At 63.8% G+C, this 55,570-nt stretch carries 57 protein-coding genes and 3 pseudogenes; 34 read left to right on the top strand and 26 right to left on the bottom strand.

All coding sequences use genetic code 11. The annotated features are described in order from the left end of the window. Positions 1–371 precede the first annotated feature (371 nt). Positions 372–881 carry a COG3650 family protein gene (locus AC07U4_RS23400; RefSeq protein ID WP_495197351.1) on the top strand — a complete coding sequence of 170 codons (510 nt, stop codon included), beginning with the start codon at positions 372–374 and terminating at the stop codon, positions 879–881. A gap of 159 nt (positions 882–1,040) precedes the next feature. On the opposite strand, the gene AC07U4_RS23395 is transcribed toward AC07U4_RS23400, so the two are convergent. The 11 genes from AC07U4_RS23395 to AC07U4_RS23345 all read right to left on the bottom strand — a co-directional run bounded on the left by AC07U4_RS23395 (position 1,041) and on the right by AC07U4_RS23345 (position 8,756). Next, positions 1,041–1,358 carry a hypothetical protein gene (locus AC07U4_RS23395; RefSeq protein WP_495197350.1) on the bottom strand — a complete coding sequence of 106 codons (318 nt, stop codon included), beginning with the start codon at positions 1,356–1,358 and terminating at the stop codon, positions 1,041–1,043. A 19-nt stretch (positions 1,359–1,377) separates the two neighbouring features. Next, positions 1,378–1,674 (bottom strand): hypothetical protein, encoded by a 297-nt coding sequence (locus tag AC07U4_RS23390; protein ID WP_495197349.1) that lies wholly within the window; start codon positions 1,672–1,674, stop codon positions 1,378–1,380. An 11-nt stretch (positions 1,675–1,685) separates the two neighbouring features. Next, complete coding sequence (locus AC07U4_RS23385; protein WP_495197348.1) at positions 1,686–2,330, bottom strand: hypothetical protein; 645 nt, start codon at positions 2,328–2,330, stop codon at positions 1,686–1,688. A 474-nt stretch (positions 2,331–2,804) separates the two neighbouring features. Next, complete coding sequence (locus AC07U4_RS23380) at positions 2,805–3,086, bottom strand: hypothetical protein (RefSeq protein ID WP_495197347.1); 282 nt, start codon at positions 3,084–3,086, stop codon at positions 2,805–2,807. A 59-nt stretch (positions 3,087–3,145) separates the two neighbouring features. Then, positions 3,146–3,304, bottom strand: coding sequence for a hypothetical protein (locus AC07U4_RS23375; protein ID WP_495197346.1), 159 nt, complete (start codon positions 3,302–3,304; stop codon positions 3,146–3,148). A gap of 130 nt (positions 3,305–3,434) precedes the next feature. Further along, positions 3,435–4,040, bottom strand: coding sequence for a DUF7007 domain-containing protein (locus AC07U4_RS23370; RefSeq protein ID WP_495197345.1), 606 nt, complete (start codon positions 4,038–4,040; stop codon positions 3,435–3,437). 49 nt (positions 4,041–4,089) lie between these two features. Next, on the bottom strand, positions 4,090–4,623 hold the full coding sequence (locus tag AC07U4_RS23365) for a thermonuclease family protein (protein WP_495197344.1): 534 nt from the start codon (positions 4,621–4,623) through the stop codon (positions 4,090–4,092). After that, positions 4,614–4,817: a hypothetical protein gene (locus AC07U4_RS23360; RefSeq protein ID WP_495197343.1), complete on the bottom strand. Its 204-nt coding sequence runs from the start codon at positions 4,815–4,817 to the stop codon at positions 4,614–4,616. Before AC07U4_RS23360 ends, AC07U4_RS23365 begins: the two co-directional genes overlap by 10 nt. Beyond that, positions 4,814–5,338 carry a DUF6927 domain-containing protein gene (locus tag AC07U4_RS23355; RefSeq protein ID WP_495197342.1) on the bottom strand — a complete coding sequence of 175 codons (525 nt, stop codon included), beginning with the start codon at positions 5,336–5,338 and terminating at the stop codon, positions 4,814–4,816. Before AC07U4_RS23355 ends, AC07U4_RS23360 begins: the two co-directional genes overlap by 4 nt. 138 nt (positions 5,339–5,476) lie before the next feature. Further along, positions 5,477–6,391 carry an ArdC family protein gene (locus tag AC07U4_RS23350; protein ID WP_495197341.1) on the bottom strand — a complete coding sequence of 305 codons (915 nt, stop codon included), beginning with the start codon at positions 6,389–6,391 and terminating at the stop codon, positions 5,477–5,479. Between the two features lie 94 nt (positions 6,392–6,485). Further along, positions 6,486–8,756, bottom strand: coding sequence for a ParB/RepB/Spo0J family partition protein (locus tag AC07U4_RS23345; protein WP_495197340.1), 2,271 nt, complete (start codon positions 8,754–8,756; stop codon positions 6,486–6,488). 192 nt (positions 8,757–8,948) lie between these two features. Between AC07U4_RS23345 and AC07U4_RS23340 the strand changes: the two genes are divergently transcribed. Continuing rightward, entirely contained in the window at positions 8,949–9,461 is a 513-nt protein-coding gene (locus AC07U4_RS23340; RefSeq protein ID WP_495197339.1) for a Ros/MucR family transcriptional regulator, read from the top strand. Between the two features lie 44 nt (positions 9,462–9,505). Here AC07U4_RS23340 and AC07U4_RS23335 read toward each other — a convergent pair. Then, positions 9,506–11,290, bottom strand: a pseudogene (locus tag AC07U4_RS23335) (strawberry notch C-terminal domain-containing protein); the annotation flags it as partial. Positions 11,291–11,401: 111 nt separating this feature from the next. On the opposite strand from AC07U4_RS23335, the gene AC07U4_RS23330 reads away from it, so the two are divergent. The 3 genes and pseudogenes from AC07U4_RS23330 (at position 11,402) to AC07U4_RS23320 (ending at position 14,871) form a co-directional block, all read left to right on the top strand. Then, a complete protein-coding gene (locus AC07U4_RS23330) occupies positions 11,402–12,943 on the top strand; it encodes a tyrosine-type recombinase/integrase (RefSeq protein ID WP_495197338.1) in 1,542 nt (513 codons plus the stop codon). Next, positions 12,940–13,849, top strand: a pseudogene (locus AC07U4_RS23325) (tyrosine-type recombinase/integrase). The gene AC07U4_RS23330 and the pseudogene AC07U4_RS23325 overlap by 4 nt, the downstream one beginning before the upstream one ends. Further along, positions 13,846–14,871, top strand: coding sequence for a tyrosine-type recombinase/integrase (locus AC07U4_RS23320; RefSeq protein WP_495197337.1), 1,026 nt, complete (start codon positions 13,846–13,848; stop codon positions 14,869–14,871). Before AC07U4_RS23325 ends, AC07U4_RS23320 begins: the two are co-directional and overlap by 4 nt. 501 nt (positions 14,872–15,372) lie before the next feature. Here the strand turns inward: AC07U4_RS23320 and AC07U4_RS23315 are convergent. The 3 genes from AC07U4_RS23315 to AC07U4_RS23305 are packed head-to-tail and all read right to left on the bottom strand — an operon-like array spanning position 15,373 to position 19,071. Further along, the gene (locus tag AC07U4_RS23315) at positions 15,373–17,937 is read right to left on the bottom strand and encodes a strawberry notch-like NTP hydrolase domain-containing protein (protein WP_495197336.1); all 2,565 of its coding nucleotides are present in this window, start codon (positions 17,935–17,937) and stop codon (positions 15,373–15,375) included. Positions 17,938–17,974: 37 nt separating this feature from the next. Then, positions 17,975–18,835 carry a DUF7146 domain-containing protein gene (locus tag AC07U4_RS23310; protein WP_495197335.1) on the bottom strand — a complete coding sequence of 287 codons (861 nt, stop codon included), beginning with the start codon at positions 18,833–18,835 and terminating at the stop codon, positions 17,975–17,977. Between the two features lie 11 nt (positions 18,836–18,846). Then, the gene (locus AC07U4_RS23305; protein WP_495197334.1) at positions 18,847–19,071 is read right to left on the bottom strand and encodes a hypothetical protein; all 225 of its coding nucleotides are present in this window, start codon (positions 19,069–19,071) and stop codon (positions 18,847–18,849) included. Between the two features lie 227 nt (positions 19,072–19,298). Between AC07U4_RS23305 and AC07U4_RS23300 the strand changes: the two genes are divergently transcribed. Continuing rightward, positions 19,299–19,568 (top strand): hypothetical protein, encoded by a 270-nt coding sequence (locus AC07U4_RS23300; RefSeq protein ID WP_495197333.1) that lies wholly within the window; start codon positions 19,299–19,301, stop codon positions 19,566–19,568. Positions 19,569–19,646: 78 nt separating this feature from the next. Here AC07U4_RS23300 and AC07U4_RS23295 read toward each other — a convergent pair whose 3' ends face one another. Then, positions 19,647–20,939, bottom strand: a complete 1,293-nt coding sequence (locus AC07U4_RS23295) for a DUF8535 domain-containing protein (RefSeq protein ID WP_495197332.1) — start codon at positions 20,937–20,939, stop codon at positions 19,647–19,649. Positions 20,940–21,054: 115 nt separating this feature from the next. Between AC07U4_RS23295 and AC07U4_RS23290 the strand changes: the two genes are divergently transcribed. Beyond that, positions 21,055–21,948: a lytic transglycosylase domain-containing protein gene (locus AC07U4_RS23290; RefSeq protein ID WP_495197331.1), complete on the top strand. Its 894-nt coding sequence runs from the start codon at positions 21,055–21,057 to the stop codon at positions 21,946–21,948. A gap of 161 nt (positions 21,949–22,109) precedes the next feature. Here AC07U4_RS23290 and AC07U4_RS23285 read toward each other — a convergent pair whose 3' ends face one another. The 4 genes from AC07U4_RS23285 to AC07U4_RS23270 form a co-directional block, all read right to left on the bottom strand. After that, positions 22,110–22,898 carry an RNA replicase gene (locus AC07U4_RS23285; RefSeq protein WP_495197330.1) on the bottom strand — a complete coding sequence of 263 codons (789 nt, stop codon included), beginning with the start codon at positions 22,896–22,898 and terminating at the stop codon, positions 22,110–22,112. Between the two features lie 230 nt (positions 22,899–23,128). Next, positions 23,129–23,365, bottom strand: coding sequence for a hypothetical protein (locus tag AC07U4_RS23280; RefSeq protein WP_495197329.1), 237 nt, complete (start codon positions 23,363–23,365; stop codon positions 23,129–23,131). Positions 23,366–23,513: 148 nt separating this feature from the next. Continuing rightward, on the bottom strand, positions 23,514–24,017 hold the full coding sequence (locus AC07U4_RS23275) for a hypothetical protein (protein ID WP_495197328.1): 504 nt from the start codon (positions 24,015–24,017) through the stop codon (positions 23,514–23,516). Positions 24,018–24,129: 112 nt separating this feature from the next. Next, on the bottom strand, positions 24,130–24,591 hold the full coding sequence (locus AC07U4_RS23270; RefSeq protein ID WP_495197327.1) for a hypothetical protein: 462 nt from the start codon (positions 24,589–24,591) through the stop codon (positions 24,130–24,132). A gap of 404 nt (positions 24,592–24,995) precedes the next feature. Here AC07U4_RS23270 and AC07U4_RS23265 point away from each other — a divergent pair, with 404 nt between their 5' ends. The 23 genes from AC07U4_RS23265 (at position 24,996) to AC07U4_RS23155 (ending at position 45,294) form a co-directional block, all read left to right on the top strand. Next, a complete protein-coding gene (locus tag AC07U4_RS23265; RefSeq protein ID WP_495197326.1) occupies positions 24,996–25,316 on the top strand; it encodes a TrbC/VirB2 family protein in 321 nt (106 codons plus the stop codon). Between the two features lie 59 nt (positions 25,317–25,375). Next, positions 25,376–25,666, top strand: a complete 291-nt coding sequence (gene traL, locus AC07U4_RS23260) for a type IV conjugative transfer system protein TraL (RefSeq protein WP_495197325.1) — start codon at positions 25,376–25,378, stop codon at positions 25,664–25,666. A 1-nt stretch (position 25,667) separates the two neighbouring features. Next, positions 25,668–26,240 (top strand): type IV conjugative transfer system protein TraE, encoded by a 573-nt coding sequence (locus AC07U4_RS23255; protein ID WP_495197324.1) that lies wholly within the window; start codon positions 25,668–25,670, stop codon positions 26,238–26,240. Continuing rightward, entirely contained in the window at positions 26,237–27,052 is an 816-nt protein-coding gene (locus tag AC07U4_RS23250) for a type-F conjugative transfer system secretin TraK (protein WP_495197323.1), read from the top strand. Before AC07U4_RS23255 ends, AC07U4_RS23250 begins: the two co-directional genes overlap by 4 nt. Positions 27,053–27,055: 3 nt before the next feature. Next, the gene (locus tag AC07U4_RS23245; RefSeq protein ID WP_495197322.1) at positions 27,056–28,390 is read left to right on the top strand and encodes a TraB/VirB10 family protein; all 1,335 of its coding nucleotides are present in this window, start codon (positions 27,056–27,058) and stop codon (positions 28,388–28,390) included. Beyond that, on the top strand, positions 28,377–29,246 hold the full coding sequence (locus AC07U4_RS23240; protein ID WP_495197321.1) for a DsbC family protein: 870 nt from the start codon (positions 28,377–28,379) through the stop codon (positions 29,244–29,246). The genes AC07U4_RS23245 and AC07U4_RS23240 overlap by 14 nt, the downstream gene beginning before the upstream one ends. After that, complete coding sequence (locus AC07U4_RS23235) at positions 29,243–30,211, top strand: TraV family lipoprotein (RefSeq protein WP_495197320.1); 969 nt, start codon at positions 29,243–29,245, stop codon at positions 30,209–30,211. The genes AC07U4_RS23240 and AC07U4_RS23235 overlap by 4 nt, the downstream gene beginning before the upstream one ends. Then, the gene (gene traC / locus AC07U4_RS23230; protein WP_495197319.1) at positions 30,208–32,790 is read left to right on the top strand and encodes a type IV secretion system protein TraC; all 2,583 of its coding nucleotides are present in this window, start codon (positions 30,208–30,210) and stop codon (positions 32,788–32,790) included. Before AC07U4_RS23235 ends, traC begins: the two co-directional genes overlap by 4 nt. Positions 32,791–32,795: 5 nt before the next feature. Continuing rightward, positions 32,796–33,137 carry a hypothetical protein gene (locus AC07U4_RS23225; RefSeq protein WP_495197318.1) on the top strand — a complete coding sequence of 114 codons (342 nt, stop codon included), beginning with the start codon at positions 32,796–32,798 and terminating at the stop codon, positions 33,135–33,137. After that, positions 33,134–33,814: a TrbI F-type domain-containing protein gene (locus AC07U4_RS23220; RefSeq protein ID WP_495197317.1), complete on the top strand. Its 681-nt coding sequence runs from the start codon at positions 33,134–33,136 to the stop codon at positions 33,812–33,814. Before AC07U4_RS23225 ends, AC07U4_RS23220 begins: the two co-directional genes overlap by 4 nt. Beyond that, positions 33,804–34,217 (top strand): hypothetical protein, encoded by a 414-nt coding sequence (locus AC07U4_RS23215; RefSeq protein ID WP_495197316.1) that lies wholly within the window; start codon positions 33,804–33,806, stop codon positions 34,215–34,217. Before AC07U4_RS23220 ends, AC07U4_RS23215 begins: the two co-directional genes overlap by 11 nt. Beyond that, positions 34,214–34,774 carry a S26 family signal peptidase gene (locus AC07U4_RS23210; protein WP_495197315.1) on the top strand — a complete coding sequence of 187 codons (561 nt, stop codon included), beginning with the start codon at positions 34,214–34,216 and terminating at the stop codon, positions 34,772–34,774. The genes AC07U4_RS23215 and AC07U4_RS23210 overlap by 4 nt, the downstream gene beginning before the upstream one ends. Continuing rightward, on the top strand, positions 34,771–35,409 hold the full coding sequence (gene traW, locus AC07U4_RS23205) for a type-F conjugative transfer system protein TraW (RefSeq protein ID WP_495197314.1): 639 nt from the start codon (positions 34,771–34,773) through the stop codon (positions 35,407–35,409). The genes AC07U4_RS23210 and traW overlap by 4 nt, the downstream gene beginning before the upstream one ends. Next, positions 35,409–35,681 carry a hypothetical protein gene (locus tag AC07U4_RS23200; protein ID WP_495197313.1) on the top strand — a complete coding sequence of 91 codons (273 nt, stop codon included), beginning with the start codon at positions 35,409–35,411 and terminating at the stop codon, positions 35,679–35,681. Before traW ends, AC07U4_RS23200 begins: the two co-directional genes overlap by 1 nt. Next, positions 35,678–35,947 carry a hypothetical protein gene (locus AC07U4_RS23195; protein ID WP_495197312.1) on the top strand — a complete coding sequence of 90 codons (270 nt, stop codon included), beginning with the start codon at positions 35,678–35,680 and terminating at the stop codon, positions 35,945–35,947. Before AC07U4_RS23200 ends, AC07U4_RS23195 begins: the two co-directional genes overlap by 4 nt. Further along, complete coding sequence (locus AC07U4_RS23190) at positions 35,944–36,168, top strand: hypothetical protein (RefSeq protein ID WP_495197311.1); 225 nt, start codon at positions 35,944–35,946, stop codon at positions 36,166–36,168. Before AC07U4_RS23195 ends, AC07U4_RS23190 begins: the two co-directional genes overlap by 4 nt. Beyond that, positions 36,165–37,205: a conjugal transfer pilus assembly protein TraU gene (gene traU / locus AC07U4_RS23185; RefSeq protein ID WP_495197310.1), complete on the top strand. Its 1,041-nt coding sequence runs from the start codon at positions 36,165–36,167 to the stop codon at positions 37,203–37,205. The genes AC07U4_RS23190 and traU overlap by 4 nt, the downstream gene beginning before the upstream one ends. A gap of 12 nt (positions 37,206–37,217) precedes the next feature. Then, positions 37,218–37,961, top strand: coding sequence for a type-F conjugative transfer system pilin assembly protein TrbC (trbC, locus tag AC07U4_RS23180; RefSeq protein WP_495197309.1), 744 nt, complete (start codon positions 37,218–37,220; stop codon positions 37,959–37,961). Next, complete coding sequence (locus AC07U4_RS23175) at positions 37,962–39,746, top strand: conjugal transfer protein TraN (protein WP_495197308.1); 1,785 nt, start codon at positions 37,962–37,964, stop codon at positions 39,744–39,746. Positions 39,747–39,780: 34 nt separating this feature from the next. After that, positions 39,781–40,128 (top strand): hypothetical protein, encoded by a 348-nt coding sequence (locus AC07U4_RS23170; RefSeq protein WP_495197307.1) that lies wholly within the window; start codon positions 39,781–39,783, stop codon positions 40,126–40,128. Continuing rightward, the gene (locus tag AC07U4_RS23165; protein ID WP_495197360.1) at positions 40,112–41,032 is read left to right on the top strand and encodes a conjugal transfer protein TraF; all 921 of its coding nucleotides are present in this window, start codon (positions 40,112–40,114) and stop codon (positions 41,030–41,032) included. The genes AC07U4_RS23170 and AC07U4_RS23165 overlap by 17 nt, the downstream gene beginning before the upstream one ends. Positions 41,033–41,100: 68 nt before the next feature. Then, positions 41,101–42,495, top strand: a complete 1,395-nt coding sequence (locus AC07U4_RS23160; protein WP_495197306.1) for a conjugal transfer protein TraH — start codon at positions 41,101–41,103, stop codon at positions 42,493–42,495. 12 nt (positions 42,496–42,507) lie between these two features. Then, positions 42,508–45,294, top strand: a complete 2,787-nt coding sequence (locus AC07U4_RS23155; protein WP_495197305.1) for a conjugal transfer protein TraG N-terminal domain-containing protein — start codon at positions 42,508–42,510, stop codon at positions 45,292–45,294. Between the two features lie 2 nt (positions 45,295–45,296). Here the strand turns inward: AC07U4_RS23155 and AC07U4_RS23150 are convergent, their stop codons facing one another. Then, complete coding sequence (locus tag AC07U4_RS23150; RefSeq protein WP_495197304.1) at positions 45,297–45,512, bottom strand: hypothetical protein; 216 nt, start codon at positions 45,510–45,512, stop codon at positions 45,297–45,299. 30 nt (positions 45,513–45,542) lie between these two features. Here AC07U4_RS23150 and AC07U4_RS23145 point away from each other — a divergent pair, with 30 nt between their 5' ends. Continuing rightward, a complete protein-coding gene (locus tag AC07U4_RS23145) occupies positions 45,543–45,881 on the top strand; it encodes a hypothetical protein (protein ID WP_495197303.1) in 339 nt (112 codons plus the stop codon). Beyond that, positions 45,881–46,381 (top strand): SGNH/GDSL hydrolase family protein, encoded by a 501-nt coding sequence (locus tag AC07U4_RS23140; protein WP_495197302.1) that lies wholly within the window; start codon positions 45,881–45,883, stop codon positions 46,379–46,381. The genes AC07U4_RS23145 and AC07U4_RS23140 overlap by 1 nt, the downstream gene beginning before the upstream one ends. A 260-nt stretch (positions 46,382–46,641) precedes the next feature. Here the strand turns inward: AC07U4_RS23140 and AC07U4_RS23135 are convergent, their stop codons facing one another. The 4 genes from AC07U4_RS23135 to AC07U4_RS23120 are packed head-to-tail and all read right to left on the bottom strand — an operon-like array spanning position 46,642 to position 52,653. Beyond that, positions 46,642–46,902, bottom strand: coding sequence for a hypothetical protein (locus AC07U4_RS23135; RefSeq protein WP_495197301.1), 261 nt, complete (start codon positions 46,900–46,902; stop codon positions 46,642–46,644). A gap of 30 nt (positions 46,903–46,932) precedes the next feature. After that, positions 46,933–50,196 carry an error-prone DNA polymerase gene (locus AC07U4_RS23130; protein WP_495197300.1) on the bottom strand — a complete coding sequence of 1,088 codons (3,264 nt, stop codon included), beginning with the start codon at positions 50,194–50,196 and terminating at the stop codon, positions 46,933–46,935. Beyond that, positions 50,193–51,977, bottom strand: coding sequence for a DUF6504 family protein (locus tag AC07U4_RS23125; protein ID WP_495197299.1), 1,785 nt, complete (start codon positions 51,975–51,977; stop codon positions 50,193–50,195). Before AC07U4_RS23125 ends, AC07U4_RS23130 begins: the two co-directional genes overlap by 4 nt. Continuing rightward, positions 51,892–52,653 (bottom strand): ImuA family protein, encoded by a 762-nt coding sequence (locus AC07U4_RS23120; RefSeq protein WP_495197298.1) that lies wholly within the window; start codon positions 52,651–52,653, stop codon positions 51,892–51,894. Before AC07U4_RS23120 ends, AC07U4_RS23125 begins: the two co-directional genes overlap by 86 nt. A 208-nt stretch (positions 52,654–52,861) precedes the next feature. Here AC07U4_RS23120 and AC07U4_RS23115 point away from each other — a divergent pair, with 208 nt between their 5' ends. After that, a complete protein-coding gene (locus AC07U4_RS23115; RefSeq protein ID WP_495197362.1) occupies positions 52,862–53,122 on the top strand; it encodes a hypothetical protein in 261 nt (86 codons plus the stop codon). 334 nt (positions 53,123–53,456) lie between these two features. On the opposite strand, the gene AC07U4_RS23110 is transcribed toward AC07U4_RS23115, so the two are convergent. Next, on the bottom strand, positions 53,457–54,830 hold the full coding sequence (locus AC07U4_RS23110) for a hypothetical protein (RefSeq protein WP_495197297.1): 1,374 nt from the start codon (positions 54,828–54,830) through the stop codon (positions 53,457–53,459). Positions 54,831–55,229: 399 nt separating this feature from the next. Between AC07U4_RS23110 and AC07U4_RS23105 the strand changes: the two are divergent. After that, positions 55,230–55,462, top strand: a pseudogene (locus AC07U4_RS23105) (Tn3 family transposase); the annotation flags it as partial. Between the last annotated feature and the right edge of the window lie 108 nt (positions 55,463–55,570).

Raw genomic sequence — 55,570 nt, 5'->3', positions numbered from 1 at the left:
GCAACATATCTGCAATCGATGCTGCGGTGCGAAAAATGAGCCCCCCCCTAATTGTAATTAATTTCAGCCATTTTGGTTGTAGCCACTTGCTTAAGCCATGCTTGTGTGGGTCACTGACGACGCCACCCGCAGTATAGAAGGTGTCAATCCCGTACGGCCTCTACCAGTGATCGCGGATGTCGTGTGCCAACATTACGTACAGAGCCAGCGGAAATACCAGCTTCGTCAAAAAATTGGGATTACCGAGAGTGACCGAGCAGGCGCGCTCGTCGGAGTGTTTCTGGTCCATTGACTGACCCTCCTTACAGGGGAAGTTACATAAAACGGGCACAGATATACGCTACCGCGTGACACTCATCAGGAGACGGCGTTTGAAATATCGGGGATTGTGGGCGGTAGCGGGCGTCCTCTCGTTCAACTCGATCGCGGCAGCGGCAAGTGCGGCGGAACCTGCTGGCATCATCGCCTTTATCCGAGATCGCCACCTCACGCGTTACAGCGTAGCACTTTCCGACCTGAATGGTGACAAGCAGCCTGAGGCATTGATCTATGCCATGGCAACAATTGGCGGCGATGGTCAGGCCGACCTTTGTGGCAGTGGTGGCTGCGACCTTTATGTCCTGTCTCTGACCCCGACCGGATATCGTCTAATTACGGACATCTCTCTCACCCGGCCTCCTATTCGCGTGTTGCCGAGCACAACCCATCGTTGGCACGACCTTGGCGTATGGGTGGCAGGTGGCGGCATCACTACCGGCTATGAAGCACGGCTCCGTTTTGACGGGCATCATTATCCCTCCAATCCGACTGCCCCACCTGCGGCTCGATCGGAGGACAAAGCCGGGAAAACCGTCATCGGCGCGTTACCGACAAACAGGTGATTGCCGTTCTCCAACGTTGCCACCGAAACAGGTACTCACCTCCCCAGATGGCGGCTGTTCGACAATCCCTGTCGGTTGGCAGGAATTTACGGCAACCGGTTCGCGCGGGTTTTCCGACACGCCACGCGTACTTCCGTGCCCGTCTTATGTCGTGCCCCCTTACAGAGGGCTGTCACGACCAAACCGGCGTGCTGCAACTTGCGCTGGGCCGTCCGTTTGACCGAGCGTCTTCATGCGATCGGTTTCCAGCGTTGCCCCCAGCGTCTCGGGCAGGTCGGCATAGGTCCTGGCGATCGCGATCGCCTCGGCCGCGGTGCGCAGCTCACCCTCGTCAGCGCCGACCCAGTCGAGCATCTTAATCTCTCCTGCCTTGGTCGGGTGCGGCATACTCACCTGGACGAAGAACGTGCGCAGCGGCCTGTCCCATCCTATCGCAACGGTTTCGCCGGACCGGCCGGCGAAGGTATGACGGCTCATCGTATGATCCCCCTGTCGGTCAGGCTGCGAGCGTGATCCACTCAGCGTGCCACGGGCGCGGGTACGGCGCAAAGCGCATCACTCCGGGCAGCGGCGTGTCACTATCGGCGCCGCGCTCCACCAGCCAGTCGATGTAGAGGACCGACGCGGCGAGATCGTCTTCCAGCAGTTCGTCGAGCATCGACGACTGCCGCGCCTGACCTTCGGTCAGCATCGTCCAGTCCAGCGCGTCGAGGAAGCGTTCGCGCCGGTCGATGTAGCGGGCGAGGCGAGCGGCGTCGGCACGGGCAACGCCGAGTGCATGTTGAACCTGCATGGCGGCTCCCTTCAGGCGGCGAGCTGGTTGGCGATGGCGGTCGGCTTGGGTAGACCAGGCAGGCCAAGCTCCCGGCGCAGCCGTTCGGCGAACCGCTCAGGTTTCAGCAGGTCTCGGATCGAGGTGACCCGGTTCGGCTGTTCGAGACCACCAGAAACCGGCCGGTATGAAACCTCGCGGTCCTCGTGCGGACGCCCAATGCGAAGCATGACGGCGACTTCGGCCGCAGCCAGCAGGATATGCCCCGACTGGTCGATCGTGCCGGTGAACGAGCGGATCTCGTAGGAGCCGACCGCGAGGCCGAGTGCCGCGGCGAGCATCTGCATCGCCCGCCGGCCGTCCTCATGAAAACGCTCCTTGGCGACGACGTCATATTCGACACCGCGGATCGCCAGCGTCAGCAGGGTCGGGAAGCGCTTCAGCTCTTCGATGCGGCGGGAGCAGGCAGCGCGCAGCACGTCATCGTTCGCGCGGTTCGACGACACCGTTGCCATGTGGCGGGTGAGCAGCGCCACGGCGGGGTCGCTCTCCGGGCTCACGCCGGCGTTGCGGCAGTCCTCCACCGCCTTGCCGATCGCGTGCAGCGTAGCGAGGACGGTGTTGAGGGCGCTCGGGTCCAGCGCCTGTTGGTGGCGGAAAGGCACATCGTAATTCATCGACGCATGCTCCGATATGAGGGCCGCGCGCTTCTCTTGCGCACACCCCTCACACCCCCCTCTTCTCCGCGACCCCGGGCGTCGTGCTTGTATCGTCAGCCCCTCAGGGCTGGGCGCCTCGGCACGTCTTCGGAAAGATGTTGCCGGCTTTGGGAAACATCTTTCCGACCGTCAGATGGTCTCGGCTACGCGAGCGTATCGGCCTGTGTGGTGTTGGATATCTACCGGCCGGCGAAATCGACATGGGCCACGCGGGCACGACCCAACGCACCCGCCCGGATGCCTTGCATGTCGCTGGAGTCATGGGGTTCGTCACACCGGAACCGTCAGGTTCGGCGCGGAACGTTGTCGCGCAAATCATCCGATTTGAACGTGGCCGGCACTTTTGCCTGCCGGGGGGCGTTGGAGAGACGTCCCGGCGGCTTGCTCTGCACTCCCCCCGTTCCCGTGTCCCTGCCGCTGGGACACCGTTGCTTATTCGTCGACGGACGCGCCGGGCGTAATGAGAAAGACGATCAGGCATAGTGCGGCAGTGAGGAAGGCGGCCGCAAAGGCGAGATTGCCAGCTGCGTAAGCATAGGTGGCCTCGCCGTACCGGTGCATCTCCGAATGCATCCCGGACGCCCATGCCGGAGGTGTATTATCCAGGCCGAACATGCCCCAAGCGTAAAGCGATGCCCCGATCAAGGCGAGCCCGATCGGAAGGATGAACAAGAACCATGGCCGGCTTGCCCGCTGCTGCACTGATCGGATCATTATGGTGTTTCCCTCATGGGCTTTGTCGCGGTCCCGCCTCGTACTCATAATCGAGATGGTCATGACCGACGTGACGCTTTTTTTGAGGCAGATTTTGCCGTTAGACCGGCTTTCTCGCTGATGAGCATGTAAAGGCAGAGTGGCACGCCGACGAATACGGCCCCTATCAAGCCCAGCTTACCGATGATATCAAACAAGGCAGCAAGATCGTCATTCATCTTCGGCCCTTTCGAACATGGTAGTGGTCAGTTTCGGGTTAGTCGCCATCCGCTCTGGCCCGATCAAGGCGTAAGTACGGTGTCGCACATCCCTGCTGGTGCGGGAAGGTGTTTGCCTCAATCTAGATCGTCACGGCAACAGCTCGACACCCAGCGCCGCGAAGGTGTTCACCGGGCGACCAGCGTCGTAGCGGGCAGCATCGCAGAGTCCCTTGAAGTCTGGCCCGTCATACTGGGTAAAGCCGAGGTGGTCGCAACCGGCAATGCGTTGGCCAACGACGCCGACCTTGCCCGCCGGCACCCAGTCGGCCCAATCTCCGGAGGCTGAGCGCACACCGATCTCGCCGATCGCCGCCTCGATGCTCTCGACCTTCTTCAAGACGTAGCTGTCGCTGGGGGTGATGATCTGGCCGGTGAACGCGCCGTACTGCTGGGGACGCCAGTGACGCGCGGTCTGGTGGGCGATGCCGCGCTCGATGTCGAAATGCGGATCCTTCAACGCCGCGAACTCGTCCTCGAACGCGAGGATCACCAGCGTCCAGTTGACGTCCTCCTCGTAGTAGATGCTGTCGAGGCGCAGCGCGTCGGGCACCGCCGCCTGACGCTCGTCGGACAGGACGAACCCGCCATGGGAAGGCGTCTTGACCCACCAGACGCCAGGGAGGCGTTGAGTCGCCATGTCAGGCGTGTCCCAAAGCGTATGCACGGGCGCAGGGGTTGAGGCGAAAGCGGGCATGATCTTCTCCTTGATCGATGCCCTCCCCCGTCCCCTTTCCTCCTCGCCTTCAGCGATCCCGGCGACCTCGGGATCGGCTCTCGCAGGTAAGGCGCTCACCGCGGCGCCATTTGGCGGGATCAATGAAGTAGCCGGCATGCGCGCCGGCATGGCGAGCCTCGGCCCGCTCATATGCGGCGACATAGCGCTGCGCGCGCGCCGGATCGTCCTTCAGGTAGCTCGTCGCCGGCACCGCCAGCCCCGCTGCGATCATGCTTTCGCCGAGGTCCTGCCCGTCGATCTCGACGGTGCCGATCGGGCGACCGTAGCTCTGCTTGCCCGTCAGGCGGATCGTGCTGCTTCCGGTCTTCAGCAGCTTCGATGCATAATCCTGCGCCGCCTTGCCGCATGGCCAGCAGCCATCGGTGTTGCGGCACAATTGCCGCTTCTCGAAGGCGTCGGCACCGTACAGCCGCACGTCGAACGACACGGTATCGCCGTCGATCGCGCGGCCATCGGCCCGGATCGCCGATTGGTCTTCGGCCTGCGAGGCTGCACCGCCGCAGGCGGCAAGGGCAAGAGCCAGCGCGATGGTCATGCGCATGCACGGATCTCCTGACTGGTGGCGGTCGCCTCGACGATGCGCCACGGCTGCAATGGATCGCCCGTGGCGACGATCGCGGCGTCGATCCCGTCATGGCGCATCCACCGCGCGACGCGCAGCGCGTTGGAATGGCTGCACAGCACACCGCGCAGCGCTGAGAGGTTGGTGACGTCGGGCATGGTCAATTCCATCATGCTGCTTTTGTGGAGGCGGGTGCCGAGGCGAAGACGGTGCGGTGGACCCTGGTCTCGGGCACGACCGTCCAGGGCATGTCGCGAAAGCCGGTGATGCGGTAGTGGCCGCGCCCTTCGCCGTTTCGGAAGGTGATTTTCTCGCCGGCCTTCACGACGATGAAGTCGGTGCCTTTGTGTCCGTCGCCGAACGAGATCGTACGCGGGAACCGCAGGCGCATGCCGTTCTCGACCTTGCGGCCGTGCATGCGCAGCCGAACGAGGCACCGGCGCCGCCAGTCGAGCGCGTGTTCCTTGGCGGTCGGCGACAGGAGGCGTAAAATCCGGGCGGGGCAAGCTGCGTCGCATGGTCCCATCGCTTCCTCCTGATCCTTGTAGGCGAAGATGTATCCGTCGCGCGCGTTCGGATTCCACTTCACCAGGCACACCAGCGCAATGACATATCGCGGTTCGTCGTCCTGGATGATCTCGGCCGCGGCATACCAGACGCGGTTTCCGACGAACGCGCTGTCGATAACGCGCATGCCGCGCGTGCCGCCACCATCCAGCGTGCGACTGTAGGTGAACTGGTCGTCGAGATAGGCCTTGGGCGTTGCATGGCCACCCATGCTGGCGCGGGTCTTCGAAAGCCAACCCATGTCGTTTTCTCCGGTGGTGGTGGGTCATGCGGCAAGCCGCGTCGGGGAGGTATCTGCGGCCTCGGCGGAGAAGGCGCGCAGGTACGAGAAAGCCTGTTCGGCCTTGGTCGCGGCGAGAAAGATTGCGGTCTTGTCCGCCTTCAGCACCCGCAACCAACCGGCAAGATAGTTGGCGTGGCTGTCGTGCAGCTCGGTCGGCAGGCCGAGATCGCCGCAGATCATCGCGGAGCCGAGCTCGGCGACCAGCTCCTCCATGGCATACGCCTTGTCGCCGAACTTCTTGCCGAAGGTACGGTCAAGACGGGTTCTATGACCGGTCCAGTGGCAGGTTTCGTGCGCTAAAACCGAAGCGTATCCGTCGGCCGACTTGAAGCTGCCCGGACGCGGCATCTGGATATAGTCGAAGGTCAGGTCGAAGAAGGCGGTGCCGCCACCATGACGGACCTTAGAGGGTATCGCGGCGAAGAACGCGTCGATGCGCTCCTGCCGATCGGACAGCAGCAACGGTGTCGGCGCGACGGCCTGCGGGTAATAATAGTCCGGCAAGCCCACGATCTCGTCCGCGTTGAACACCTCGTAGGAGCGCAGGAACCGGATCATACGGTCGGCGGACATGCCGAGCAGGCTGGGAACGCCGGCCTTGCGGAAAGTCGAGGCGTAGACCGAGTAGGACGGTCGGGCATCCGGACGAACCTCTCCGCCGAGTTCCCGCGCCTGGCGCGCCGTCATCCAGTAGCGGCTGCGAAAGCCATGGGTGTCGCCGATTGCCCATAGCCACAGCGCGTTGATGCCATTGTAGGTCGAGCCTTCATGGCGGAGCGGGCGGCCGCCCTCGGCAATAAGCGACCACGGGCGCTGCCAGGGCGCGGTGCCAGCTTCCAGCCTGGCGATGATAGTGGCGGTGATGTCGGCCGCGATGTCGCGGGTTGCAGCGGGCATATCGCTGTCCTCTTGGAGGCATGAAAAGACACTGCCGGCGCCGCAGGGTATGCGGGCCGGCAGCGAGGTTGCTCAGAAGGAACCCGGGTCTGCGCTATTCGGCAGCGACCAGTTCGGCCTCGATCGCATCGTCGTTATCGTGCCGTGCCTCCTCGTCGACGGCCGTGCCCTCCTGCAGGTCGGCGGGGTCATCGACTTCCGGGCCCTCACCGATCAGCGAGGCCAGGTCGTCGGTGCCGGCGTCGGCCGCCTCGGCGCCGTCCTCGTCGTCACCGCCGTCGATCAGGTCGGCGAGGTCGCCCTGCTCGACGTCATCCATGGCCTCGGGCGTGCTCGCCACATCGTTGAACCGCATTGCGCTCGGCAGCCACTGCAGCGCCGCTTCCTTGATTGCAGGCTCGACGATCGCCTCGCCGGCGAAGAGCTTCTCGCACGACGCCGAAACGTCAGGCTTCTTCTCGGTCGCATGCCGGCTCGACAGCGCGGGACCGCCGACCTCGTGGAGGAGCGAGATCAGCGATCCCTTGGAGACACGATCGAAGAAATTCTCCGAAGTCGGCCGCCACCAGCTGGCCACGTCAATCTCGAGGATGGTGGCGAGACGGTTCTGGAGCGGGTTCTGGGTGTGCGAGCTGTAATGCTCCTTGGCCTCGAGCGACGTCGCGACGATCCAGGCGAGCCATGCGGTCTTCGCCTCGTCACCCAGCGCCCGGAACGCCTCGAACCGCTCGACCTTGCCCCCCGGCACCGCCCAACTCGCGTCGAGCCCGTCGTGCACCTCGGCAAGATAGTCGCGCGCGCGGGAGCCCGGCACGTTGTTGGACATCACCGGATCCTGCGGCCGCGACGCCGAGATCGTGGTGCCGTCGCCCGACCCGCCCATGCTCCGCCCGTCGACCATCGCGAACAGCATATAGTCGAGTGCGAGGCCAGGGTTAGCGATCAGGGCGGCCCCGAGCACGTCCCGGCGCTGCACCGACAGCTGATCGAGCAGGACCTGGCTGAGCGCTTTACCGCCCGGCGCCGCGGTGTCGGGATCGACCTCCTTCTGGGTACCCGTCGACGTCGTGGTCGCCCCCTCCTCGATGCGGAAGGTGGGTGCCTTGATGACGCGATCGGATGCCGTGTCGGCATCGTCTTCGCCCTCGTCGTCGCTCTGCCCGCCCTCGACAGCGCCATCAACCGGATCGGGTTCGACGACCGTCACCGTGATCGGCGTTTCGCTGTAGTAGCTCTCGTTGAGGATCATGGTGCCGTTCTGCGCCAGCGTCAGGAAGGCGCCGACCCGCGAGGCCAGTTCGGGCGGCATGAACACCGGCCGGTTGTCGAGCGCTTCGAGTTCGGCCGCCAGGGCGTCCAGCTCGGTTTCCATGACCGAGAAGACGTCTTCGGCAAGGTCCTCGTCCTGCATGTCGTCATGCAGCTCGGCCATGCGCTGCTCGATCTGTTCGGCACGCTCGGCCTGCTCCACCGTCATCGGCTGCTCGGGGAGGTTGATCTTGTAGAGGCCGCGTGTTGCATCCCAGATGCTGTGCGTCGCGACCGGACGGATCCAGGCGAGGCCGCGTTCCTCACCGATGCGGGTGGCCTCGGCCTCCATGATCCCTGCCGCGAGGCCGCGCGCGACGTCAGGGTGCCGCCACTTCTCGCGAGCGTCGCTGAACAGGTCGCGATCGATGATACCGCCGGCAGCTTCATAGGCCTCGGCCCCGACCAGCAGCGCGATCGGGTCATCGGCGCGCATCATGTCGGTGGCGATGATGCGGCGGATCGAGTCCGCGGTGTAATGGCTGATCGAGCCATAGGTGGTCCAGGTGCTGAGCTGCGCCTCATGGCTGGCGGTCGACGCATAGGCCTTGGCCATGTCGAGGGTGATCCGGTTCTCGGCGAGCGCGGTGAAGATCGGCTCGGCGAGGTCGGCCAGGCGCAGGCGACCGTCGATGAAGCGCCGGGTCACGCCGAACCGCCTGGCGACCGCATCGATGTCGGTGCTGCCGGCAAGGAAGTGCTGGAAGGCGCGGCATTCCTCGGTCGGGTTGAGCTTCAGTGTGTGGAAGCTGACGGCGAGCGAGGTTTCGGTCAGCTCGGCATCGTTGCCCTTCAGGACCCGAACGGGCACGTCGTACTTGTCGGGATCGATGACGCCGCGCTCGACCAGCAGGTTGAGGGCGCGCAGGCGCCGGCCGCCATCGAACACCTCGAACATGCCCCGCGAACGGGCGACCGGCGTCACGAGCAGGTTCTGCAGCACGCCGCGCGCCTCGAGGTCGGCTGCGAACGGCTCGATCATCAGGGCCGCGTCAGGGGCGGTGCGGACGTTGCTGGCGGAAAGACGAAGTTTCGACAGCTTGACGGACTGGTTCATGGGGAAACACCCTTTGTATCGGAGCATCCGATCATTTCTCGGACACCCATCCCCTCCCCCTTCTCTCCTTGCCGCCTTGGTTCTTTCCCGGATGTACCGTTTGCCTCGGTAAACCAGTATTGTTGTGGATAGAAACCGGGCTATCTGGTTGTCGCCGGCGATTGCCGGGACCTTGATCTGCGGACGATATTCATGACCACTGAGACCAACACCGTCGAACTCGCGACCGAGCTGACCATCGCGTGGTTGAGCAATCCCAACACGCGAACCTCGTCTGATGATGTGCCGGCATTCCTGCAGTCGATGCACAATGCAGTTGCGGCTCTTGGCACAGGCACCGAGCCAACACCGGTCGAAGCCTCGACGGAAGATTATACGCCGGCTGTCTCGGTGCGAAAGTCGCTGGCGAACAAGGATCACATCGTCAGCATGATCGACGGCAAGCCGTACAAGACGCTGCGCCGGCACCTGTCGACCAACGGTCTGACGCCGGACGAATACCGCGCTCGTTACGGGCTCAAGAAGGATTACCCGATGGTGGCCGAGACCTACAGCGAAAGCCGTCGGGCAATGGCCAAGAAGATCGGTCTCGGTCGCAAGCCGAAGACGGCGACCGATGGGGCGACTGGCGCCGACGCGGCGACTACGAACGACACGCCCGCGCCGGCAAAGCGGGGCAAGAAGCTCTCGATCGCAACGGCCTGAAGCTGGAAGTGACGCCCGCTGTCGACCAGCGGGCGTCACACCCGTCAGGCCGCCTTCAGAACCCGAGCCAGGACCGTTTCGGCGTCCGTCGCCGGTACAAAGACGCGGGTCTTGTAGGCGATGATCTCCGTGAAGCAGCCAAGCGACTTCAACCACGAGAGCTGCGCGGCCGGCGCATCGACGATCTCGACCCGCGGATTGCCGTTCACGATCGCGCGGCGGATCGTCATCGGGAAGGGCCGGACCACGTCGACGGCGCGACCCGACAGGACCGAACTGGCAATGGCATCCACCGGCAGGTCGTCCGTCTTGGCGATCCCCAGCTTGGTGTAGAGCTGGACGACATGCTTGTCGAAGACGAGGCGACCTAGCCACGAGTTACCGTGCGCGTCGGCGATGCGGTTCACGGCGAGATGATCCGACGGCAGCGCCGACCAGATCGGCAACAACAGGCCGGTCGCGAGGCGGATCGTCTCGGTGTCGAGCTGTCCTGCCGCCTCGATGACCTCCTCGCTCCATTTGGCCGTGAAGGTCGCCTCGTCGACGACATCCCATGCGCTTTCCAGCAGGTCCGCCTCGCGGAGGTATTCGCGCCGGCAGGGACGTTGCAGCTCGATGCGGGCGATCGGCTGACCATCGTCGTCCATCCAAGACCGCGCCCGGGTGCGCAGCGCCACCCGGCCGGACCGCGCATTGACGACGAACGCCACGTCGCTGTGCCATTTCGCCATGTCGAGGATCCGATCGAGCGTGATCGGGGTCTTACGGCGCGTGATCTCGATCGTCAGCAGGTGCGACGTCGCGCCCGACAGCGGATCGGTTCGAAGCAGCGTATCGTCCACGACCCGCGCGGTATCGGCGGTGATCGTCTCCACCCCGACATCGAGCGTACCGGCCTCGCGCGCTGCGGCGACCCGCGTTTCGACCAGTGCGAGGAACTCGTCGAAGATCAGGTTCTGGATTCCGATCGGCAGCGCGAGCAGCCGGTTGAGCCAGCGCTGGATCGGCGGCAGGTCTTCCTTCAAGACGCCGTCGTTGTCGTGCAACTCCAGCCCCGTGCGCGAGCAGAAATCGTCCATGGTCGTGCTGGTCAGCTTGCCGGCGTCGAGCAGCGCGAACCACGTCAGGAGCGCGTCCTTGGCGTATTCGCTTTCGAGATTGTCGGCCGGGTCGAACAGGTTTTGCCCACCGGTCTGGCGCTGGCCGCGGGTAAGCGCACCCAAGCTGTCGAGGCGTCGCGCAATCGTCGAGGTGAAGCGCAATTCGCCCTTGCAGTCGGTGGTCACCGGCCGGAACAGCGGCGTCGACGCCTGATGGGTGCGGTGGGTGCGCCCCAGACCTTGGATCGCACGATCGGCACGCCAGCCCGGTTCGAGCAGGAAGTGGGCGCGCTGCTGCTGGTTCTTGGCATCGAGGCTCGCATGGTACGAGCGACCGGTGCCGCCCGCATCGGAGAACACCAGCACCCGCTTGGTGCCGGCCATGAATGCCGCTGCCTCGACCTGACTGGATCGGCCGGAGCGGGTCTCGATCTTCTGGCGACCATCGGACGTCGGCACCAGGCGCCGCGAGCGGCCGGTTACCTCGGCGACCATGTCGGGCCCGAAATGCTCGATCAGCGCATCGAGCGCGGATTTGATCGGCGGCAGTGCGCAGATGTGTTCGAGGAGTTGGTCGCGTGCGGCGATCGCGTCGGGATTATGGACCGGATTGCCATCGATGTCGCTCATCGGCGCCGAGCGGGCGGTGCCGGTGTCGTCAGTGTAGGTCTGCATCTGCCGCGTCGGAAAGGCGCGCATCAAATAGTCCGCGATATATTCTTTGCAGTCCGGGAATATGTCGAGTGGTTCCCCTATCGGCGCGGATTTGCGTGTCGAAGACATCGTTTCTACTCCAGATAATTAAGGTGGCCCCGGCTCAACCAAGCTGAAGGAATCACCATGTTGCCAAAGACGGTTGTCTCATTTGGACGTCCGGACCCTTGGGTCGGCGACGCTCCTGTTCCCAATGTCCTCATCACCGCCTTTCTCTCTTCTCTTCAGGAGATCGCGGTTGAGACAGGTGCACTTTACAAGGCGGTCGCCCGCCATTTCCTGTTCTGGTTGGAGCGTCAGGGCATTGACGTGTCGACGGTCGATGACGCCGTCGTCCGGCGTTTCGAACAGCACGTGTGCCGTTGCCATGGCTTCTCACGCCATAAGCCCAATCGACCGATATTCACCAGCAGGGTCCGACGTTTCGTTCGCTTCCTGGAAGATCAGGGTGTCATCATCGTGCCCGATGACGTTGAAAATCTGGATGTGCAACTTGTGGACTATGCGGCTTTCCTAGAGCAGGAGCAGTACAGCGCGGTCAGCAAGAAGAACTACCGCTCCGAGGCCGAGCATTTCGCCGCTTGGCTTCGCATCTGCCGCGTGCGCTGGGACGATGTCTCTGAGGTGCATATCGCCCGGTATGCCACCCACGACTGTCGGTGCCCGCTCTATCGCAAGCGTGGAACGCTGGTCGGCCATTTCGGACCGTTGCGCCGCGCTCGCGGAGCCCGGAGGTTTATCGGGTTCCTACGTAACCGGGACGTCCTGCCGCGAACCGACCAGCAGATATATCAGGGGGATGACCTCGCCGCCTACCAAACCCGCCTAAAGGACCATTGCGGCTGTTCGGCCAAGACCATTCAACGCTACTGCGGGGAGGTGAGGCGCTGGCTGCCGATGCTGGGCGATCCGGCACGGCTGGATGCGGCCATCATCAGGCGGATCGTCAGCCAGCGCATCGCCGAGGTTCCGGGCTCCACCTCGCTCATTGCGACCATCATGCGCAGTTACGTGCGCTTTCTCATCTCGCGAGGCGAGTGCGCACCGGCGCTGCAACATGCCTTGCCGGTGGTCAGGCGCTTCCGGCTCGCCACCCTGCCACGCTACATGGACAATGCGGCTGTCGAGACGATCATCGCGTCGTGCGGGATGGATACGGCGGTGAAAATCCGTGACAAAGCCATCATTCTGCTGCTCGCGAGGCTGGGCTTGCGGGCTGGCGACATCTGTCAGTTGCGTCTGACCGATATCGACTGGAACGATGGATACCTGCGGGTGAGCGGCAAGGGCAGACGCCCCGACCGTCTGCCGCTACCGCAAGATGCCGGAGACGCGATCCTCGACTATCTCAACCGGGCCCGTCCCCGGATCGACGAGCAACGGCTATTCGTCCGGGTCCAGGCCCCCTTCCGTCCGTTCAGCGCCTCGTCCGAGATCGCCGGCATCGTCTCGCGCGTTTTCGACCGGGGCGGCATCAGCGGCCTGCCGACGGGCGCCCACGCCTTCCGGCATTCGGTTGCCACACGGATGCTACGCGCCGGCGCTGGCCTCGAGTCCGTCGGCACGATCCTGCGCCATCGTTCCCTGGCGACGACCGCCATCTACGCCAAGGTCGACGTCCCGATGCTGCTCAAGGTCGCTCAGGACTGGCCGGGAGACGTGGCATGATACACGCTCAGATCGACCAGTACGTCGCGTTTCACCGTGGCTTCGGTCGCAAGTTCGATGCCCAAGAACGATTTCTTCGGCTCTTCGCCCAATATGCTGACGGGTTTGGCGATCAGCACATCACGGTCGAGCGGCTCTACGACTGGTGCCGGTCGGCAAGTTCCCAGAACGTGGCCCGGGACCGTTTCGACGATCTGCGCCGCTTCTGTCTCTACGCGCATGCCGAGGACCAGCGCCACGAGGTGCCGCCTGCGGGCGTATTCGGCCGAGGCAAGAGACGTCGTCCGACGCCGCATATCATCGAGCCAGAGCAGCTCGCAGCGATCATGCAGGCCGCCCTCGATCTTCCGCCCAAGGGCAAGATCAGCCCGCTATCACTACCTGTTCGGTTTGCTGGCGACGACGGGCTTACGAATATCCGAAGCGCTCGCGCTCCAGCGGGACGACGTAGGCGAGGATGGCCTCATCATCCGCAGCGGCAAATTCGGCAAGCAACGCTTGGTGCCGATCCAGCCGTCGACACGGACGGCGCTGAATACCTATCTACGCATGCGCAAGCGATTGGGCGCTGCGGGCGACGATCTGTTCGTCACTACCCGCGGCCGGGCGCCTCATAAGGTCGTCGTCCATATCGTCTTTGTCAGACTGGCCCGCCAGTTGGGCTTTCGGGGCCCGACCGGAACGCCGGGCATCCGCGTCCATGATCTGCGGCACACCTTCGCCGTTCGGTCGCTGGAGTCGTGCCCGCGCGATCGAGAGGCGATCCAGCACCACATGGCCGCGCTCAGCACCTATCTGGGGCATGTGGATGTCGCTGCCACGTACTGGTATCTCGAAGCAACGCCGGTCCTCCTGCGCGACATCGCCGTTGCGGGCGAGCGGCTTTTTCGGGGAGACGCGGCATGACCGCGCTCGCTCCCCATCTCACCGCCTTCCTGCGCGATCATCTTCCCCGCGAGCGCGATGTCAGCCCGCATACGGTAACGACCTATGCGACCTGCTTCGCACTCCTGGTCCGGTTCGCAGCCGCTCGGCTTAAACGGCGCCCCACAGATCTGACAATCGAGGATTTCGATCCCGATCTGGTCGTTGCCTTCCTCGACCATGCGGAGGATGCGCGCAAGAACAGCCCCCGAACTCGCAACGCCCGGCTCGCCGCGATCCGGGCCTTCTTCCGCTACGTCGAATATCGCATCCCGGCCTGCCTCGATCTCGCGCTGCGCATACGCTCCGTGCCCACGAAGCGAACCGACACGACCCAGATCGACTACCTGACACGGGACGAGATCGCCTCGCTGCTCGACGCTCCTGATCCCCGGTCCCGTCTCGGAACCCGGGATCGGGCGATGTTGCACCTCGCCTACGCCGGTGGGCTGCGGGTCGCCGAACTGCTGTCACTGCAGATGCAGGACTTGCCGGAACGCTCGCTCGCCACGGTTCACATCGTTGGCAAGGGCCGACGCGAACGCGTCTTGCCCTTGTGGCGCGAGACGCAGGCGACCCTGCGAGCTTGGCTCGCCGTCAGGCCGCCATGTCAGGCGATGGAGATCTTCCTTAACGCCAAGAGTGAGCCGATGACGCGCGACGGTTTCGCGTTCAGGCTCGCGACGCATGTCGCCGCAGCGGCGAAGAAGCAGCCGTCGCTGCTGCATAAGCGGGTCACGCCGCATGTGCTGCGGCACTCCTGCGCGATGCACACGCTCGCAGCGACGGGCGACATCCGTAAAGTGGCGCTCTGGCTCGGCCATGCCAGCATTCAGAGCACCGAGGCCTATCTGCGCGCCGATCCGCAAGAGAAGCTGCAAATCCTCGCCGCTCATGGGTCGCCGTCGGTCACGCCGGGGCGCTTCAAACCGCCAGTCGATCCGCTTGTAACGATGTTGAACGAGGTCAGATCGCAGAACCCACCCGGCCGGACTCAAGTCTGATGAAGCCAGAAAACGACAGGAGGGAATCGATGCCCAAACCAAAAACGGTTACCGCTATCGCAACAGCGGATTGGGAAATAAGGCATAAGCAAGCCTCGCCTTATCAAGTCCAGTTAAATGCTCTTCAACAGGCATCTCTAGCCGGACAGGCAGGGTGGGCTTCGCTGATATTTACCGCAGGCCTCGCGATGTCGAGGGCTCCGGATGTACCATCAAAAGACGTGTCTCTGCTTATCTTCATTTGCGCAGCTGCTTGGGTCGTTGTGGCTGCGATGATCCACGGCAGCTACTGCAAGCGTGCCGATAGAGTGCGCAAAGAGTACCTTTCTGAACAAAGGGCTCTTTTCCCAACTGCGCCCCCATGCCGGCTCGAGAGCTATCTCATCGACAACCGCAAAGACCCAGAAATCCGATGGATACAGCCACCCAAACCACCGGCCGTCACGATGGACAGCTAGGACGAAAACCGGGGCGTCTTAATGGCAACCATCGTGACGCCCCTTAATTATCTGGAGTAGAAACGATGTCTTCGACACGCAAATCCGCGCCGATAGGGGAACCACTCGACATATTCCCGGACTGCAAAGAATATATCTTATCTAAATCTCGGGATAAGACATATTCGGTCGGCGAGAGGTCCACCACCGGATCGGCGCGTTCCTCGGCCGACATCTGCGACAGGCGCCGATCGAGGATCGCCTCCGCAGTCGTGACCAGCTGCAGCACGACCGACTGGTCGGCCTTGAGATGCTGTTCGATCGCGGCGATGACGGTCGGCAGCTTCATCGAAAGCAGGACCTGCCCGAAGAAGCGCTGCTTGGTCGACTCCAGTCGCGACCGTGCCGATGCCTTGGCGCCGCTGTTGAGCGTCGCATTCTCCAGTCCGTCAACGACGCCGGTCATCTCCAGCGCGGCCTCCATGTTCTGGAGAATGACGCCCCAGGTGTTGGCATAGGTGTCGTAGATCGCGATCTGGTCCGGCGTCAGCGCATGGCGCAGCACGTCGTACTCGACACCGGCGAAGCTGAGCGCACGCGAGGTGTAAAGCCCCAGCGCCTTGAGGTCGCGCGCCACCAACTCCATGGCGGCAATGCCACCTTTCCGGATCTCGGCGATGAACGCCTCGCGATCGGCAAATGCGGTCTCCGGCCCCCACAGGCCGAGCCGCACGGCATAGGCGAGATTGTTGACGTCGGACGCGCCGGTTGCCGACGCATAGAGGACGCGCGCACCGGGGAGGTTGTTCTGGAGCAGGACACCGCAGACGCCCTGCTGCGATCCTTCCTTCTTGCCCATCGCGCCTTCACCGCCGGCGACGCCGCCCATCTCATGTGCTTCGTCGAAGGCGATCACGCCGTCGAAGTCGGGACCAGCCCAATCGAGGATCTGCTGCAGGCGGCTGTTGTCCGAGCGCATCGAGCGCAGCGTCGGATAGGTGACGAACAACACGCCCTCGCTCAACCGGATCGGTTCGTCGATCTTCCAGTTCGAGACCGGCTGCACGTCACCGGTCATACCGCCAAGAGCGGTCCAGTCGCGCCGCGCGTCCTCGAGCAGCGGTTCGTTCTTCGACACCCAGATATGCCGTCGCCGTCCCTGCAGCCAGTTGTCGAGGATGCAGGCCGCCACCTGCCGCCCCTTGCCGGCGCCGGTGCCATCGCCGAGGAAGAAGCCCTTGCGGTAGCTGCGCCCCGCTTCGTCGATGGTCAGTCCCACGCCGTTTTCGGCGGGCTTGAAGGTGCCGGGGAGCATCTGGCTCCAGGCATGGCCGGCATAGACCACCGTCTCGAGCTGCGACGACGACAGCATCCGCTCGGTGACGGTACGCTCTGGCAGGTGGGCGACGTGCGCCGGGATCGGTGCCGGGATCGACCCCATCGCCACGGACTCGACCAGCGCCGTCGGATGCTCGCCGGCAATGTCGAAGACGATCCGGCTCGGCCGGTAGGGCAGGTAGCAGCCGACCTGTTCGGCGAGCGGCGCCGGCGTTGGCAGCGTCCGGTAGCCGACCGCCACGACGTCGTTGCGTGCCGGTGCGTGATAGGTGCGCGCGATCGTTGCCTTTGCCTGGCGAGCCGCGCCGAACAGGCTGGGCTTGGCCACCGGCATGGCAGCTATCGTGGTATCACCCACCAGCTCGGCCCGCGCGGGCACCGTGATGGCGTCGAGGAAGTCCGCGACCGAGCTTCGCTGGATGACCGTGTGAGAGGTGCTGCCCGCCACCTTGTCGATGACGTACAGCCGGACCGCGATGTCGGTGCCGTGCTTGCGGTAGCAGTGCTCCAGCCTCAGCGAGGTCCGCACCGTGCAGCCGGTCAGCACCGCCTCATAGGGGGCCTTCAGCCGGGCGCTGGGCGCGAACCAGTCGGGCATGACGGCCACCACCCTGCCGCCTTTTGCGACCCGGCGGATTGCCGCCTGCAGATGCCGGAGCGCGGCAAGGTCGTCCTCGCCGCGGCCAACGCTGCGCGAGAACGGCGGGTTCATGACCACCACGGTCGGCCGCGGCAGCCGCGCGTGCAGGCTGACCAGCGCCGCGCCGTCATGGCCGGTGACGATCGCATCCGGAAAGATGCCCGCAAGACGCTCGCGCCGCCTGGCATCGATCTCATTCAGCTGCAGGCTTGCGCACGTCGGCGCCTGGACGATCAACAGGCCGTTGCCGGCGCTGGGCTCGAGGACGATGTCGTCGGCGCCGATCGCCGCCATCAGCACCGCGAGTCCGGCGATATCGACCGGGGTTGAGAATTGCTGGAGGCTGATCTGCTCCTCGCTGCGCACCGTCTGGGTCGGCAGCAACTGCATGATGGCGGAGGCGGCGTGGACGTCGGCGGGGCTCGCGATCTGATAAGGCCGGCTCGTCAGGTGCAGAGCGACGGCATGTTCCAGCATCTCGAAGCTGTCGCGCTGCGTCCAGCGACCGTCGGCATCCGATCCACCGAACGCCGCGGTCATCGCCTCGTTGAGGTCGCGCCGCGCGATCGGCGTGCCGGCTGCCAGCAGCAAAGCGATCGCTACTGCGGCGCTATGGTCAGTGACGGGCGGGAGATCGAGCAGATCGAGCATGGCAGGCTTCCTTGGATGTCGCTGCCAATCCGACAGCTCACCGCCTTCCTCCCCCTCCCCTCTCTTCCGCCTCGAGAACCTCGGCCCAGTCCTTGAACGGCGCTGGCGGGTAATCCGGCATAATGGTCAGGGCATCCGAGGCGTAGCGTTCGATACTGCGTGCCACAGCCCGTCGCCCGGCAAGATCCCGGTCGGCCGCAAGGATCAGTTTCGTCACCGAGGACGGAATGGTCAGAAGATCGAGGCGACGGGAGCCGAACGATGACCAGCACGGAAGGCCACGGATCCTCGACCACGCCCGCGCGCTCTCGAAGCCTTCGGCGATCCCTACCGTCGGGCCAAGGTTCCCGCCCCGCCATGCGCCGGTTCCGAGAAGCCCGAGGGTTGCCTTGTCGGTATATCCATCGCCAGCCGGCGTCAGGAATATCCTTTGGAAGGCAACCAGGCGCAGGCCTTCACGGACACCGACCAGCAGCGCCGGCTTGAACTGCGTCGTCGGCTTTGGCCCATGTGGGCAGCGCGGATGAAAGCGGACGTCGGTCGGAACCGGCAGCAGATAGCGGGAAGCAAGATATCGCTCCGCGAGCGTACCCGCCACGCTGATCGCCTCATTCCACAGCCGATCGATATTGGCAGTGCCGGTCGCCCGGGCCGGAGCCGGTGGCTCATAGCGGCGGCCGAGCGGGATGCGGTCGAGCTCGCGCAGGATGTCGCCGGCGTCGCACCCGGCAAAGCACGTCACCAGCAGTCCGCGGTCACCTTGCCGGATCGACAGGCTTGGCGTGCCGTCGGTATGCGCCGGGCACCGGCACATTGCGGTGTTGCCGTGCCATGTGCCCCCGAGCGCGCCGACCAGGTCGACCATGTACTGGGATGGCCGATTGGCGATGATAGCCATGATCCATCTCCTCAGCGCGCACCGGCGGGGACGCCAGCGATGGTGTAGAAGGTCTGGTCGGGGTCGAAATATGCGGCAATCGCGTCAGCCTTCGCCTCCGCGTCAGTGGGAAGATCCCGTCCGGTTTTCTCCGTCACGTAGGCTGCGAGCGCCTCATAAGCGGCTGCCTTGTCAGGGTGGAAACTGACGGCGTCATCGGCACCGTGATCCCTTATGAAAAGGACGATCTTGCTCATGGCGGAGGGCCTCGTACTAGGGACTGCCTTTACCGGCTGACCCGGGGATTGAAGGGCTGACGCCGTTCTTCACGACCCTTCTCTCACCCTCCCTCTCCACTCCGATCTTGCTGGTTCAGGAGCTGCCCGAGCCGTTTACCGACTGCTAAAAGGTGGCTGATATCGTCTGGCGGAACTAGAACCATTGCGCGCCGGTTTTGAGAGACGCGTCTTAATTTGAGGTGACGATGAACCAGTTCTCGCAGATCGAGATTGCCAACTGGATCGCCATCTATCTGGCGGCAGGCATGTGCTGCGCGATCGCGATGGTGCTCTCGGTCAGCGTGACACTCCACGGCCTCTGGCAGGACAAGGCATGGCAAGACGTCCGCACCATTCGTGGGGCAGCCCTGTTCTTGCCGAAAGCATGGTGGAGATGGCAGAAGCTATATCTGCTTTCTACGCCTGTGACCCTTGGTATCGTCGGCTTCTTCGCAGCAACGATGACCTGGGCCTAGAGTTGTTCCGGGAGCCAAAAAACCGGAACCAATAAGTATAAAGCTGGAAATGGGTCTCACCAGCGGACGGACAATCGATCAAATATCGAGGCTGAGCAGGATCTTCCTGGCAGCGACACCCCGGTCCACTTCCGCGGGATCGATCGTGACGAGCTCACCCAATGTCTTCATGCGGGGATGCGTCACGGCCTTCGCCGCCTCGTAATCGGCGCTGTCGAAGCCCATCGCCTCCACCACCAGCGTTTTCATCTCGCCCGTCTCCCGCGATCTCGCCTCCAGCATGAAGTCGGGCCGGCAGGGACCATCCTTCGTCATGGTATCGAAGAGCGGCTTGCCGATCGCGAGATCGACGTGCCGGTTATGAAGCTCGCGTTGTGCCGCAAGGATCGCCTTCAGGGTCTTACGCTCAAAGTCGGACTCTACCGGCACGAACATGCGACCGCTCTGGATAGGCTGGGCATATGCCCGCAGCGGCGCATAGCCGCGCGCCTCCGGATATTCGCCAGCTACGACCAGGACGATGAAAGGACCGCTGATATGGTTGCCGCGTATCGACGGTGACTGCACCCGGGTCGCGATCGTGACGGGATCGCCGTCCGGAACATGGATCTCGTTACCCTTGATCGCCTGGGCATAGAGCGCAACGAACCCTTGCGGCGCATGGGTCTTCGGCCATTTGGGTGCCAGCCCGCGCAGCGTGCCATAGACGGCGCCAGCCTCAAGCGGCCGCGCATGGGTCCAGAAGGCGCGGGCCAGCTCGATGCCGGGTGCGATCTCGATCTTGCCTGCGGCCTGACCCAGCGCGGCGAACTCCTCCTTGATCGACCATTCCTGACCCACGCTTAGCGGCGCGATCTCGTTGCAGCCGGCATTGTGCAGCAGGCGCCATAACAACCGCGCCAGACGCGGGGTCGACGCGTTGCGGGTTCGGTCGTCGAGACTGTCGTCCTCCGGGCGCTGCGATAGCTTCTCCGGCGCGGGGCGCAGCACCTCGAAAAAGCCGGACGGTGGGTCCGTCGGCGTATTGTGCGAACGAACCTCGGTGATCCGGTTGGTCGCCTGGTCGCGAAAGAATGGGCAATCAAGGCGATGTTCAGGCCGCTTGGTACTGGTCAGCCGGCGCAGATAGTAGGTTTCCGCCTCCGACAGATAAGCCGGCGTCAGGATCGGGGGGGCTGTGTCACCGCCGAGGCAGTCGCAAGCGATCCAGCGCTGGCCGATCCGGGCGTTCTGGACCAGCGTCACCCCCGCCTGTTCGTCGTGGTAGGAGCCCTCACCGATGTACCAGCGCACCAGCGCTTCGCGCAGAGGGTCCGGAAGCCGGATGCGATCGCGGCTCTTTCCATCGGTGTCGCGGTGGATCAACCACATGATCGTATGACCTTCGGAGGGCTTTTCCTGGGCAGTTTCGGCACGCCCGGTGGTCTTGACAAGCGCAAATTAGCGGACCTCAACTCTTCGATATCACGTCGCTTGGGGGTTTTCGGTGCGTTATCCAGTCGCTGTTCTTGGCGTTTGTGCAGGCCTGATCGTTGGGTCTCAGGCATTTGCCGCCCCGAAACGTGCCGTCCGCAAGGTTGAGCTGATCTCGATGGTGGACGTCGCGCCGAGCGAAGGTGCAATGCCGGCGCCGGATATGTCGCTGTCACCGGATACGGCAGGGGCACCGCCCCTGCCTGCCTCGTTCCAGGTCCATGACCTCAGTCGTCGGTATGTTCAGTTTCGCATGCAGCAGGAGATGGCGGCCGCGGCGGCCGCATCCCCCGCTACTGTGAGCGAGCCGGCTCTTGTGGCAGCGTTCTCGTCGATCCCTGTCCCGGGCTGGCTTCGAGGCGGCATCGGCCCTGTCCCACAGGTGACCTTCAAGCCTGGCTGTGCGCCACTGTCGTATCAGCCGTCAGGTTTCCTCAGCCGGAGCGCCGAGGCCCGACGCGCGGCCTATTACGGGATGATGAGCGCCGTCGCCTGTGAGCAGGGTATCCCGACGGGATTGTTCGATGCGATGATTATCCGGGAGAGCGGCTACAATCCGCTGGCGACGTCGAGCAAGAACGCGTTCGGCTTTTCCCAACTCATGCCCGGCACCGCGGTCGGCCTCGGCGTCGACCGCTACGATCCGTTGCAGAATATGCGTGGCGGCGCTCGCTACCTCCGGCAGCAGCTCGACCGATTCGGGCAGGTTCACCTTGCGCTCGCTGCATATAACGCCGGCCCAGGCCGGATCCGCGGCGGCCTCGTTCCCCGCATCACCGAGACGCAGGCCTATGTGGCCAACATCATCGCAAACTGGTCGCGCTTAACGTCTTCACCGGGATCTCCCTTCCTCCGCTCGACCTTGCCACAACCGGGATATCGCAGCGTGGCGTTTTCGCAATTCTAGACGGGCCACAGGCGTGACGTTCGTGAAGAAGAACCGACGGAAACCGCATGCTCCACTCGGGAGCATTGTGACGGCGTAAGCCGGCACGTCCGACGTTTCATCTTGTGATGGCGTTCGATGGTATGGGGTGTGTCACCGCGTATGTTCAGCGCGTTGGCCGACTAGGCCAACTCCATATGCCCTTGAACATATGAATCTATGAGCGGTTGACCAATTTTTTGAGACTCTCGGCGTTCTACACCTTCAGCCAGGTCGATCATGATGCGGCGCATGCCGGTGTCCGCGAAATCGACGAAATCCTCCTCCGCAATCTGGCGCGGTGATCGCCAAGCGCGCATCGCAGCGATCTCCTCGATCCGATCGGCTTCGGCCTGGACAACGTCCTCTGGCAGCGCCACCGGGCGAAACCGTCGCGGCAGGAAACGAACCAGCCGGTTCGGGAAGCTCATCCGGTAGACGTTGGAGGTCTGGGCGTTTCTGGCCTTCGGCCGATCGGCAGGAGGTTCAATCGCGACGCATCGGCGCTCCTTCTGAAGCAATCCCATGGTGCTCAGGCAATCGAGCGCACGGCCTACGCTTGCCCTGGAGACGCCGGCGTTCCGCTCGATCCATAGCCACGTAGGAAAGACCTTGCCCCCGCACAGGCGGGCAAGGTGCACGAGCTGCTCGAACACGCGGAGCGACGTGCCCGTGATGAGCGTCGCGATCTTCTCGTCATCGGTCAGTTCCCGGCCTTCGGCACGGGCGAGACGCCTGATCGCATTCTTGGCCTTCAGTAGCTCGCACGCGCGCTTGTAGAGGCGATCTGGCTCGCCTTTCGCGTAACTGTAGAACCACTCCTCCTCGAACGTCCCCGCCATCCGGCTTTTCGGATGCACATGCGCGCGTGTCGGGTTGGCCGCGCCCGATCGCGATCGGCCCTTTGTCTCCATGATGCGGTCAAGCGCCATGAAGCTCGCTTTCGCGATTGATACAGCTCCCACTTCCATCCTCCTATCGGAGGCTGGGACCAGGCAAAGCGATAGCGTGGCGCGAAACGCGCATCCTTGATTCCGGGGTCAAGAGGGGCTATGTCGGGCTTTGTAAGGAGCCGTTGGCGTTTGGCGACGCTGACATAACCGGTTCGGGTTTGCCCCCGACCACCGACTTTGGGATGCCCGGCCTCGTGCCGGGCTTCTCTTTATTTGGTCACAGCCAAAAACTCCTGTTGCAGAAACATGTCGCTCCCAATGCGCTCCAAGACCGCATTGATCGCAGCTTCTCTCGAAGCCAGACCCATGCGATCTCGAGCGCCATCGAGGACGGCTATGGCATCGGGCGTCAGCCAAAAGCTGTTGCGAGTCCAACCTCGCTCGCGACGATCATCCGCCTTGCGGCGCATCGCTTTTGCAGCAGAAGAGGTAGAGGCCGATTCCATGATGACTCGGTGCTTAACGCACATCCAGGCGCCGCGCAATTAAGCGCTTAAAGGACGCTCCAATCGCAGCGGCGCATTGGGGGAAGCTCCCGGGTCAAATCTGCTGGCTAATCAAAACGTCGCATTCCGCGGAGGCCGCGTGCAGGGTCTAAAATTTCGTGAAGTCTATCCGCTCGTCCTTGCGCTCGATAAGTTGGGTGTACAGGGCTTTCAGCATATCGAAGATCGCATTATGGACCCTAACACCATGCTCCTTCCGAATATCGGAGCATTCCAAGCCGTTTATCGTTTCTAGCAACGAGGCGATTTTGGCGGGTAGACCCTCGATAACTACGGCGATCAAGGATACAACTGCTGCCATCTCGTCAGCGCTGATCGGCGGGCGGCTTTGAATGACCTCATTCGCCAGCGCCACCTCGAACTGGCCGACCCCCATCGATCCCAGGATGATGTTCGCCTCTGCAATCGTTATCGGCAGACGATCATTCGTCCTTAGGATACGATTGACGCGGCTCTTACTATATCCCGTTTTGTAAGAAATTGTTCGCTGGCTAACGCCGTCCGCCTTCATCCGCGCCAAGATGTAGTCGGCGATCGTGTACGACCTGCCTGACATCTCTGCGTCGGCGTCACCTTGTTGAAGAAGCCCCATCGCTCAACCTCCCGGATTGCCCTCCACCGGTTAGCCAACGAAGCTTTTTTTGCAACACTGCGTTTACCGAAAATTCACGTCTCCGCCGGTTAGAACCAATTTGGATCAAATGCTATTTGAACGGAATGACGTTCGACGGCTTCTTCTTAAGTATCTTCCTGTATTCCTCGGCTTGCTCCGGCGTGAGGCCGAGTTTAGTCAATACCTCGGTTTTGTTTTCTTCCACAATAAAATCGTACATCAACAGCGACAAGGCATCCGCGAACGCAACGGATAAGCCCATAGTCTCCGCCAGCATTTCAGCCGCCGCATCTAGCGATGCTGCACTGGTCTCCAGAATCGTAAACTTAAGCGAAATGTCGCCGTCGGTCGGAATGATGGATAGATGCTCCTTCATTTCCGCTTGGGTGTAATATTGAGGTAGAAGGCCCGCTACTGCTGCACGGTCGTCAATCACGTCGCGCAGATTAGCAATATTCCGGATTTTATTGGAATAAAGCCGGATGCTTTCGGTTGTGAGCCGGAGATAAAACTCGGATACATCGATCTTATAGTTTCGTTCTTCGGCTACCATGCTCGATTTTCCGTCAGATTAGACGCGCTGCGCTCTAATGATCTGAGGCAGGGTTCGTGAAGGGGCTTTTCATCGGAACACCAGCGCCTCTGAGGGCCAAGCGCTATCCCTGTAAGCTGGCGAGTCATGGTGCCTGTTATATCACGCATTCTAAACTTTTCGCCGGGGTGGCTCACTTCTGGGCCATCGTGGCCCACATCCGGGCCATCGTGGCCCGCATCCGATCCAGGGTGCCCCACATACGAAGCAGCCGCACGGTGATCGCAACGAAAAACTGAACCCGGACACCTAAAATCATGCCTCCGGCTAAAGTTCCGCTTCGAGTAGCTTGCCGCTGAAGAACCCCGCTTCCAGCCTTCTTTTGGGCGCGCTGAAATGCGCTCGATCGAAGGAGACTCCTAGTCATGAAGACCACGCTCAACATCGGCCGTCGCGCCGAGACGGCCGCCCTGGCGGTCATCGGCGCCGCAGCCGCGGCCGCCGTCCTCTCCACCCCGGCGCTGGCCGGTGCCGACGCCACCTTCAACACCGCCCTGAACGCCTTCACCGGCTTCCTGGAAGGTTCGGGCGGCAAGATCATCACCGTGCTGTCGCTGGCTGGCGGCGTCGTCGGTCTGGCCTCGGGCCGCTTCTCGCTCGGCCAGGTCGCGATCCCGGTCGGCGTGGGCGTCGGCGCCGGCACCGGTATCCCGATCGTCACCTCGACCGTGACCGCCACCATCTGACCCGACCCGGCGCCGGCGTTGATAGCAGCTTCGCCGGCGCCGCCTTTGAAGGTGGCGTGATGTCAGCCGACAAGTTCACAATCCCCTCTCATCTGGATGATCCCGAGCTGATCGGGTTTTGGACTCTGGATGAGTTTCTGGCGATGGTCATTCCATTCACCTGGGGGATCCTGTCCCAACACATCGTTTTCGGCATCGCGTTTGCGATGCTGGGGTGGTGGCTTCTTCGCCGGGCTAAGGCGGGACGGGCGACGTCGTGGCTAATACATCTTGCCTACTGGCATCTGCCAGGCGGCTTTCCGTCGCTCAAGGCCACGCCACCTTCCTACCTCCGACTGATGGTGGGCTGATATGGATCTCTCCTACCAGTACGCGCAATCGCAGCGCGTCCTTCGCCAGCGCAATCTCCTTGGCATCACGTCGATCGTGCTGGCCGGCGTCGTCGCGCTACTGCTCCTCTTCTCGGCGAGCCGCGATCGCGAGGCCGTGCTGCTTCCGATCCTCGACGGCCCCTTGCGAGTTTCCAGTGCCGGCGTGACGCGCGAGTATCTCGAGCTTGTCACCCGCGACACCGCGGTGCTGACGCTCAACCGGACTCCCAACAGCCTCGACTATTGGATGAAGTCGGTCCTCGCGATCGTGTCGCCGAAGTCGCAGGGCGCGATCAAGGCCGACCTGCTCAAGATCGTCGATGAACAGCGCGGATCGAGCATGTCCCAGTATTTCACGCTGGAGGGCATGGAGATTGATCCCAAGGCTCTGCAGTCGACGGTCTCGGGCAAGCTCAACACGGTGATCGGCCAGAAGATCGTCTCATCCGAGCCCCGCACCTTCGTCTACGACTGGGAATATGTCGGCATGAGCCTGAAGCTCGTCGGCTTCCACATGGTCCAGCCCAAGAGCCGCACGGGAGGTGCGATGTGAGCGCAATCTATGCTTTCGGCAGCGCTGCCCTCGGTAGCGCGCTTGCCTCCCGCACGTTCTGCTGGCTGAGCCGCGTTACCGGCTTGGCCCTTATCGCTGTGGCCGTCTTCGTGTTCGCTCGACCAGCCTTCGCCGCTGGCGATCAGACGTTGATGGCGTCGGACGGCGCGCAGGTCTCATGCAGCGCGTCCGCCAAGGACCTGACCCGCATCAGCCTCGTCGGTGACGAGTTCGCCGGCGTATCCAAGATCAACACCGGCAACCCGGCCGACGATTTCTCCGTCGTCAACGAGCCGGTGCGCGGCGACATCTACCTGTCGGTCCCGGAAGGCTTCGGCCGTCAGGTGCTGTCGTTCTTCGGTACGTCGAAGCGTGGCTACGTCTACAAGTTTCAGTGCCGGATCAGCGGCGACCAGGCGGTGCAGGTGTTCGTCTCGAACCCCGCCATCGCCAAGGCCGATGCGATCGAAGCCGGGACGTCCAAGGTAGCGGCCGTGTCGTCGCCCGAGGAGGCGGCGGTGACGCTGGTGCAGGCGATGTACGCCAACAAGTCGGTGGACGGTTTCGAGATGCGCCAGCGCTCGCTGAAGCCCGTCTATGTCGGCAACCTGAAAGTGCAGATGATCGCAGAATACCGCGGCGAGGCAATGACCGGTCGCGTCCTGCGCATCGAGAACAAGGGCACCGCCGAAGCCACGCTGACCGAGGCGAGCGTGGCGCCCGCCAGTGCGCTGGCAGTCTCGATCGCCGAGCCCAAGCTCGCACCGGGTCGGGTCACGACCGCCTACCTCGTCTCGCGAAACGGAAACTGAGCCATGGGCATCAAGAACATCTTCAATCGCGACCGCAAGGCGCTCGACGGACCCGAGGCCGGCGACGGCGTGTCGCCGGTCGCATCGGAGCTCGCTGGCAACACCGAGACCCTCAAGAAGCAAAAGATGATCCTCGCTGGAGGTGGTGGCGCGCTGACGCTGGCCGCCTGCTTCTGGATCTTCGGAAGCGATGACGCACCCAAGAAGATCGATCCCGACAGCGTCGACAAGAAGACGGTCTCGGTCGCGGATATGACCAACAAGACCAAGTCCGAGCAGGAGTGGATCGCGCAGTCGGAGAACCGCTTTCAGTCGACCGAGAACCAGCTGAAGAGCGTCGACGGCACGAATGCCCGTCTGGCGCAACTCGCCGAACAGGTCGATGCCTTGCGGGCCGCCAATACCTCGATGTCGCAGGACGGCCAGCGCGTCGTTTCCGCCTATCAGACCGAGAACGAACAGCTGCGTCGGCAGGTCAACGAGCGTGCCGCGGCGCCGGCACCGATACCCGGTCCGCAAGCCATGTACGGTCCGGGCAGTGCCGCGATGTACGGCAACCCCGGCGCCGGTGGACCCGGTGGGGCTCGCGATCTTGCACCTGCTCGTCTGAGCGAAGTGAAGATGGTGTCGTTCGGCTCTGCCGAGACGGGCACCGCCTCGAAGGTCGCGAAGGGCAGCACGGTCTATACCGACAGCCCCAATTACCTGCCCGCGAACAGCTTCGCGAGCGCCAAGGTCGTGGTCGGCGTCGATGCCTCGGCCGGGGTCAACAGCCAGTCCGATCCCCTTCCCGTCGTGCTCCGCATCACCGGGCCGGCGCGATCGGTGCTGCAGAACGGCAAGCTGCTGACCACCAAGATCCAGGGCTGCCTCATCAACGGCGCCGCGCGCGGCGACCTGTCGAGCGAGAAGGTCTACATCAAGCTCCAGAAGATGACCTGCCCGCAGCCGGGCGGTCGCTACGCGGAGTCCGAGGTCAAGGGCTTCATCGCCTTCGGCGGCAAGACCGGCATCCGTGGTCGCGTCGTCAGCCGTGAAGGCTCGCTGGCCATGCAGGCATTCTTCGCCGGCCTCGTGGGCGGCGCCGGCTCCGCGCTGAATCAGGCCTTCAGCCTGCCGGTCGCGACGATCGGCAACGGCTCGAACGGCGGGATCAATCAGACGCCGAACCTCGGCAACGTCGGTCTGCGTGCGCTGGGCGGCGGTGCGCAAGAGTCGGGCAAGGATCTCGGCAAGTACCTGATCGAGCGCGCCGAGCAGTACCAGCCGGTCATCGAAATGCCGACCGGCGTCGACGTCGAAATCGTCTTCCTGGAGGGTGTGTATGTCCGCAACTGATCGCCAGCCGCGCATGCGGCTTACCGCTGAGGGGTGGTTCTACTACGTCGTCGTGCCGCTCGTCGCCCTCACCGCTGCAGCCATGGCTGCAACGGCGGCCTATGCGGCATGGCGTCCCGCCAGCTCGTCGGTCGAAGCGGCGCTAAAGGCGCGCTTGCCCAAGACGGAGGTTTCGAAGGTCGATTGCGCCGTCGTCGATGGCCTCTGCGAGGTCACCGCCGGCAGCAACCTGTTCTACGTCGATCGTTCCGGTCGCTACCTCGTCATCGGTCGGGTCTACGACATGGAGACACGGCAGGACCTGACCGCGACGCGCCTCCTCGAGATCAACCCGGATACGCTGGTCGGCGGTGCCGCCAAGGCCAACGCCGCACCCGATCGCGGTGACGCGCCGCTCACCAGCGGTGATCGTCCGGCAGCGCCGGTGACGCCGCAGCACCTGTCGCTGGATAGCCTGCCGAAGGATGGCGCGATCGTGTGGGGCAACCCGCAGGGCAAGACGGTCACCGTCTTCAGCGACTTCGAGTGTGGCTATTGCAAGGCACTCAGCAACGCCCTCGTGTCGCTGAACGTGCGGGTCGTGGAGCGGCCGATCTCGGCGCTGAATAACCGCCCCCTGTCCAATCAGGTCTACTGCGCCAAGGATCCTGTGAAGGCGCTCCATCGCGCCTATGCCCGCGAGCTGTTGGCCAAGTCCCCGAGCTGCAACACCTCCGGACTGGACGCCAACGAGCGCTTCGCCAAGGCGCACGGTCTCCAGGGTACGCCGGTTCTGGTGCGTGGCGACGGCGCCGTCATGGAAGGCTTCCGCTCGGCCGAGCTGGTCGCCGCCTTCATCTCGGGCAGCCGGTCGTGAGCCGCGCCCGCCTCCTCCTCGTGGCTCTGGCTGGCGGGGCCGCGCTCAGCGGTTGCACGACGCTCGACGGCAACGTGAAGGGCAGCTTCAACTGCGCCGCGCCGGACGGAATCTGTGCGCCAAGCTCGTTCATTGACGACCGCGCCCTTGCGATGATCTCCGGCGAGGAAGGCGACCGGCTCATCACCCCGGCCGGTCCCTACACCGCGCCGCGCACCGAGGGCCGCGGGTTCGAAACCGCCGCGACCGCGCCGGCGCGCAGCCAGGAGCGGGTGTTGCGCATCGTCTTCCCGGCCCAGATCGATGCGGCGGGTCGGCTCCACGAACAGACCGCGGTACATGCGGTGGTCGAGCGCGGCGACTGGCAGCAGGCTCTCGCCGACAACGCCGTAGCCACGACACCGGCACAGGTTCGCGCGGCGACGGGCGGCGACACGCTGCTCGCCGCCATCGACCGCGCCGATCAGCCAGTCGCCGACGGTGACACCGGCGTCGATCCTGACATGCCGAGCGCTGCCGCGGTCGCTGCCGCGCGCGCACAGGCGGACCCGGTGGGCGACATCAAGGATCAGGTCGCACGTCGTCTATCGCGCACGCCGCGTCGCCCGGCCACTACAACGTCTGCGGTTCAGGCCCCGATCGCCACGCCTGCCGGTGCCCGGCGTCCCACGCCCGCCCCCGTCGCGGTCGGCATGACCACCGCGCCCAAACCCCTTCCCACACCCGCGCCTGCTCGTCCGGCAGTTGCCGCTGCCTCGGCACCCGTTACCGTATCGGCAACGGCGGGCATCGCGGTGCCTAAGTACGCGACGCCGGCAGGCCGCGCCGCCATCGCCTCGGTTGCCGGGAACCCGGCGATCCGCTCCGCCCTGACCCGGCCTGAGCCAGAAGCGCGTGAGGCGGCAAAGGCGTCCAATCCGCTGCCGGTGCTGCGCGCGTCCTCGTTCCCCGGAGTGGATCAATGAGCATCTTCAGCGGCCTGCTTTCGACCATCCTCGGTGACAGCAAGAAGCCTGAGAGCGGCCGTCCGGACACCGCGGTTCCCCGCTTCGTCCACTGGCTGCCGTACCGGGGCTACGATCCCAAGACCAAGATCTACTACAACAGCGCCTCGCGCGGCTTCTTCCTCGAAGCGACGCCGATGATCGGCGCGACCGAGCAGAGCCATGAGATGCTCGCGCAGCTGCTGTCCGAAGGCATCCCGACGCCGGGCGCCTTGCAGGTGCATGGCTGGATGAGCCCGCGGATCAGCCAGAAGCTCTCGCAGTGGTATATGCCGCGCTATTCGGCGTCGGGCATCTACGAGCGCATGGCGCGGCACCGCACCGAATATCTGATGGGCGGCGTGTGGAACTCGCTGTCCAACTCCGCGCCCTTCTGCCTGCGCAACCACCGCCTCGGGCTTTCCTACTCGACCCCAGAATCCAGCCGGGTCTCGAACGACGAAATCGTCTCGGTGATGGAAGGGCTCATCTCGGCGCTGGAATCGCTAGGCGTCCACGCGCGGGCGATCGACCCCAAGGGTCTCATCTCGTGGGTCGACGATATTACCTCGCCGACTACGGCGCCGGGTGACGACACGATCACCTACAACCCGTTCGATCCGATCGCCGACCAGGCGGTGCGCCACGACCTCGAGATGAAGATCGAGCCGGACCGCATCCTGCTTCGCACCGAACGCTTCCGGCCGACGGGCAAGACGGTCGAGAACGCGCCTGAGATCGGTGAGATCTATCCCGACACGTTCGACGTGCGCTCTTTCTCGGTGCGCAACCTGCCGCAGCGCTGGGCGCCGTGGGACATGGCGAAATTGATCGGCGATATGTTCGCCGACAAGCTGCGCATGCCCTGCCCGGTGTCGACCAACCTGTGCCTCGACTTTCCGGACGCGGAAGCCTCCGGGCAGCGCGCCGGTCGCAAATTCATGCGCACCACCAGCCTGGCCGACAGCAAGTCGGCGCGCATGCTGCCGCAGCTGAAGGACCAGTCGGAGGAGTGGCGGTTCGTCAAGGACGAGCTGCGCCAGGGCCGGAAGCTCGTGCAGGCGTTCTACTCGGTCACCTCGTTCAGCCCGAAGGGCAAGGGCGACGCCAACGAGCGTATCCTGAAGTCGGTGTACCGGGCGGCGGGCTGGGACCTGCTCGACGATCGCTATCTGCAGATCCAGGGCCTGCTCGCCGCGATGCCGATGACCATGGCCAACGGCCTGTCGTTCGACCTCAAGAACATGAAGCGGCTGCGCACCGTGCTGACCACGACGGCGGCCAGCCTGATGCCGCTGCAAGGTGAGTATCTGGGCGGCAACAACCCGCACCTGATGCTCATCGGGCGTCGCGGCCAGCCGTTCTTCTGGTCGCCGTTCGAGAACACCGCCGGCAACCACAATGTCGCGGTGTTCGGCAAGTCGGGCTCGGGCAAGTCGGTCGCGCTGCAGGAGCTTTGCTCCTCGATGGTCGGCGCCGGCGCCAAGGTCGTGGTGATCGACGACGGTCGCTCGTTCGAGCACTCCGCCAAGCTGCAGGGCGGTGCGTTCGTCGAGTTCACGATGTCGTCGGGCTTCTGCATCAACCCGTTCTCGATGATCGATCCGGTGCTGGCGGAAGCCGACGAGGATTATCGCATGGACTGCTTCGCCATGCTGAAATCCATCGTCAACCAGATGGCGCGGCACATCGACAAGCTGAACGATACGGAAAGGGGTCTTATCGACGGCGCGATCAACGCCGTCTGGGCCGACAAGGGACCGAACGGGTCGGTCAATGACGTCATCGCCGCGCTCGATGCCACCAAAAACCAGATCGGCATCGACCTCGCGATCGCGATGCGCCCGTTCTCCTCCAAGGGCACCTATGGCCGGATGTTCGAGGGCGAGGTGTCGTTCGAGCTGAAGAACAACCTCACCGTGTTCGAGATGTCCGACCTGTCCTCGCGCGAGGAGCTGCGCAGCGTCGCCCTGACCGCGATCATGTTCCTCGTCAGCCAGTCGATGCGCCGTGAGGATCGCTCGATCCGCAAGGCGCTGCTGCTCGATGAGGCGTGGCAGATGCTCAAGGGCGGCTCGATGGCCGACTTCATCGAAGCCTATGCCCGTACCTGCCGCAAATACGCCGCGTCGCTGGTCACCGCCACGCAGAGCCTCAACGACTACTACAAGTCGGACGGCTCCAAGGCGGCGCTCGAGAACTCGGACTGGTTCGTCATCCTCCAGCAGAAGGAGGAGACGATCGCGGACTTCAAGAAGCACGATCGCTTCCAGATGGACGATTATACCGACGCGCTGCTCCGTTCCCTCAAGCGCCAGGGCTCCGAATATTCCGACGTGATGATTAAGGGGCCGGAGACGCTGGCGGTCGGCCGTCTCGTCCTCGATCCCTATTCCGCGACCGTCTACTCGTCGTCCCCGCTCACCTTCGCCGCGATCCATGACCTGCTGGCGCAGGGTCTCACCATGGAAGAGGCGATCGAGCGGGTCGCCTATCCCGACAACCCCGAGAAATGGACCGATCACAGCGCCGACGAAGCGCTGCCGATCGCTGCGGAGTGACCCACATGGCAACCGTCCTTCCGATGCCACGCAGCCGCCGCAAGGTCGACTATGGCTACGGCCTCTACTTCGCCCTGCACATGGTCGGTTTCCTCGCCACCACGCTGCTCATGACGTGGGGCCTGTTCGTGCTCTTCTTCCTCGCGATCGGCGGCTTCTCGCTGGATGGTATGATGAACCACGTCCAGAACCTGACCAGCCGCTACCTCGCGGCGGACGGCCCCCGCCTTGACCAGTTCAAGCTGATCGTCGGCGGTGTCCACATGGTGCTCGGCACCGCGATCATCTTTTTCCGCCGTCACGCCATCCTGCCGCGTGACGCTGGCCGCCAGGAGCGCCCCGCATGAGCGACATCGCCGATACCCCCGCAGTGAACGCCGTTCCCGCTTCCTCCGCAGCAGCGGCGCCGGTTGGCAGGTATGACCCGGCGCCGCGCCGTGCCGTCTTTGCCGGCTATACCGCCCCCCAGCTCTGCATCGGCTTTGCCCTCATCGCTGCCCTGATCTGGGCGATGTGGATCACCAAGATGGTCGCCACCGACAAGCCGCAGCGCATCGTCAAGGTGCAGCTATCCAGGATCGTCGGTGAATATGTGCAGGCGCAGGCGCGCAGTGCGACCCCGCCCGATCAGGTCCAGGCTCAGATGACGGCCTTCCTCGCCTCGGTGGATGCGGAGGTGCAGCGGCGCGGCGCCGAGGGCCAGATCGTCATGGTCGGCGAGGCGGTCCTCAACAAGGACGTGCCCGACATCACCGCCGAGGTTGCCAAGGCGGTCTATGCCTCCGGGCTAAAGGTGCCGACGCCGGCGACGCCCACGCAGATGGGCGCGATGATGCAGGGTCAGGTCCCGACCGCGCCAGTGGTCGCCCCTGTAGCGGCCACCCCGCAAGGCCTCACCCCGTCGACCGTCATGCAGTCGCCGTTCGCGGCCGCTGCGCCGGCCCCGGCTCCCGAAGTGGCTGGTCCGCAAGGCGAAGCCGCTGGCGCGTCGGTCTCGACGTTCGGAGGGCCCAATGCGCAATAACACCGACTCCAGCCACCATGTGGGCAGTGTCATCAAGCGCGAACCCCAGACCATCCTCCGCAATCGTGATTGCATGGTTCTGCTGGCGCTCTGCTTTGCCCTGGTTGCAGGCTTGGTTTCTCTGACGATTTACAACGACACGTCGCTAAGCCGGCGTCAGATTGCTGCTATCCTGCTTTCCGAACCGCTTGAGATTCGTAAGCGCGCCCTGGCAAATCTCCGGGCTGACTATGGTATTCAGGCGCTGGGTGACCCGATCACCCGCGGCCGGTTGCGGAGCGCAATCTACGACGCAGAATCCGAAGTCGAGTATAACCGCCTTCGCGCTGATACCGAACAGGCGAGTGCCTCGAGCCGCTCGACCCTGGATGCCGTTTCGCGCTCGGTAGAGCGCACGCAATGACTGGCATGGTCTCCGATCCGAAGGCCGCTGGTTTGCATCCTGCCGCGACAGTGCCGTTTCGGCCGCGCAAGCGGCTATGGGCGGCGCTCGGCCTATTCATCGCTGGCGGCATGGCGTTCAACACCATCACCGAGTGGCGCGACACGCACGGGCTGCTCATCAACGCGTCGGAATCGCTGCATAACTGGGCATTTGTGATCCACAAGACCGCTGTGCCCAAGCGCGGCGAGTACGTGTTCTTCGTGCCGCCCGCCGTGCCGCTGGTCATCAGGCATTTCGGTGCAAAGAAGCAGATGTTCGGCAAGATTGTCTACGGCATGCCCGGCGATACCGTCGTCCACCGCGGCGCCGATGTGTTCGTCGCCGGCAAGCTGGTCAGTCACATGAAACCGGTCACCAAGTCGGGTGAGCCGCTGGTGGCAGGCCCGACCGGCGTCATCCCGCAGGGCTGCTACTATGTCGGCAGCCCGCACAAGGACGGCTTCGACAGCCGCTATGCCGCGATCGGCTATGCCTGCACGGACAAGATTGTCGGCGTCGGGCAGCCGATCCTGTGAATCGCGCGCTGGAATCCGTTGCGATCGTCGCGCTGCTGTCGGTGTCGCTGACCTCGGCGACCCGCGCGCGCGACCACGGCGTGGCGGGGCAAGCCTTCCCGATCATCGAGCCCGACCTGCTGGCGACCATGGAGGCGAAGCTCCAGCATCTGCAGGCGACCGGCGGCATCGATCGCATGAACACCGAGTTCGCGCGGCGCGCGGAGGCGCGGGTGCGTCGGCCCAAGCCCGTCGACGGGATCACCGCCGCGACCGAGACGCGCGAATGGGCCTACGATCCGACGATCGTCATCGAGCATGACGTGCAGGACCAGAAGGGCAACTACATCGCCCGCCGCGGCCAGGCGGTGAACCCGCTCGACTTCACCGTCGTCCGGCAGGCGCTCGTCTTCGTCAACGGCGACAGCAAGGCGGAGATGGCTTGGGCTACAGCTGAGTACAGCGACCTCAAGGCCAAGATCATCCTCGTGAACGGCTCGCCGATCGAGGAGATGACCGCGCGCAAGCGTCGCTTCTACTTCGATCAGGAAGGTCGCCTGACGGGCAAGCTCGGTGTCCGGCACACGCCGGCCGTCGCGGTCCAGGACGGACGCGTCATGAAGCTCACCGAAATCAAGCTGAAGGGAAACAGCTGATGCCGCTCTGGCTCGATCTCATGCGCACACCGATGGCGGCGCCCGAAACCGATGATCTTCGCGCCATGCGCCGGACCTTCCAGTTCCTCTGCGTGGCGTCGGCGATCGGCGTGCTGGCAATCTCGCCGCTGGTGCGATTGTTCGGCCGCCCCGCCTCGTTCGTCGTGGCGGCGCTGCTCATCACGACGGCGCTGCATACCGCGCTCTACGTGTTCCGGAAGAACCGCGCTGATAACGCGTACCTTGCAGCTGCCGTGTCGGAGGAAGCGTGACCAAGCGCCCCGCTCCCAACAGCAGAGAGGCCAAGCGCCTGCGTGGGTGGGAGGCGCTTGTCACCTGTCTTGAATGGTACAACGTCGCCCATCTCTTCTTCGTCTGCATCGTTCTCGTGCGCGTGATCGCCGAACGTCTCGGGATCGCCTCTCCTGAGGTCTCCACGGGCAATCTCGTCTTTATCGGCGTCCACACGCTTGTGTTGCTCGGCGCCTATGTCTGGGCGCGCCGTCGACTTGCGACCGAGCGGAGTGCCAGGTCGTGAAGCTGCGTGAGGTCATCACGGTAGCCCGCCAGCGCACCGCTTATCGATATGCCTTGATATTCGTGTGGCTCACGCCTCTGCTCGTCATGCGCTTCGAGGCGCCACCCGCCGTCGTCAGGGGTGTGCTCGACATCTGCCTCCTCCTTATCGCGGTGATGATCCTGTTTCCCCCGCCCGGTGGGTTTTTAAGCCTCCTCTTACGCGACGGAGATCGCTCGTGAGCTGGCTGCGATCCCTTGCAACGATGGTGGTCGGCGGTCTCGCGTCGATCGTCCTCGCGGCGTCCGTCAGTGCACAGACGCCGGCAGTGCCAGCGGCAAAGTCGACCTGCACCGGCAAGTTCGTCAATCCGATCACCGACGTCTGCTGGTCATGCATGTTCCCGCTGTCGGTCGGCGCGCTCAAGATCTGGCCGAGCACCCGGCCGGACACCGACAATCCCAGCCTGCCGGTTTGTGCCTGCGGTAATCCGGTGCCCCGCATCGGCATCTCCGCCGGCTTCTGGGAGCCGGTTCGCCTCGCCGACGTCACCACCAAGCCGTGGTGCTTCGTCAATCTGGGCGGCACCAAGATTTCGCCCGGCTTCGATATCGGGCAAGGTCAGATGAGCGGCCCGTCGCAGAAGGGTGGCAACGGGCAGAACACGTCGAAGTGGCACGTCCACTGGTACGTCTATCCGCTCCTCTACTGGATGGAGATCCTCGCCGACTTCGCCTGCTTCGAGGCGTCGTCGTTCGACATCGCCTACATGACCGAGGTCGATCCGCTCTGGCAGGATGACTCGCTGACAGCCCTTATCAACCCGGAGGCGGTGCTGTTCTCGTCGCCGATCGCGCAGGCGGCGTGCGCCGGCGACTGCATCGCCGCGACCGCCAAGCTGCCGCTCGATGCCACCTTTTGGTGTGCGGGCTGTCAGGGGCCGATGTACCCGATCAACGGCAACATCTCCGCCTCGATCGGCCATGTGCAAGCGTCGCGCCTCGCGCTTGCCCGCTTTGCCTTCAAGATCCACCGCGAAGGGCTCGCCTGGGGCACGATGGGCTCCAAGGGCCTGTGCAACAAGTACCCGATGCCGGTGCTGCGCAAGCAGCAGTACCGCACCCAGATGGTCAACCCGATCCCGACCGTCAGCGGCAAGGCGGCCTGCCTGCCGCTCGGCGGGTCGACGATGCCGCCACAGGCCGGTCGCGCCTTCCCGGTCAAGGGCGAGGACATGGGCTATCTCGTCTGGCGCAAGCGCAATTGCTGCGTGCTTTGAGGAGACACTGATATGCGCCGCCTCACCATCGTCATCGCCGCTGTCGCCGGGTTCGCCGGCATCCAGGCGATCGCTCAGACCGTCGACGGTCTCGACCTCGAAGCGATCAAGCGTCGCGCGGCCGCCATGCAGGGCGATGCCGACACCTTCGCCGAGCATGTCCGCAACCGCGGTGATGCCTTCCGCGAGGAAGCCGTTGCGGTGCAGGCCAAGGCAACGGGCAACCTCGTGAACCTCGCCAAGGCGGACCTGCCGACCAATGGCGATGGCGCATTCGACTTCGATGAAATCATCAAGGGCGCCAGCCAGAACGTCTCGTCGACCGGCCGAGGTGATGCACCGCAGTTCATCGCCTTCGCCAGCCTCTCGATGCCGGTGCCGGCGCTGCGCCAGCTGATCGCCGACACGTCCAAGGCGGGCGGCGTCGTCGTGTTCCGCGGCTTCCCGAACAACTCCATGAAGCAGTTCAGCGCGATGCTGGCGAAGGTCGTGAACGAGAAGGACCAGCTCGCCAACGTCGGCATCGATCCGCGGCTCTTCCGCGCCTTCGACGTCCAGGCGGTGCCGACCTATGTCGCGGTGTCGTCCGACTTCGACCTTTGCTCGGGACTCGCCTGCAAGACGGTGGTGCCGGCGCATGACCGCATCACGGGCAACGTCTCGGTCCAATACGTCCTCGACACCTTCGTCGCTGGCCGCGGCCCCGGCGCCGGCGTCTCGTCGGTGGCGCTGCGCAATCTGGCGAAGGGGGCCTGAGTGAAGCGCGCTGCCGTCTCGCTGCTACTGGCCGTTCTCCTCGGCGCCACCAGCGGCGTCGTCGCGCAGACGACGATCGAGGAAGCGCGCAAGCAGGGCAACGACCTCGGCAAGGCGATGCGTGCCGATAGCAGTCTTGGGCCGAGCGAAGCGAAACTCGCCGAGCTTCCCGGCTATGGCGGCACCGATCTGCCCGAGAAGGTCTATTTCGACGATCCCGATCGCCTGGCGGCCGATGGTGGCGCGAAGGCCGGCACCGACGACGCCTTTGGCACCGTCACCGACAAGGGCCGCACCCGGCCAAGCTTCAGCAACGCCGAGATCCTCGCCGCGACGTCGCGCGGGAGCGCGATCGAGAAGGATCCCGAGGCCTATCTGGGCGGCCAGAGCATCGGTGGCGCGGAAGGCACCTGCACAGCTCTTCCGCCGTCAGTCGGTGGCAAGGGCTATTACGAGGCTACCTGCAACCAGGGCGCGAAGGTCAGCGAGGCGGCAGAGAGCTGCCGTGGCAACATCGTGCCGACCGTCGTCAACACGCTGCGTTACGAATATTGGGGCGCAACCAACGTCAGCATGCTGGCACCGCAGGCCTACATCAACTCGCAGGTGGCAGCCGGTGTGTGCCGCCGCACCGGCGTTACGATGCACGCCTGTGACGCGCAGATCGAGATGGGGGCCGGCGGGAGCAACGTCGAAGACTATCGCCGCTTCTGCAAGCGCAACATCCGCAGCCAGGCCTTCACCGTGTCCTGCTCGCAGGAGCTCCCGGCGGGGCCTCTGGACGGCCACTTCAACTCCAAGGCCGGCACGCCCTACTACCGGACGGAAGGGTCGCGCAGCGTCACGGTTGCGCGCAACGAGGGCACCTGCCCGGCGCTCGCGGCCGACGCCAGCTGCGTGCCGCAAGCCGCTGAGGTCTGCACCGAGGGCCCCGAGACCCGGACGATCGATGGCGTGCCGGTGACCCAATCCTGCTGGGCATGGTCGCGCACCTTCACTTGCCAGCGTCTGACGCCGGCGAGCGATTGCAGCGCCCTCGACGGCAACAAGCTCTGCAGCTTCCTGCGCGATGAGTGCCTCGACGAGCCGCAGAGCGGTGCCTGCAAGGTGTCGCAGCGGGTCTACAGCTGCCCGCTGCCCGACGACAAGGCGCCGACCGACAAGCAATATGTCTGTGGCGGCGACGTCTATTGCCTGAACGGCAACTGCGAGACAATCGAGCGCGAGGCGTCGACCGAGTTCAAGGATGCGCTGGTCGCGCTCCACTCGATCGGCGACGCCGGCAAGCAGTTCGATCCCGCCAACCTGACCGTCTTCTCCGGCGAGCGCGGCACCTGCACCAAGAAGATCTTCGGCGCGTCGAATTGCTGCTCGGGCAAGGGCGTGCCGCTGCTGACGCCGTGGCTGTGCAGTTCGGCCGAGAAGCAGCTCGACGAGAAGGACGACAAGGGGCTCTGCCACAAGGTCGGCTCCTACTGTTCCGAGAAGATCCTCGGTGTCTGCGTCACGTCCAAGGACGCCTATTGCTGCTTCGGCAGCAAGCTCAGCCGCATCCTTCAGGTTCAGGGCCGCAAGCAGATCGGCAAAGCGTGGGGCAAGCCCAAGGATGAGACCTGCAAGGGCTTCACCATCGAGGAGTTCCAGCGCCTCGACCTGAGCCAGATGGATTTTTCCGAAGTCTACGCCGAGTTCATGGATGCAGCCAAACTGCCCGATGAAGTCTCCGTGATGGCCGACATTCAAACCAAGATTCAGGGGTATTATGACCTTCACGGGGGCAAATGATGCGGACGGTCCGGGGGGACCCTGCACGATCGACATGTCGGTGCTCGATCTCGCGATTTTCCTGCGCATCCATCGATCTGGTCGCGGCACATCGGCCGGCGAGGTCGCGCAGACCATTTCGCATTGGTTTCAGTGCGACATCGATCCGCGCGAGGTCGAGCGCTCCTTTCCGCGCATGGCGGAGGCTGGCTGGCTGGTCCGCCGCGAAACCGGCATGCGCGCCACCATCAAGGGCCGCAAGCACGGCCGCAGCCACCTGCGCGGCATCGTCCGCATGCTCGATCAGGGCACCAAGATGCTCGAGGTCGCCGCGATGATGTCGGTCCTGAAACTCGCAATGATTGAGCTCGACGGGGAGCATGATGATGACGACGATATCTAATAACCGCCGTGGCCGGGTAGCGGCTTCGCTCCTCATGCTCCTCGCCTCGATCGCGCCGGTCGCGACGCCGGCAGTGGGGCAGACGATGGACCTGCAAAGCGCAGCGATGGCGGAAGCGATCGACGACGATGGCGATGCGCAGCCGACGAACGCGGTGGTCGCGCCGGCGTTTGAGGGCGAGCAGCAACAGGGCGACGACTTCTACTGCGGCCAGCGCCGGCTCGGCCAGTGGTTCTACTGCGAGCGTCCGAAGGCCAAGCCGTCGGCCCCGCAAGCGTCGTCTCAGGCGCAGCCCCAGACCTCGTCGACCGAGCAGTTGAAGGCGATCACCCGCCAGCTCGATGAGCTGAAGGCGCGCGCGATCCTCCATCCGACGGAAGCCAACGTCATCGCCTATGTCCGCTACCAGCGCGAGCAGCTCGACCGTGCGTCGACCTTCTCCGACACCTGGCAGCGCGCCCTCTGGCAGAACCCGGATATCGACTACACGCTGCAGCGGCCGGTCTCGACCGTCGCCAAGCGCGCGTGGTCGGACAACCGCTCGGCCACCCGTGACCAGGTGCTGTCACGCCTCGGCCAGCGCTACGGCATGTTCTACTTCTTTGCGCAGTCCTGTGCCGCCTGCGAGGTGTTCTCCCCGATCCTGCGCTCGGTTGCCGACAGCCACCGGATCAACGTCATGGCGGTTTCGACGGATGGTGGCCCCAGCCGTCAGTTCCCCAACTACGTGGTCGACTCCGGTCAGCGTCAGCGCATGGGCGTGCCGCTCGCAACGCCGGCCCTCGTCCTGTTCGACACTGTCACCCGCAAGACGGTTCCGATCGGCTTTGGCGTCATGTCGGCCGACGAAGTGATGGAGCGCATCTTCATGCTCACCAACTCCAAACCCGGCGGTGACTTCTGATGGCGAACACCCCCTCCCCCCACCCTTCCCGCCTCGGCGCCCTTCTGCGCCGGACCGCCGCGGTCGCCATGACCCTTGGTGCCGCGAGCATGGTGCCGGTCGACATCGCGCGCGCCGACGTCGCTGGCGCGATGAACGACTTCTTCCAGGACGCCGGCGGTGCGGCCAACGTGACCGGCCCTTCGGCCTATCAGGGCCAGACGGCCGGCTATTATTCGATGGGCAACGTCTGGACCCGCTTCCCGCAGAAGAACATCCAGCCGTTCAACCTGCAGATGCCCAAGGCGAGCGCTGGATGCGGCGGCATCGACCTGTTCACCGGCTCCTTCTCGTTCGTCAACGGCGCCGAGATGGTCGCGATGATGAAGGCGGTCGCCAACAACGCGCTGGGCTTCGCCTTCCAGCTCGCGATCGACAGCGTCTCGCCCGAGATCGGCAAGGTCATGGACGGCATCTCGAACAAGGCGCAGCAGATGAACCAGATGAACATCAGCTCGTGCGAAGCCGCGCAGGGGTTGGTGGGATCAGTCTGGCCGAAGATGGCGCAGGCGCGCTCGACGATTTGCGCCGCAGTCGGCAACTCGCAGGGCAAGTTCTCCGACTGGGCGCGGTCGCGGCAGGAATGCGGTGCCGGCGGCAAAGAGGACTCTACGCTCGACGGCAACGATCCGAACAAGATGAACCCCGAGCTCATCCCCGGCAACCCCCGCAACTACACCTGGGATGCGATCAAGAAGTCGAACAAGTTCGGTAGCGACAAGGAGTTCTCAGAGTTCCTGATGACGCTGGTCGGCACCATCGTCATCAATCCCAAGGCAGCCGAGGGCTCTAAGGTCGGCTTCATTGGTCCGGCAGAGGACGCGGTCGTCACCGCGCTCCTCGATGGCGCGGGGACTGGCACGACGGTAAAGATGCTCCAGTGCGACGATAGCGACAAATGCCTGAACGTGACCGATCAAACGATGCGACCCGGCTCCGGGCTGCGCAACAAGATCAAAGGCCTCATTACCTCGATCAACGGCAAGATCCGCACTGACAGCCCACTGGACGCGCAGGAGCAGCAACTCCTCAACATGACCACGTTGCCGCTCTACAAGATGCTCGCGGTCCAAGCCATGGCGCATCAGAATTTCGCCGATGGCGAGACCAGCGCGCTTGCTGAGATCGTCGCGGTGAACCTCCTGTCGTCGATGATCGACAACATGCTCGATCGCATCAGTCAGGCCACTGTCTACGTCCAGCCGGCCGATGCCGAGATGGGCAAGATGTGGCGCGACCAGCTGACCGCCGCACGCGCGCGCTACGCGCAGCGTGACGTCGCTTTGAAGGGTGCGCTCGATCAGACGATCGCGCTCATCAACAAGTCGGTGATGCTGGAATCGACGCTGCAGAACAGCATGTCGCCGGCGATGGCAGCCTCGCTCAACTTCTCGCGCGGCCTGAGCGCGCAGGGCCTCAACTAAGGACGATTGGCGATGGTCGAGGTCTTCACGATCGGCGGTGGCGAGTACATCGTCAACACGTTCAACGCCGTCGCGGCCTGGACCGGCGGGGGTGGTTACCGCGGGTTGCTACGCGTCGTGATGATTCTTGGCCTGATCTATAGTTTGACCGCCGTGGCCTTCACGATGAACTTTCGGGTCTGGTTGAACTGGTTCCTCGGCTCCTCACTCATCTACATGTGCCTGATGGTGCCTACCGTCACCGTGAAGGTGACCGACCGCATCAATCCGTCACTGGGGCCAGCAGTCGTCGCGAACGTGCCGCTGGGGCTTGGGGTCATTGCGAGCTTCACCAGCCAGGTCGGTGACTGGCTGACCCGCACCGCCGAAACCGTGTTCACGATGCCGAGCCAGCTCAGCTACTCGACCAACGGGATGGTGTACGGCGCGCGCCTGCTCGATGCGACGCGCAATTTCCAGATCCGTGACGCGGAGTTTTCAACGAATCTCTCGGCGCACTTCAAGAACTGCACCTTCGGCGACATCATGCTCGGCCAGAAGTCGATGACCGATTTGGCGGCCGCAAAGGACCTATGGGCCGCTATGGGGCCTGGCTCCGCCGCGCGCTCGCAGCCGTGGATCGAGCGCTCCGGGGCTGCGACGACGACGAGCATCGTCCCCTGCCGGCAGGCTTACGCCATGCTCAACGGTTTGTGGCACACGATGATCGAGGCGCACACTTCGCTATGGGCCAAGGAGACCTATCCCAAGCTCTCGACCGCGGTGGCGTCCGCCAAGCTGCGGAGCGACGTGCCGATCGTCAATCAGGCCTTCACCGCGTCCAGCGCGGGCTACGAGGCGACCGTCAGGCAGAACACGGCGATCAATGCCTTCATGATGGCGCGTGACGGCATGGCGGGTGGTCCTGGTGCCGCGTCGATTGACACCTTCGCGACGACCCGGGCCGATATCCAGGCACGCAACACCTATAACTCGATCGCGCAGCAGGCGATGAGCTGGGTGCCGATCCTCAACATCGTTCTGACCGTCGTTTTCTACGCGATGTTCCCGGTCATATTTCCGCTTTTCCTGATGCCGCAGACAGGTGTGGGTGCGCTCAAGGGTTATCTCACTGGCTTCTTCTATCTCGCCGCCTGGGGACCGCTGTACGTCATTCTGCACATGATCTGTATGACCCGTGCAACCGGAGCGGCGCAGGGCGTCTCCGAGGGCGGGATGTCGCTGGGCACCTACGCCGGGATCGGCGCGGTAAACGCCGAGACCGCGACGATCGCGGGGTTCATGTTGATGTCGGTGCCGTTCTTGGCGGCCGGTCTCGCCAAGGGCGCGATGAGCATTTCCGGCCAAGCGACGTCGGTTCTATCGCCCGCTCAGAACGCGGCCGAGGCCGCTGCTGCGGAACAGACGACGGGCAACTACAGCTACGGCAACACCAGCTTCGCCAACTCGACGTCTAATATGCGGCAGAGCAATCAGTGGTCGGATGCTCCGACGTTTGCGACTGGCGGGATGGCGTCCAGCTTCCGCCATGATAATGGTGCGCTGACCAAGGGATTCGGCAACGGGCACAACGTGTACGACACCTCTGGCGCAATCTCGAACCTTCCGTTCAGCGCGTCGATGACGTCTGGTTCGGTGGCCACCGAAAGCCGGCAGGCTGCTATGGCCGCCCGAGTGGCCGATGGGTTCGAGCAGGCAAGCCGACGTGAGGTCTCGCACCTAAACGCGCTGAGGAATGGCCACTCGTGGTCGAGTGAGACTTCTAACGGCTTTGATGCAAGCTCTGGTGTCCGTGGTGGAAGCAACACTGAACTTAGCGACCGCAATACCATCAGCAACGGTTCAAGCGTACAGAACCGTGACGCTGTAGGTAGCGGAACGCGGCATCAGAACGAGGCCGGAAGCAACACAAATGACTCAGGACAGCTTTCTGGACAAATTCGGGCTGGAGTAAGCGTTGGCGGCGGTGGAAAGAATGGCTCTGGTGGTGGCGGGATCGTTGGCAAGGTCGCTAGCGCCATTGGCTTGCAAGGCGACGCCAGTGTAGCGTATACGCGAAGCAAGACAAACTCGGACACTACATCAGTCAGCGATTCCGCAAATACAAGCCGTGACCAGTCTGTCACCTCCAGTGACCAGACTGGCCGCGATCATGCGTCGAGTGGTACAGTGAGCACAAACGACGGCACCTTCCACCAGAACGGTACGTTTGCCCGCTCTCAAAATTCGGAATCCAGAAGCAAGGCGATCGAGGAATCTCTCAGCCGCATTGAGTCCTATAACGAACAAGCTCGCCACTACAGGGAGCTGTCGCAATCGCTAGAGCGAAGCGCCAGTTACGCCGAAAGCCACGGCTTCAATATGTCGCAGGATCTTCGTCAGGATCTGGCTCAGTTTTACGACAATGAGGTGGGTAAGGCGCCTCGCGGCCTCCTTCCCGGCCTGTGGGATACAAACCTTTCGTCTTCGCAGGAAAACGCTCGCAATACTGTGATCGAGAAATGGGCAGGGGAGCGCTCGGCCGGCATTGAACGCGACATACAGGCCGCGCTGACCAACCCGGCTCTTGCCGATATGAAAATTCCAAACGTCGCTAGTGAGAGCAGCGTTGCAGGCCGATATTCAGGAGGTGGCTCGATCACGCCGGCGCACCCAGTCTCAACTGAGAAGCCGTCAACCGCAGTTCCCGATAGTCAAATAATCGCTGGTGCCAAGGAGTTGCTCGGTGACGAGCATCGCCGGAACATTGATTTCCGTCAGTCGGTAAGCGACGCGCCTGTAGGCCCGAAAGCAGATTGATGTTACAGCAAAATTGTGTTTACCGCAGCAGCAATCAATCCGCCGCCGATCAGCGCTGCAACAGTCATCCGAGCTACCTTAGATACCTTGTCGGTCGCATTGTCGCCGCCCGATGGTCTATTATCCCCCATATGGGGGTGTAGCTGCCATGTACCGGCACCTTTCCCCGGCATGGTATCAGTATCGAACATAATAGGCTGACTAGTATCAATAATCATGGCGCACCTCGCCGAATAAGGTAGAGCGAAATGGGCACTTTGGCAACGGATGATCGTCAGCGCTTTTCGCCACGTCAGCACCGTCCTCCGTCGGTAAGCGATCTGTCCGGAAGCCTCATCTTTGGCTTCTCGTGGCTCCTTGTGATGGCAATCGGTTTAATGCCGCTCGTCGAGGCGTCCCTGTCACGTTCGCCATCGATCACGATGCCAACGACGATTGCGTTCTTCATAGCCGTTGGCAGCGCGGTTCTCCTGCGCCGACGCTACTCATGGATGGGCTTGGTCCTTCACATCTTCGGCCAGATTGCGATCTGGCTTTCACTGTTCGTCATGTCACTGGCGATCGTGCTCGCCGCCTTCAGCCATTGATGCTGCCCATCTGCCTCATCCTCGGCGACAGCACCGCTGTCGGCACGGCCGACGCGCTGGCCGCGCAGGGGCTACGCTGCGCCGTGCATGCCCGGGTTGGCGCGTCGTCATCAGAAACGCTTCGGACCTTCAACGGCAACGCTCCGGTGGACCGTGCGATTATCGGCTTGGGATCGAATGATCCAAAGAACCCTCAGCTTGTCCGTAACCTCGTGGCTCTTCGCCAGCGCCTCTCCGCGGTACGAGTGACCTGGCTGGCGCCATATGACCCTACAGCAGCCGGCGCCACTTTGGCGGTCGCCAAAGCCTTCGGTGACAATGTCGTCCGTTTGGACAACATCGGAACCCGGGATCGAGTGCATCCAGCCAATTACCGGCAGGTGGCGACTTCACTTGGCTGGTCCGGGTTTTCAGTCGGGGATGGTCGGCAGCGTGTTTCACAGCCGCTTGCTCCGAATGCCGTGCGGCCCGTCCGTCAAGCGGTCGTTCTTCGATTCTAGCGGAAGGTCTCGCTTCTCGGAAGATCATCGGCGCAGGATTGGGATTGAAGACACCGACGCGTGACCCCGGCGCCCACACCGACTGCAACGCAGGCGGATCATGTTCGTCGCCACTTCTCCGTCATTGTTGAAGCGGTCGACGATCCGCGCGGCCGGTAGATTGATGGTTCGACCACACGCGCAGACGATCCGCATATCGGCTCGATCGGCGGCCCACTCAGCCAGGGTCTTGTACGGCGCGTCGTTGGTCGGTCGCTGGCTCACAGGGGTGAAACGTCCTCATAGCGACCAGCTTTCCGGAGCTGGCGTACGATCCCGTTGAACGCGGCTGTGACGCCCTGAGCACGCCCGATCTCGTTCGACTGCGAGGCCGCATCCCAATAGAGCTCGAGGGGCCAGCGTTCAGGGCAGTGGGGCAGCAGGCAACGCAGAGCGAGCCGCACTTCCATCCCGTCGACCGTCGTCTCCGAGCATCTGGCTACCCCAGCGCGCAGGATATGCACCGACAGCGCGATCACCACGCGCTGGTGCCGAGGCAGCGTCGACACGGATCAGTGGAAGTCATGCGACTTGAAGCGCACGACGTCCTCTGGATCCATGCCTTCCGCGTGCGGAGGCCAATACTGATTGCGGGGCTCAGGCTGCCAGCCCTTGTCGCCGCGATCGGGCGAGCCCGGATGCTGGGCTGCGTCGCCGCGGCCGGTCTTGTGCGGGAAGGACATATCTCCAACCCGGTGGAGCAGGTCGCCATGGTCGATGATCCGGTCGCAGATCACATGGATGATCTCGCCTTCCTTCTGGACCCGCCCCTTCATGCCGACCATTGATGCCGACATAATCGTGCGGCGCTGCGCCTCGAAGCGGTCGGGCCACAGGATGCCGTTGGCGATGCCGGTCTCGTCCTCGATCGTGATGAACAGGACGCCCTTGGCCGATCCCGGCTTTTGGCGGACCAGGACGATGCCTGCGACCTCGACGTGGCGGCCGTCGCGGATCGTGGCGAGGTCGGCGCATTTGGTGACGCCGCGCCTGGTCAGCTCGTCGCGCACGAAGGTCAGCGGGTGGGCGCGGAGCGATAGTTGCAACGCCCGGTAATCCTCGATCACCTCGCGCCCATCAGTCAGCGGCCGCAGCGATACGTCCGGCTCGATGCCCTCCGCGCTGAAGGTCTCGGCCGAGCGATCAGCCGCAGCGAACAGCGGCAGCGGAGCCTCGCCAAGCCCCCTCACCTTCCACAAGCCCTGCCGGCGATCGACGCTGAAGCCGTGGAAGGCATCGCCGTCCGCCAGCTTCTCGATCGCAGCGCGCTGCACCCCCGATCGCCGCCACACATCCTCCACGCTCTCGAACGCTGTCGTGCTACGCGCGCCGACTATCTTCGCGCCGTCAGCGTTCGAGAGGCCGCGGATCTGCCGCAGCCCGAGCCGCACCGCGAGGTAGCGGCCGCTGGTTCGCTCCAGCGTGCAGTCCCAGCGGCTCGCGTTCACGCAGGGCGGCCGCACCTCGACACCGTGGTTGCGCGCGTCGCTGACGATCTGTGCCGGCGCATAGAAGCCCATTGGATAGGCATTGAGCAGGGAGGCGCAGAAGACGTCCGGATGGTGATGCTTCATCCACGACGACGCGTAGGAGATCTTGGCGAACGAGGCGGCATGGCTCTCCGGAAAGCCGTAGCTGCCAAAACCTTCGAGCTGCCGGAACGTGCGCTCGGCGAAGTCGCGCGGGTAGCCGCGCGCGACCATGCCCTCGACCAGCTTCTCGCTGAAATGCGAGACACCGCCCGTGAACTTGAACGTCGCCATTGCGCGGCGCAGCTGATCCGCCTCGGCCGGCGTGAAGCCGGCGCCGACGATCGCCACCTTCATCGCCTGTTCCTGGAACAGCGGCACCCCGAGCGTCTTCTCCAGCACCGCGCGCAGCTCCGGCCGCGGATATTCCGGCCGCTCCAGTCCCTCGCGCCGGCGCAGGTAGGGATGGACCATGTCGCCCTGGATCGGTCCCGGGCGCACAATCGCGACCTGAATGACGAGGTCGTAGAAGCGCCGCGGCTTCATGCGCGGCAGCATCGCCATCTGTGCGCGGCTCTCGATCTGGAAGGTCCCGAGCGTGTCCGCCTTCTGGATCATGCCGTAGACGCCGGGGTCATCGTCCTGCAGATCGGCGAGCCCGACCCGCACTCCCTTGTCCGCCTCGAGCATGTTGAAGGCGCGGTTCATGCAGCCGAGCATTCCCAATCCGAGAATGTCGACCTTCATCATTTTGAGTGCGTCGATGTCGTCCTTGTCCCATTCGATGATGGCCCTGTCCGCCATCGCCGCGGGCTCGATCGGCACCAGATCATCGAGCCGGTCATGCGTCAGCACGAAACCACCGGGATGCTGGCTCATGTGGCGCGGCACCCCGATCAGCTTGCGGGCCAGCTCCAGCGTCAGCCGGAGCCGGCGATCGCCGATGTCCAAGTTGAGCTCGTCGACCTGCTTCTCGCCGACGCCCTCGGCCGACCAGCCCCACACCAGCCCCGCCAATGACGACGTCAGATCCTCTGGCAGGCCGAGCGCCTTGCCGACGTCGCGAACGGCACCGCGCGCGCGGTAGCGCTGGACGACGGCGGTCAGCGCGGCACGATCACGTCCGTAGGTCTCGTAGATCCACTGGATGATCTCCTCGCGGCGTTCATGCTCGAAGTCGACGTCGATATCCGGAGGCTCACGGCGTTCGCCCGACACGAAGCGCTCGAACAGCAGCTCATGCTTGATCGGGTCGATCGAGGTAACGCCAAGCACGAAGCACACGCAGGAGTTGGCGGCCGAGCCGCGGCCCTGGCAGAGGATGCCGCGCCGGCGGGCCTCGCGCACGATCGCGTAGACGGTCAGGAAGTAGGGCGCGTAACCAAGCTCGCCGATCAGCCGCAACTCATGCCCGATCTGGTTGGTATAGACCTGCGGCACGTCGCCATCGAACATGCGATCCACCGCCTCGGCCGCGAGCCGCTCGAGCGCCTCCTGCGCGCTCAGGCCGTCGATCAGCTTTTCGTGCGGGTACTGGTACTGAAGCTCGCCAAGGTCGAAGGTGCACAGCGCCGCGATATCGACGCTGGCCTGCAACGCGTCGGGATAGGCGCGGAAGCGCCGGACCATCTCGTCAGGCGATTTCAGCGCGCGATCGGCGTTGACCTCGCGGCGGTAGCCGAGCTCATCGACGGTGCATTTCTCGCGCACCGCGGTCACCACATCCTGCAGCAGGCGCGCTTCAGGCGCATGGTAGAGCACGTCGCCCGTGACGACGGCGCGGACGCCGGCACCGCCCGCCTGCCGCGCCAGCGCATCGATGCGGACCGCGTCGCCCGGCCGGCGCCGCTGGAACAGCGCCATGTAGCCGCGACGCCCGTAGATCGCCTTCAGGGCCTTCAGCGCCGCCAGGTTCTCCTCGTTTGCCTCGTGCGGCAGCAGGATGGCGATGACGCCATCGGACCACGCCTGCAGGTCGTGCCAGTGTAGCAGGCAACCGCCCTTCCCTGCCCGCTTCTTGCCGACCGTCAGCAGCCGAGTGATCCGCGACCAGGCCGAACGATCGGTCGGATAGAGCAGCAAGCGCCGGCCGCAGGACAGGTCGACGCGCGTGCCCGCGATCGAGCGGACGCCGGTCGCCTTCTGCGCCTCCCATGCCCGCACGACGCCGGCGACGGTGCCGATGTCACTGACGCCGATCGCCGGGTAGCCGAGCAGCGCCGCAGCCGCGAAAAGCTCCTCAGGGCTGGACGCGCCGCGCAGCAGCGAGAAGTGCGTCAGCACCTGCAATTCGACGTAATGGGTCATCCGAAGACCCCGTGCATCCACCAGGACAGGTCGCCGGTGTCGTCCTCGAAGCCGTCACCGCGCCGGAACACCCAGTAGCGTCCGCCTTCCTCGTCCTCGACGCGGTAATAGTCGCGGACCGCCCATATCTCGGCATCGCGCCGCCACCATTCGCCATGGACGCGCTCAGGCCCGTCGCCGGCGACGACCTTGTACGTTCGGCCACGCCACTCGAATCGGCGTGGGGGCTGGTCAGGCATCAGCGCCATCACCCGCGACAACGGCTCAGGCTGCGCGAACAGGCGGATGGGTCGTTGCCAAGCCGGCCAGTTTCCCGGCATGCCGGTCGGGTCGGAGCGGGCGACGGCTCGCTCCGGCACATGGCTCTCGACGGGCTCGATCCGGAATACAGCCTGCGGCCCGATCCTGCCGGCAATGACGTCGACGAGGCGCGCCGGATCCCGTACCAGTGCGTCGCCGGCGAGGACCGCGCCGAGGTCGACCGCATCGAGCGGCTCGGTATGCACCGCGATCAGCCAGAACTGCTCGAGCCCCATGCCGGGATCGATGCGTTCGATCCGCAGCTTTAGCAGCCGCAACAGATGCGCCACGTCGCGCGTCGGCCGCGACGTGCCGATCGCCACCACCTGCTCGCTGCCATCGATACGGCGGCCGGTCAGGCGCAAGGCGCGCGCTCCCAAGCCCTTGGCCTGCAGTAGCTCAGCGAGATCGGCCAACAGGTCGCCCATGACCTGCTCGATCGCCTCGGCCGTTCCGATCGGCTCCAGTAGCCGACGCTCGACGATCGACACCTCCGGATCCTCGCGGGGCGTGATCGGCTCTGCAACGCCACCCAGCGCCTGGTCGAGGCGGGTGATCGCCGGCAGACCAAGCCGGCGGGCAAGCGGCCCGCGCGCGACCGGCAACAGGTCGGCGACCCGCTCGAAGCCGAACTTGCGCGCGGCCGCCAGCGCGGCAGGTGCCAGGCGCAGTGCGGCGATCGGCAGCGGCGCAATGGCAGCGGCTGTGCCACGCGGCTCGACGCGAATGAGGTCATTCTGTCCGAAGCGAGCCAGGGCATAGGCGGCACCGGGCGTGTCAGCGACGGCGAGGCGCGCGGTGAAGCCGGCACGACGGCAGAAGGCGAGCAGCCGACGGCAGAACCGTTCTTCTCCCCCGTGGAGGTGGTCACACCCGGCAAGATCGATCCACAGACCGTCCGCCGGCGTGACTGCCGCGATCGGTGACCAGCGCCGAACCGCGAGCAATGCGAGCCGGTCGAGCAGCGCTGCGTCCGCATCGGGTTCGGCCGGGCGGAAGTCGAGGTCGGAAACCAGCGCACGCGCGTGGGTCGCGGCCATCCCACGATGGATGCCGAGCGCCTGGGCGCCGGTGCAGGCGGCAACCACTTCCTCGCGTCGACCGACCTTGCCGACCAGCACGAGCGGCGCATGCTGAAGCTGAGGGGGTGGAGCGATAGCCGGGCGCAATGCTGCGGACGTCGTCTTGTACGGATGGCTCGCTGCTTCCGAGCGCCTACCCAGCTCGCGCATGGGAGGCTGCGCGTGAACGGGCAGCGTTGCGATCTGCGCCTCGATGTCGCCGCGTGATGGTGCGCTCTCGCGCGCCCACCGCGCACCTGGCCGCCATCCACCGCCCCGCGGCACTGAACACGCACCCGGGTTGTCGTCAACCGGCAGCTGGAGGACCGGCCGCTCAGGCGGCCGCGAAGCGGACCGTTCCAACCGTCTCAGCCGCTCTATGGCCAAGTCCGGCAGGAACAGCGAGACGACCCGTCTCATCGCTGCCCTCCACAGTCAGGGAGAAGCCCTCGCCCCCACGCTGCCGCGCGAGTTCGACCAGCCACCTCCCTCTTCCTACACCCGCGACATTCAACCGTTCGGAAGACGCGGTGCCGATCCGCCAGCGCGTCCACGCGGCGGAAGGCTCTGCGAGCGGATCTTCGGACGATCCGCGACGTCGACGCAGCAGCAGCACCGGCATGTCAGCCTCGGCCGCGACCAGCTGCAGTCGGCGCGTGGCGACCATCGACACCTTGCTCGCCTCCGCGACGATTGCGGAGGGTGTGCCGTCGCGCACCGCATCCTCGATCACCGCCAGCAGCGCTGCATCATCGCGGGGCTGCGCGTGAATTACGCCGGCAGACTGCAAGCCGGCTTGCGCAAGGCCAGGGGCGTAGAGGTCACCTCGACAGCTTGCCCATAGCACCGGCCCGCCTGTGTTCACTGCCTCGCGCGCGGCGATGCCGGCGAGGAAGAGCGTCGTTGCGGCGTCATCGACCAGTGACCCACTCCGAGCAGCTGCTTCGTGCAGTGCGCCCGCGCGCAGCCCCCCTGCCCCAAGCCGTCCATCGATCTCCTCGACGCCGAACGGCAGCACGCGATAATCCGCGATCGGCGTGGCGATCGTCCGGAGATGCGCTATGCTGGGCGCGAAGGAATCGAGGGCGGCGGACATCGTGTTCTAAGATTCTACTTGTTCCCTTTATGTTCCGTTACTACGCGCCGTTGGTCAAGGTGGGATTGTTTCGGCTCGTCGCTTGGCGATCCTGATCGTCATGTGAAGGGGCGCAAATGGCACGAGGTTCTATGTCGAGGCGGATAGCGTATGTGCTGGCGATCGGGTTGGTGGCTGGGTAACTGCTCACGGGGTTGGCTGAGAGGGGTTGCGGCGGTACTACGACCATATCGACCTGCCGCTGATTCGCCCGGTGGTGACGCGGGTGGAGCTGTTTGGCGGTCGCTGCGGCGGATGCGGTCGGCGCTATCGTGCGCCGGCACCGGCGGGGATTGTCAATCGGCGTCCAAGCACCGCTGGTCAGGGCAAGACGCGCTTTCGTGGCCTGGCGCGTGTTCGCTTCGCCTTCACGCTCAGCGTTGCGGCGTACAACCTCATCCGGCTGACCAGACCGCTGAAGACGGGATGATGACCGTCGCGACATCGCTGGTTGCAGGTGGCGCATCGTCGAAACCGCGACGTGGCCGCGAGAGCATCTCGACTTGTGCAGCCCGGCCTTCTTTCGCATCAACGCCGACAGCACCGGTGAGATGGCCTGCGGCGCGCTCACCGTAACGGTGAGCACAGGGGCCACCACAGCGCCGTCGATTTCGCCTGGAACGGCAGCGACGAAGGCGACCCCGTCCAGGAATCGCTGGGTCGACCTGCACACGACTGCCACCTCGAAGGCGAGATCGGCTATGACAATGGCGACGATACCACCTTCATCGCCGAGCCGTGGCCTTCTTCAGCAGCCTGCTAGGTCATCTCACGTCAATTAGGCCTGCTTCGAATAGGCCGCGTAAGACGATAAGCTCCTCCCCGGGCGTAGCCTCCCTACCTGATGACCCACTGATAACTTGAGTGACTGTTGGACCACCCGCAATCACCGAGGCGAGTTCACCATACGCCGGATATCGATGCAGAGCAGATTTGCTCTTCAAGCTGAATCCGTCACCTTCTCTTAGCAATGCCAAGTCTCTGCGGAAACTGACTATGTCATGTGAAGATATATCTAACTCGCCATGTCGATAAAGCGTGGACCTCGCCAGCTCAGCAAAGCTTTCCGGTCCGTTATACGTGACATCATCGAATACTATGTATCCATCCGGCCACTCTGCAGAGGCATAGGTCGGGCTGACCAGTCTAAGCCTCTTCTCTGCAAGATTTATTATAAGCCCCGATACGCAGGCTATTGTCGGGGGAAAGTCGCTTTCATTATCTGCAACCTTCACAGTATCGCCCGCGACGGTGAGATTTCGACCAGCCTTAGCCTTGTGAATCCTGCTTGCTAAATAATGCGGAATGAGATCCACGTGGAGCAGATCAGCAGGGCTATATGCCCGAACAACTCTTTTAAATATATTTTTGGTAAGTAGTGAGAACCTATTTGGCCCGAAAGACCTACCCCTTGCAAATTCAAGGATATCATTTACAGCTGTGACGTTCCTAAGCGGTAAGGCGGTGGTTACTTGCGGAAAGACGCCTATAACATCATAGAAGTCTCTGGCAAAGTCGATATAGTTTGGGTTATCAAGAGGATCAGTGGCCCAGTAAAGGAAGCCGCTGGCCGCCGCTGAGCCGAACTCGTCTTTTAAGAACCGCAATATACTCCGAAACTCGTCTCGCGTGTCGTTACAGTACGGGTGATGCCTAGCGATCTTCTGCGCACTTATGCCGCAGAACGAGCACCCAACTGAGCATCCCGATGACAGCTCGAAGCAGACGACCGCATGGGCAATATCCTTGGCGAACGCCCCAAGTTCGGAAGCCGTCCTGTTCTGCTGCCGCAAGTGCCATCGCCTGATCGGGCGACTACTTATCGTCGCACTCATATTCAGCGCAGACTCGAAGAGACACTCTCTAAAGTTAAGTAGATCCCGCCAAAGGCTAGTGTAATTACCGCTAATGCAGCCCCCAACCATAACTGCAATTACGGATTTAGCGGCATCAACAAAGAGCTTACTATCAATGGTCTGATCATAGGACTTCGCTACCTGTAAGGCCACATCCACATCGATGAAAAGCGCTCTACTGAATTCTTCGTCGCAAAGTTCTAAGTCGGCTACGCGCTTGCAAGCGGCTAGGATGCAGAGTTCGTCAGAGCTATACTTTTCAAACTTATCCCAATAGATCATACCGTACTCTGCATCGGCCTAGGATTGCTCTGGTTGGTTAGCGGCGGGAGAGTGGCGGCCGAGTGATTACAGCGACCTTAACCTCTCCATGATACTCTCCACCCAATAGAGACATACGCCCAGAAAGCGCCTGCTCCGCCTGCGAAACGCCAAGTTTGCGCTCGACGTTGGTTCGATCGGTGTCTGTAATAAAAGTCATGCCTTCCTCCATGCTTCCGAAGGGCACACCCCCGGATGGTCTCAATTAGCAAAAGGCAGGCGAAGCAGCAAGAAAGTTGAGCATGCTCCGGGAAGTGACTTCCCGCGACCTCTCAGCACCACAGTTGCGCCCCTGATTGTGTTTCGAATCAATGGGTCACCATGACGAAGTTGTAGTGACAGGAGCATCAATCGAGGAGACGCTGGGCTCGGCCGGCTGAGAAATCCCGATCTTTGCCGGTGCCGCCAGGCTGGCCCAACAAGAAAGAGCAGCGTCACGTCCTGACGCAGGCGATCTGCAAGTTCCGCCAAGGCCGCATCATCGATCGAACGCGCAAAACGCTGCAATACCGAGCCTCGGGCTGAACCTGCTCATCGCTGCCGTCGTCTATTGGAGCTCCACCAATACCGCCGATGCAGTCCAGCATTTTAGGGGCCAGTTCCGGTTGAGGGCGAAATGACACCCTAGTGGACTGATTCCAACGTTTGGTGCCCGCGTCTGACTGCGGCGATGATCTCATTCGGATTGGCGCGCCAGACGA

It is taken from the genome of Sphingomonas sp. GW821-FHT02B09 (assembly GCF_059421875.1).
This window is presented reverse-complemented; position numbering and strand designations above follow the sequence as displayed.

What these genes read in the sequence shown, in the direction of transcription:
- AC07U4_RS23225 (WP_495197318.1), top strand. Translation starts at nt 32,796, where the DNA reads ATGGCAACCGTCCTTCCGATGCCACGCAGCCGCCGCAAGGTCGACTAT.
- AC07U4_RS23155 (WP_495197305.1), top strand. Translation starts at nt 42,508, where the DNA reads ATGGTCGAGGTCTTCACGATCGGCGGTGGCGAGTACATCGTCAACACG.
- AC07U4_RS23345 (WP_495197340.1), bottom strand. Translation starts at nt 8,756, where the DNA reads ATGAACCAGTCCGTCAAGCTGTCGAAACTTCGTCTTTCCGCCAGCAAC.
- AC07U4_RS23370 (WP_495197345.1), bottom strand. Translation starts at nt 4,040, where the DNA reads ATGCCCGCTTTCGCCTCAACCCCTGCGCCCGTGCATACGCTTTGGGAC.
- AC07U4_RS23220 (WP_495197317.1), top strand. Translation starts at nt 33,134, where the DNA reads ATGAGCGACATCGCCGATACCCCCGCAGTGAACGCCGTTCCCGCTTCC.
- AC07U4_RS23380 (WP_495197347.1), bottom strand. Translation starts at nt 3,086, where the DNA reads ATGATCCGATCAGTGCAGCAGCGGGCAAGCCGGCCATGGTTCTTGTTC.
- AC07U4_RS23275 (WP_495197328.1), bottom strand. Translation starts at nt 24,017, where the DNA reads ATGGGGCTTCTTCAACAAGGTGACGCCGACGCAGAGATGTCAGGCAGG.
- AC07U4_RS23265 (WP_495197326.1), top strand. Translation starts at nt 24,996, where the DNA reads ATGAAGACCACGCTCAACATCGGCCGTCGCGCCGAGACGGCCGCCCTG.
- AC07U4_RS23215 (WP_495197316.1), top strand. Translation starts at nt 33,804, where the DNA reads ATGCGCAATAACACCGACTCCAGCCACCATGTGGGCAGTGTCATCAAG.
- AC07U4_RS23170 (WP_495197307.1), top strand. Translation starts at nt 39,781, where the DNA reads ATGTCGGTGCTCGATCTCGCGATTTTCCTGCGCATCCATCGATCTGGT.
- AC07U4_RS23110 (WP_495197297.1), bottom strand. Translation starts at nt 54,830, where the DNA reads ATGATCTATTGGGATAAGTTTGAAAAGTATAGCTCTGACGAACTCTGC.
- AC07U4_RS23270 (WP_495197327.1), bottom strand. Translation starts at nt 24,591, where the DNA reads ATGGTAGCCGAAGAACGAAACTATAAGATCGATGTATCCGAGTTTTAT.
- AC07U4_RS23240 (WP_495197321.1), top strand. Translation starts at nt 28,377, where the DNA reads ATGTCCGCAACTGATCGCCAGCCGCGCATGCGGCTTACCGCTGAGGGG.
- AC07U4_RS23305 (WP_495197334.1), bottom strand. Translation starts at nt 19,071, where the DNA reads ATGAGCAAGATCGTCCTTTTCATAAGGGATCACGGTGCCGATGACGCC.
- AC07U4_RS23200 (WP_495197313.1), top strand. Translation starts at nt 35,409, where the DNA reads ATGCCGCTCTGGCTCGATCTCATGCGCACACCGATGGCGGCGCCCGAA.
- AC07U4_RS23330 (WP_495197338.1), top strand. Translation starts at nt 11,402, where the DNA reads ATGTTGCCAAAGACGGTTGTCTCATTTGGACGTCCGGACCCTTGGGTC.
- AC07U4_RS23125 (WP_495197299.1), bottom strand. Translation starts at nt 51,977, where the DNA reads ATGAGACGGGTCGTCTCGCTGTTCCTGCCGGACTTGGCCATAGAGCGG.
- AC07U4_RS23375 (WP_495197346.1), bottom strand. Translation starts at nt 3,304, where the DNA reads ATGAATGACGATCTTGCTGCCTTGTTTGATATCATCGGTAAGCTGGGC.
- AC07U4_RS23295 (WP_495197332.1), bottom strand. Translation starts at nt 20,939, where the DNA reads ATGTGGTTGATCCACCGCGACACCGATGGAAAGAGCCGCGATCGCATC.
- AC07U4_RS23315 (WP_495197336.1), bottom strand. Translation starts at nt 17,937, where the DNA reads ATGCTCGATCTGCTCGATCTCCCGCCCGTCACTGACCATAGCGCCGCA.
- AC07U4_RS23340 (WP_495197339.1), top strand. Translation starts at nt 8,949, where the DNA reads ATGACCACTGAGACCAACACCGTCGAACTCGCGACCGAGCTGACCATC.
- AC07U4_RS23300 (WP_495197333.1), top strand. Translation starts at nt 19,299, where the DNA reads ATGAACCAGTTCTCGCAGATCGAGATTGCCAACTGGATCGCCATCTAT.
- AC07U4_RS23120 (WP_495197298.1), bottom strand. Translation starts at nt 52,653, where the DNA reads ATGTCCGCCGCCCTCGATTCCTTCGCGCCCAGCATAGCGCATCTCCGG.
- AC07U4_RS23390 (WP_495197349.1), bottom strand. Translation starts at nt 1,674, where the DNA reads ATGCAGGTTCAACATGCACTCGGCGTTGCCCGTGCCGACGCCGCTCGC.
- AC07U4_RS23385 (WP_495197348.1), bottom strand. Translation starts at nt 2,330, where the DNA reads ATGAATTACGATGTGCCTTTCCGCCACCAACAGGCGCTGGACCCGAGC.
- AC07U4_RS23360 (WP_495197343.1), bottom strand. Translation starts at nt 4,817, where the DNA reads ATGATGGAATTGACCATGCCCGACGTCACCAACCTCTCAGCGCTGCGC.
- AC07U4_RS23130 (WP_495197300.1), bottom strand. Translation starts at nt 50,196, where the DNA reads ATGACCCATTACGTCGAATTGCAGGTGCTGACGCACTTCTCGCTGCTG.
- AC07U4_RS23210 (WP_495197315.1), top strand. Translation starts at nt 34,214, where the DNA reads ATGACTGGCATGGTCTCCGATCCGAAGGCCGCTGGTTTGCATCCTGCC.
- AC07U4_RS23150 (WP_495197304.1), bottom strand. Translation starts at nt 45,512, where the DNA reads ATGATTATTGATACTAGTCAGCCTATTATGTTCGATACTGATACCATG.
- traC (WP_495197319.1), top strand. Translation starts at nt 30,208, where the DNA reads ATGAGCATCTTCAGCGGCCTGCTTTCGACCATCCTCGGTGACAGCAAG.
- AC07U4_RS23320 (WP_495197337.1), top strand. Translation starts at nt 13,846, where the DNA reads ATGACCGCGCTCGCTCCCCATCTCACCGCCTTCCTGCGCGATCATCTT.
- AC07U4_RS23160 (WP_495197306.1), top strand. Translation starts at nt 41,101, where the DNA reads ATGACCCTTGGTGCCGCGAGCATGGTGCCGGTCGACATCGCGCGCGCC.
- AC07U4_RS23145 (WP_495197303.1), top strand. Translation starts at nt 45,543, where the DNA reads ATGGGCACTTTGGCAACGGATGATCGTCAGCGCTTTTCGCCACGTCAG.
- AC07U4_RS23245 (WP_495197322.1), top strand. Translation starts at nt 27,056, where the DNA reads ATGGGCATCAAGAACATCTTCAATCGCGACCGCAAGGCGCTCGACGGA.
- trbC (WP_495197309.1), top strand. Translation starts at nt 37,218, where the DNA reads ATGCGCCGCCTCACCATCGTCATCGCCGCTGTCGCCGGGTTCGCCGGC.
- AC07U4_RS23165 (WP_495197360.1), top strand. Translation starts at nt 40,112, where the DNA reads ATGACGACGATATCTAATAACCGCCGTGGCCGGGTAGCGGCTTCGCTC.
- AC07U4_RS23280 (WP_495197329.1), bottom strand. Translation starts at nt 23,365, where the DNA reads ATGGAATCGGCCTCTACCTCTTCTGCTGCAAAAGCGATGCGCCGCAAG.
- AC07U4_RS23355 (WP_495197342.1), bottom strand. Translation starts at nt 5,338, where the DNA reads ATGCGCGTTATCGACAGCGCGTTCGTCGGAAACCGCGTCTGGTATGCC.
- AC07U4_RS23140 (WP_495197302.1), top strand. Translation starts at nt 45,881, where the DNA reads ATGCTGCCCATCTGCCTCATCCTCGGCGACAGCACCGCTGTCGGCACG.
- AC07U4_RS23365 (WP_495197344.1), bottom strand. Translation starts at nt 4,623, where the DNA reads ATGCGCATGACCATCGCGCTGGCTCTTGCCCTTGCCGCCTGCGGCGGT.
- traL (WP_495197325.1), top strand. Translation starts at nt 25,376, where the DNA reads ATGTCAGCCGACAAGTTCACAATCCCCTCTCATCTGGATGATCCCGAG.
- AC07U4_RS23285 (WP_495197330.1), bottom strand. Translation starts at nt 22,898, where the DNA reads ATGGCGCTTGACCGCATCATGGAGACAAAGGGCCGATCGCGATCGGGC.
- AC07U4_RS23255 (WP_495197324.1), top strand. Translation starts at nt 25,668, where the DNA reads ATGGATCTCTCCTACCAGTACGCGCAATCGCAGCGCGTCCTTCGCCAG.
- AC07U4_RS23395 (WP_495197350.1), bottom strand. Translation starts at nt 1,358, where the DNA reads ATGAGCCGTCATACCTTCGCCGGCCGGTCCGGCGAAACCGTTGCGATA.
- AC07U4_RS23350 (WP_495197341.1), bottom strand. Translation starts at nt 6,391, where the DNA reads ATGCCCGCTGCAACCCGCGACATCGCGGCCGACATCACCGCCACTATC.
- AC07U4_RS23310 (WP_495197335.1), bottom strand. Translation starts at nt 18,835, where the DNA reads ATGGCTATCATCGCCAATCGGCCATCCCAGTACATGGTCGACCTGGTC.